The sequence below is a fragment of the Acinetobacter sp. genome (assembly GCF_036659555.1).
Lineage (GTDB): Bacteria > Pseudomonadota > Gammaproteobacteria > Pseudomonadales > Moraxellaceae > Acinetobacter.
Genome location: NZ_JAVXCI010000002.1, coordinates 1 through 57671 on the forward strand (window position 1 = coordinate 1; position 57671 = coordinate 57671).

The 57671-nt window shown below is 54.3% G+C and carries 45 protein-coding genes; 25 read left to right on the forward strand and 20 right to left on the reverse strand.

What is annotated here, in order from left to right; all coding sequences use genetic code 11:
• Positions 1 to 574 precede the first annotated feature (574 nt).
• The 5 genes from RSA72_RS00490 to RSA72_RS00510 all read left to right on the forward strand — a co-directional run bounded on the left by RSA72_RS00490 (position 575) and on the right by RSA72_RS00510 (position 3895).
• The gene (locus RSA72_RS00490; protein WP_332624111.1) at positions 575 to 1036 is read left to right on the forward strand and encodes a DUF2147 domain-containing protein; all 462 of its coding nucleotides are present in this window, start codon (positions 575 to 577) and stop codon (positions 1034 to 1036) included.
• Between the two features lie 231 nt (positions 1037 to 1267).
• Positions 1268 to 1732, forward strand: a complete 465-nt coding sequence (locus RSA72_RS00495; RefSeq protein ID WP_332624110.1) for a DUF2147 domain-containing protein — start codon at positions 1268 to 1270, stop codon at positions 1730 to 1732.
• 496 nt (positions 1733 to 2228) lie between these two features.
• Entirely contained in the window at positions 2229 to 3206 is a 978-nt protein-coding gene (locus RSA72_RS00500) for a DnaJ C-terminal domain-containing protein (RefSeq protein WP_332624109.1), read from the forward strand.
• A gap of 11 nt (positions 3207 to 3217) precedes the next feature.
• Positions 3218 to 3556: a chaperone modulator CbpM gene (locus RSA72_RS00505; protein ID WP_068909783.1), complete on the forward strand. Its 339-nt coding sequence runs from the start codon at positions 3218 to 3220 to the stop codon at positions 3554 to 3556.
• 84 nt (positions 3557 to 3640) lie between these two features.
• Complete coding sequence (locus RSA72_RS00510; RefSeq protein WP_332624108.1) at positions 3641 to 3895, forward strand: YdcH family protein; 255 nt, start codon at positions 3641 to 3643, stop codon at positions 3893 to 3895.
• A 49-nt stretch (positions 3896 to 3944) separates the two neighbouring features.
• Here the strand turns inward: RSA72_RS00510 and RSA72_RS00515 are convergent, their stop codons facing one another.
• The 6 genes from RSA72_RS00515 to RSA72_RS00540 form a co-directional block, all read right to left on the reverse strand.
• Positions 3945 to 5189, reverse strand: a complete 1245-nt coding sequence (locus RSA72_RS00515; protein WP_332624107.1) for a magnesium transporter CorA family protein — start codon at positions 5187 to 5189, stop codon at positions 3945 to 3947.
• Positions 5190 to 5329: 140 nt separating this feature from the next.
• Positions 5330 to 7417 carry a polyribonucleotide nucleotidyltransferase gene (gene pnp, locus RSA72_RS00520; RefSeq protein ID WP_332632636.1) on the reverse strand — a complete coding sequence of 696 codons (2088 nt, stop codon included), beginning with the start codon at positions 7415 to 7417 and terminating at the stop codon, positions 5330 to 5332.
• A 245-nt stretch (positions 7418 to 7662) separates the two neighbouring features.
• Positions 7663 to 7932 (reverse strand): 30S ribosomal protein S15, encoded by a 270-nt coding sequence (rpsO, locus tag RSA72_RS00525; protein ID WP_067761248.1) that lies wholly within the window; start codon positions 7930 to 7932, stop codon positions 7663 to 7665.
• Between the two features lie 835 nt (positions 7933 to 8767).
• Positions 8768 to 10501: an exodeoxyribonuclease V subunit alpha gene (recD, locus tag RSA72_RS00530; protein ID WP_443098264.1), complete on the reverse strand. Its 1734-nt coding sequence runs from the start codon at positions 10499 to 10501 to the stop codon at positions 8768 to 8770.
• 88 nt (positions 10502 to 10589) lie between these two features.
• A complete protein-coding gene (locus tag RSA72_RS00535; RefSeq protein ID WP_332621805.1) occupies positions 10590 to 14723 on the reverse strand; it encodes a UvrD-helicase domain-containing protein in 4134 nt (1377 codons plus the stop codon).
• Positions 14713 to 18522 (reverse strand): exodeoxyribonuclease V subunit gamma, encoded by a 3810-nt coding sequence (locus RSA72_RS00540; protein ID WP_332621806.1) that lies wholly within the window; start codon positions 18520 to 18522, stop codon positions 14713 to 14715. Before RSA72_RS00540 ends, RSA72_RS00535 begins: the two co-directional genes overlap by 11 nt.
• Positions 18523 to 18704: 182 nt before the next feature.
• On the opposite strand from RSA72_RS00540, the gene RSA72_RS00545 reads away from it, so the two are divergent.
• Positions 18705 to 19217 carry a hypothetical protein gene (locus RSA72_RS00545; protein WP_332621808.1) on the forward strand — a complete coding sequence of 171 codons (513 nt, stop codon included), beginning with the start codon at positions 18705 to 18707 and terminating at the stop codon, positions 19215 to 19217.
• Between the two features lie 24 nt (positions 19218 to 19241).
• Here the strand turns inward: RSA72_RS00545 and pap are convergent, their stop codons facing one another.
• A complete protein-coding gene (pap, locus tag RSA72_RS00550) occupies positions 19242 to 20660 on the reverse strand; it encodes a polyphosphate:AMP phosphotransferase (protein WP_332621810.1) in 1419 nt (472 codons plus the stop codon).
• 198 nt (positions 20661 to 20858) lie between these two features.
• Here pap and RSA72_RS00555 point away from each other — a divergent pair, with 198 nt between their 5' ends.
• The 8 genes from RSA72_RS00555 to RSA72_RS00590 all read left to right on the forward strand — a co-directional run bounded on the left by RSA72_RS00555 (position 20859) and on the right by RSA72_RS00590 (position 29756).
• Entirely contained in the window at positions 20859 to 21563 is a 705-nt protein-coding gene (locus RSA72_RS00555) for an FFLEELY motif protein (RefSeq protein WP_332621812.1), read from the forward strand.
• 136 nt (positions 21564 to 21699) lie between these two features.
• On the forward strand, positions 21700 to 22644 hold the full coding sequence (ubiE, locus tag RSA72_RS00560) for a bifunctional demethylmenaquinone methyltransferase/2-methoxy-6-polyprenyl-1,4-benzoquinol methylase UbiE (RefSeq protein WP_332621813.1): 945 nt from the start codon (positions 21700 to 21702) through the stop codon (positions 22642 to 22644).
• A gap of 18 nt (positions 22645 to 22662) precedes the next feature.
• On the forward strand, positions 22663 to 23337 hold the full coding sequence (locus tag RSA72_RS00565) for a ubiquinone biosynthesis accessory factor UbiJ (protein ID WP_332621814.1): 675 nt from the start codon (positions 22663 to 22665) through the stop codon (positions 23335 to 23337).
• A gap of 12 nt (positions 23338 to 23349) precedes the next feature.
• Complete coding sequence (locus RSA72_RS00570; RefSeq protein WP_332621815.1) at positions 23350 to 24969, forward strand: ABC1 kinase family protein; 1620 nt, start codon at positions 23350 to 23352, stop codon at positions 24967 to 24969.
• 369 nt (positions 24970 to 25338) lie between these two features.
• Complete coding sequence (locus RSA72_RS00575; protein WP_332621816.1) at positions 25339 to 26862, forward strand: hypothetical protein; 1524 nt, start codon at positions 25339 to 25341, stop codon at positions 26860 to 26862.
• Between the two features lie 69 nt (positions 26863 to 26931).
• Positions 26932 to 28038 carry a hypothetical protein gene (locus RSA72_RS00580; protein WP_332621817.1) on the forward strand — a complete coding sequence of 369 codons (1107 nt, stop codon included), beginning with the start codon at positions 26932 to 26934 and terminating at the stop codon, positions 28036 to 28038.
• Between the two features lie 256 nt (positions 28039 to 28294).
• Positions 28295 to 29374 (forward strand): patatin-like phospholipase family protein, encoded by a 1080-nt coding sequence (locus tag RSA72_RS00585; RefSeq protein WP_332621818.1) that lies wholly within the window; start codon positions 28295 to 28297, stop codon positions 29372 to 29374.
• A gap of 64 nt (positions 29375 to 29438) precedes the next feature.
• Positions 29439 to 29756 (forward strand): hypothetical protein, encoded by a 318-nt coding sequence (locus RSA72_RS00590; RefSeq protein WP_332621819.1) that lies wholly within the window; start codon positions 29439 to 29441, stop codon positions 29754 to 29756.
• A 62-nt stretch (positions 29757 to 29818) separates the two neighbouring features.
• Here the strand turns inward: RSA72_RS00590 and RSA72_RS00595 are convergent, their stop codons facing one another.
• Positions 29819 to 32203 (reverse strand): Tex family protein, encoded by a 2385-nt coding sequence (locus tag RSA72_RS00595; protein WP_332632630.1) that lies wholly within the window; start codon positions 32201 to 32203, stop codon positions 29819 to 29821.
• A 332-nt stretch (positions 32204 to 32535) separates the two neighbouring features.
• On the opposite strand from RSA72_RS00595, the gene ompR reads away from it, so the two are divergent.
• From ompR to RSA72_RS00610, 3 genes are all read left to right on the forward strand, one after another.
• On the forward strand, positions 32536 to 33300 hold the full coding sequence (ompR, locus tag RSA72_RS00600; RefSeq protein WP_332621687.1) for an osmolarity response regulator transcription factor OmpR: 765 nt from the start codon (positions 32536 to 32538) through the stop codon (positions 33298 to 33300).
• Positions 33301 to 33586: 286 nt separating this feature from the next.
• Positions 33587 to 35047, forward strand: coding sequence for an ATP-binding protein (locus RSA72_RS00605; RefSeq protein ID WP_332621689.1), 1461 nt, complete (start codon positions 33587 to 33589; stop codon positions 35045 to 35047).
• Positions 35048 to 35254: 207 nt separating this feature from the next.
• Positions 35255 to 36772: an acetyl-CoA hydrolase/transferase family protein gene (locus RSA72_RS00610; protein ID WP_332621690.1), complete on the forward strand. Its 1518-nt coding sequence runs from the start codon at positions 35255 to 35257 to the stop codon at positions 36770 to 36772.
• A 129-nt stretch (positions 36773 to 36901) separates the two neighbouring features.
• On the opposite strand, the gene RSA72_RS00615 is transcribed toward RSA72_RS00610, so the two are convergent.
• The 8 genes from RSA72_RS00615 to RSA72_RS00650 form a co-directional block, all read right to left on the reverse strand.
• Positions 36902 to 37279, reverse strand: a complete 378-nt coding sequence (locus RSA72_RS00615; RefSeq protein WP_332621691.1) for a hypothetical protein — start codon at positions 37277 to 37279, stop codon at positions 36902 to 36904.
• A gap of 570 nt (positions 37280 to 37849) precedes the next feature.
• The gene (locus RSA72_RS00620; RefSeq protein WP_332621693.1) at positions 37850 to 39181 is read right to left on the reverse strand and encodes an MFS transporter; all 1332 of its coding nucleotides are present in this window, start codon (positions 39179 to 39181) and stop codon (positions 37850 to 37852) included.
• Between the two features lie 358 nt (positions 39182 to 39539).
• Positions 39540 to 40574 (reverse strand): enoyl-CoA hydratase/isomerase family protein, encoded by a 1035-nt coding sequence (locus RSA72_RS00625; protein WP_332621695.1) that lies wholly within the window; start codon positions 40572 to 40574, stop codon positions 39540 to 39542.
• 17 nt (positions 40575 to 40591) lie between these two features.
• Complete coding sequence (locus RSA72_RS00630; RefSeq protein ID WP_332621714.1) at positions 40592 to 41365, reverse strand: enoyl-CoA hydratase; 774 nt, start codon at positions 41363 to 41365, stop codon at positions 40592 to 40594.
• A 23-nt stretch (positions 41366 to 41388) separates the two neighbouring features.
• Positions 41389 to 42516, reverse strand: coding sequence for an acyl-CoA dehydrogenase family protein (locus tag RSA72_RS00635; protein ID WP_332621696.1), 1128 nt, complete (start codon positions 42514 to 42516; stop codon positions 41389 to 41391).
• A 25-nt stretch (positions 42517 to 42541) separates the two neighbouring features.
• The gene (locus RSA72_RS00640; RefSeq protein WP_332621697.1) at positions 42542 to 44197 is read right to left on the reverse strand and encodes an AMP-binding protein; all 1656 of its coding nucleotides are present in this window, start codon (positions 44195 to 44197) and stop codon (positions 42542 to 42544) included.
• Between the two features lie 85 nt (positions 44198 to 44282).
• Entirely contained in the window at positions 44283 to 45173 is an 891-nt protein-coding gene (gene mmsB / locus RSA72_RS00645) for a 3-hydroxyisobutyrate dehydrogenase (RefSeq protein ID WP_332621699.1), read from the reverse strand.
• 11 nt (positions 45174 to 45184) lie between these two features.
• Complete coding sequence (locus RSA72_RS00650) at positions 45185 to 46702, reverse strand: CoA-acylating methylmalonate-semialdehyde dehydrogenase (RefSeq protein WP_332621701.1); 1518 nt, start codon at positions 46700 to 46702, stop codon at positions 45185 to 45187.
• 165 nt (positions 46703 to 46867) lie between these two features.
• On the opposite strand from RSA72_RS00650, the gene RSA72_RS00655 reads away from it, so the two are divergent.
• Both RSA72_RS00655 and RSA72_RS00660 read left to right on the forward strand, forming a co-directional pair.
• A complete protein-coding gene (locus RSA72_RS00655) occupies positions 46868 to 47761 on the forward strand; it encodes a LysR family transcriptional regulator (protein ID WP_332621702.1) in 894 nt (297 codons plus the stop codon).
• A 130-nt stretch (positions 47762 to 47891) separates the two neighbouring features.
• Positions 47892 to 48578: a DsbA family oxidoreductase gene (locus tag RSA72_RS00660; protein WP_332621703.1), complete on the forward strand. Its 687-nt coding sequence runs from the start codon at positions 47892 to 47894 to the stop codon at positions 48576 to 48578.
• Positions 48579 to 48769: 191 nt separating this feature from the next.
• On the opposite strand, the gene RSA72_RS00665 is transcribed toward RSA72_RS00660, so the two are convergent.
• A complete protein-coding gene (locus tag RSA72_RS00665) occupies positions 48770 to 49378 on the reverse strand; it encodes a LysE family transporter (protein ID WP_332621704.1) in 609 nt (202 codons plus the stop codon).
• Positions 49379 to 49602: 224 nt separating this feature from the next.
• Here RSA72_RS00665 and RSA72_RS00670 point away from each other — a divergent pair, with 224 nt between their 5' ends.
• The 6 genes from RSA72_RS00670 to RSA72_RS00695 all read left to right on the forward strand — a co-directional run bounded on the left by RSA72_RS00670 (position 49603) and on the right by RSA72_RS00695 (position 54300).
• Positions 49603 to 50487: a LysR family transcriptional regulator gene (locus tag RSA72_RS00670; protein WP_332621705.1), complete on the forward strand. Its 885-nt coding sequence runs from the start codon at positions 49603 to 49605 to the stop codon at positions 50485 to 50487.
• A gap of 170 nt (positions 50488 to 50657) precedes the next feature.
• Entirely contained in the window at positions 50658 to 50882 is a 225-nt protein-coding gene (locus RSA72_RS00675) for a glycine zipper domain-containing protein (protein ID WP_332621706.1), read from the forward strand.
• Between the two features lie 231 nt (positions 50883 to 51113).
• The gene (locus tag RSA72_RS00680; RefSeq protein WP_332621708.1) at positions 51114 to 51296 is read left to right on the forward strand and encodes a hypothetical protein; all 183 of its coding nucleotides are present in this window, start codon (positions 51114 to 51116) and stop codon (positions 51294 to 51296) included.
• Positions 51297 to 51555: 259 nt separating this feature from the next.
• On the forward strand, positions 51556 to 51735 hold the full coding sequence (locus tag RSA72_RS00685; RefSeq protein WP_332621709.1) for a hypothetical protein: 180 nt from the start codon (positions 51556 to 51558) through the stop codon (positions 51733 to 51735).
• A 13-nt stretch (positions 51736 to 51748) separates the two neighbouring features.
• Positions 51749 to 53083: a hypothetical protein gene (locus RSA72_RS00690; RefSeq protein WP_332621710.1), complete on the forward strand. Its 1335-nt coding sequence runs from the start codon at positions 51749 to 51751 to the stop codon at positions 53081 to 53083.
• Between the two features lie 92 nt (positions 53084 to 53175).
• Complete coding sequence (locus RSA72_RS00695; RefSeq protein ID WP_443098263.1) at positions 53176 to 54300, forward strand: hypothetical protein; 1125 nt, start codon at positions 53176 to 53178, stop codon at positions 54298 to 54300.
• Positions 54301 to 54364: 64 nt separating this feature from the next.
• Here the strand turns inward: RSA72_RS00695 and htpG are convergent, their stop codons facing one another.
• The 3 genes from htpG to RSA72_RS00710 all read right to left on the reverse strand — a co-directional run bounded on the left by htpG (position 54365) and on the right by RSA72_RS00710 (position 57567).
• The gene (gene htpG, locus RSA72_RS00700) at positions 54365 to 56284 is read right to left on the reverse strand and encodes a molecular chaperone HtpG (RefSeq protein ID WP_332621711.1); all 1920 of its coding nucleotides are present in this window, start codon (positions 56282 to 56284) and stop codon (positions 54365 to 54367) included.
• A 100-nt stretch (positions 56285 to 56384) separates the two neighbouring features.
• A complete protein-coding gene (locus RSA72_RS00705; RefSeq protein WP_332621712.1) occupies positions 56385 to 56729 on the reverse strand; it encodes a lysozyme inhibitor LprI family protein in 345 nt (114 codons plus the stop codon).
• Positions 56730 to 56904: 175 nt separating this feature from the next.
• Positions 56905 to 57567 carry an OmpW/AlkL family protein gene (locus RSA72_RS00710; RefSeq protein WP_332632632.1) on the reverse strand — a complete coding sequence of 221 codons (663 nt, stop codon included), beginning with the start codon at positions 57565 to 57567 and terminating at the stop codon, positions 56905 to 56907.
• Positions 57568 to 57671: the final 104 nt, after the last annotated feature.

Genomic DNA, 57671 nt, shown 5'->3' on the forward strand with positions numbered 1-57671 from the left:
GGCCATTCACGGCGGAGTCTTACCGTTTTTAAATCGAATTTTTGGAGCTCGTTTTGTTCCTTGCGAAACAGTGTTTCTCATTCGCCAAAATGAGAAGCGAAGCTTCGCAAGGAAAACATCTTACGGCGCAGTGCGCCTCACCGCGAAACCTGTTCACTTTCTGCATTTAAAATAATTTGATTGCAAAAACAGTCCATTTCAAAGGCTAGATAGGTTGCGTATGACGCTTCCGCGTATCAAATAAAATTTAGAATTTAAAAAGAAAATGCCAGTCAATTTCTTAACTGACTGGCATTATCCTTCCAGGATGCTTTTTACGGAATTTTACTGCCGGCAGCGGTGCGGGGAAGACTGCCAGAATTCCGGCCGTGCATTGAATCAGAACGCATGCGGAATTCTGCGACGCAATCGGCGCTTTCCGCTAAAAAGCGTTAAAAACCGCAATAATTAATTGAAAATAATCAATATTTAAATAAAAACAGGCTGGAAAAAGAAGGGCTTTTCACGCTATATTAAAACCATATATTTTTTATGCCTTTATTTTTCAGGCTGCAGATCTCTCGGGTACCCCTACATGAAATTCAAGTCCGCCTCCGCGCTCCTTCTAATGCTTGGCTGCTGCTTCAGCCTGCCCGCATGGGCGACCGCTGACCCGCTGGTCGGCACATGGAAAACCATTGATGACCGCACCGGCTATTCCCTGTCCGATGTGGAAATCAGCAAAGGCAAGGACAATCATTACTCAGCGAAAATCATCAATACCCGGGCCGTTCCCGGCGCTGCCATCATGCAAATTTGTGAAAAATGCGCTGGCGCGCAAAAAAATATGCCTTTGATCGGCATGACCACGCTTTCAGGGCTAAGCGCCGATCCGGCAAAAAGCAATGAATTTATCGGCGGCCTGCTGCTTGACCCTAAATCCGGCAAGCATTACCCGGCCCGCGCCCGCTTGCTGAGCGGCGGCAAGCATCTGGTGATTCATGGACGCTACGGCGGTTCCGCCGTTGGACGCAATCTGACCTGGGTTAAAAACTGAAAACAGCATAATCATTGAATAATGCCGGCCAGTTAAGCGATTGACTGGCTTTTTTTATGCGTGAATTCCAGAACGCACTGAATGCCTGAAAGCGCCGCTGCCTAGGCGGGCAAAGCCAGTGCCTGTGAAATGTGACCTTTTTCACATTTTATCTATTTGATTTTAAAAATATTACATATGGATTAGAATAGCTGCTCTAAAATAAATGACACACCTACCACAGGGAAAAGCATGAAGAGTTTATGCAAGGGTCTATTGACCGGGTTACTGCTGTCTTCCATTTCTGTTTGCAGTTTTGCCGGCAATGAAGATCCTTTGGTCGGCAAATGGAAAACCATTGACGACCGCACCGGCTACTCGCGCGCCGATGTTGAAGTCCGCAAAAAAGCCGACGGCACCTATGAAGGCATTATTGTCGAAACCCGCGGCATTCCCGGCTCAGAAAAGCTGCTGCTGTGCACCAAATGCCCCGGCCCGCTGAAAGACCGGCCTTTCCTTGGCCTGCCGTTCATCTGGGGCTTTAAAGCCAGCCCAGGCAAGCCGAATGAGTTTGTCAACGGCAAAGTGCTGGACCCAATCAGCGGCAAAATCTACCAGAGCAAAGCGCGCCTGAATTCAACCGGCAAGCGCCTGACCCTGCGCGGCTATATCGGCGTTTCCGTTGTTGGCCGCAGCATCACCTGGATCAAGTATTAATCCTGCTCAGCCTTGTAAAAAGCCTCCGTCCAGTTAAGGTATTTTGCAGCCAATGCCTTAACTTTCCGGCCATTCACGGCAGAGCCTTGCGGTTTTAAATCCAGCGCTCGGAATTCATTTTACGCCTTAACCAGCAAGGCTCTGCAAAAAAGCGTCTTGCGCCGCAATGGCCTCACTGCACAGCTCAGCCGCCGCCGATTAACCGGAAAATTGCAGAAAATCTATGCAGCCAATGCAGGCCCGCCTTGCGCTTCAAAATAAAGCCTGACTTTATTTACTGTCAAAGCTGCCGATGCCGTTTCCGCGTATCGGGCCATATCCTGAATAAAAAAAGCAAATTCTATCAATTGCTTAACTTGCCGGCATGATCATCTTGCGGTTATTTTACTGTCATAATTTGAAACAATATGCGGCAAATAAACACTGTTTCATTTCCATGAAGCCTCTTATATTGAATAAAACATGATCAAATTTATATAGAGTTCATATACAGAACATGGCAAAAAATTACTATGAGCTGCTTGGCGTGCCGCGCGATGCTTCACAAGATCAGATCAAAAAATCCTACCGCAAACTGGCGCGTAAATACCACCCGGATGTCAGCAAAGAAGCTGATGCTGAAACCCGCATGCAGGAACTGAATGTCGCTTATGACACGCTGAGTGATGCGGAAAAAAGGCGGGAATATGATTTTCAGCTGGATCATCCCGAAGGCTTTGCCCAGTTTGGCGGACAGTCCGGGCATGGCGGTTTCGGCGGTTTTGATGATGCCCAGTTCCGGCGCTACAGTTCCGGAAGCGCAGGACAGGAAGGCGGTTTCAGCGGTTTTGAAGACCTGTTTGGCCGTTTCGGCTCAGGCTTTGGTGGCGCCAATTATCAATATCAGCAGCGCAGCCGACCGAAGCAGGCGCATAAAGGCGAAGACCAGCACGCCAGCATCGAAGTCGATTTGGAGATTGCCTACACGGGCGCCACCCAGAGCATCACGCTGCAGATTCCCACCCTGAACGCCTATGGCGAGCCTGAAGTGCAGCGTAAAACCCTGCAGGTGAAAATTCCGAAAGGCTTGAAGGAGGGCCAGCAAATCCGCCTAAGCGGCCAAGGCCAGTCCGGCATTAACGGCGGGCCGAACGGCGATCTGTACATTGAAGTGCGCTACCGCGCCAATGAACGCTGGCATGCCGATGGCGCAGATGTCTATATGACGGTTGACGCTGCGCCTTGGGAAGCGGCTTTAGGGCAAAGCATCAGCGTGCGCATGCTGGACGGCAGCGCGGTGCAGGTCAGCCTGCCGAAAAACGCGCGCAGCGGCCAGCAGCTGCGCTTGAAAAATAAAGGCATACCAAACAAAACACCCGGGCACTTGTATTTGGTATTAAATATAGTGAACCCTCCTGCTCACAGCGCAGAAGAGCAGCGGGCATATCAGGCATTTGCTGAAGCCTTTCAGCAATTCAAGCCTAGACAGCCTTAAGGAGTAATCCCATGACAACAATTTATTACCGTGAAATTGTATCTGACGGCTGCGAACAGACTGAAATTGTCGATGAGCAGCGCAGTTTTGATTTGCAGCATTTTGCCCAGGCCTGCGGACAAAGTCCTGAATGGGTACTGCAGCTGCTGGAGTATGACATTTTGCCGAACCGTCCGGACAGCAGGGTTCATCAGTTTTTTGGCGACGATATTTCACGGGCAAGGCGCGCCTACCGCCTGCAGCGCGACTTTGACGCCAGCTTTACCGCTGTCGCCATGATGCTGGATTTAATTGATGAAGTGCAGAATCTGCGCCGCCAAGTCAAGCATCAGCAATTCCAGTCGCACTGACCCATGCTCATCTCTTCCCTGCAGCCCGGCTGCCGGGGAAGCTGGATATTTTTTTCATTTTAACTGAGAGAACTGTTCACGCTTATGAAAACCAAAGAATGCAACAAAAAAGTGAAAAACATGTTTCCCGAATTCCGGGAGCTGATTCACCGGCTCCGCGAAGAAAATCCGCGCTTTGCGCATCTTTTTGAGCGCCATGAAGAACTGGATCAGGAAATCTGCCTGCTGGAGCAGGACCCGGTCAATCAGATCAACACCGATATTGAAACGCTGAAGCGCAGAAAATTAAGGCTCAAGGATGAAATGTACTGGCTGCTGAAATCCAGCAACTGCATTTAACGCCCCCGGCCAGCGCTGCATGCAGGCAGCCCATCTGGCCGGGCTTTGCCTATTTCAGCCGGGCCAGCTTTTCAACCGTTTTGACCGTGGTTTTCACGGTATCTTTCACCGTACGCTTAATCGGCTCATATTCCATAAACCAGAACAGGTTCATGCGCTGGTCTTCATGCTGCTGCGCCAGCATGTCGATGACGCTTTTTTCGCCCCGGCCAACCATATGGCGGCGGTAGAAATAGTAAATCAGCAGCGCGGTGGTCATCAGCATAATGGCCAGCATAATCCAGAAACCGCTTTCTGACTTCAGGCCCGGAATAAACTCAAAGTTCATGCCGTACACCCCTGTCAGCAGCGTCAAAGGCGCAAAAACCGCGGTAATAATGGCAAGAATGCGCATGTTTTCATTGGTCTGATTGGCTACGGCGGAAAAATGCAGATCCACGGCGGCCTGCACGGCGCTCCGCAGGCGCGCCGTATGCTTCTGAATGCGCTCAATATGGCTGGCGATGTCATCTACGCGCAGCAGCATCACTTCCTGCCGCTCGGCTTTCTTTTTGCCCTTTAAATGCGGATAGTTTTCCACAATTTCATCGCGCAGTTCCTGCAGGGTTTCAATCTGCTCTTCGCATAAATTTTCCACTTGCTGGAAGGCCATGTTTTCCTGCAGCAGCTGATGCCATTTGGTAAAGCGCCGGTGGCCCTGCAGCAGCTCCTGCTGCCAGAACTGCACGCGGCAGGTCAGCGGCACCCGCAAATCCAGATAGCCGTCCACCATGCTGTTGAGCAGGCGCAACGCTAAATCCAGCGGCGACGCGGCCAGCTTGCGCGGCTTGTTCTGCTCATCAAGCGGCCGCGCAAGCACGGTTTTAATCCGCGCAATATAGTTTTCCATGGCCTTATTGCCCTGCTCGCGCACGGTAATCAGCACCTGCGGGGTCATAATAAAGCTGACCGGCGTCGTCGCCAGGCCGAATACCGGCTCATGCTGCTCTAAAGCCTGTGCGCCGGTTTTGACATGGTCATCCGGCGTAATCAGCTTGCGGAAAATCAGCAGATCATAGTCATCCAGCGTATCAAAAACACAGGGATGCTCCAGATTCAGAATGTCCCGCACATGATATTCATTCAGCCAAAGGCCGGTGCGCTGAAAAATTTCCTGCTGCCAGTGTTCTGAACGGTTCACCACATCTTCACGCGTGCAGTCGACCCAAATAAACTCAGCTCCAGCTTCCCGCGCATCCTGCTGCACGCAAATATCAGGCTGGCTTGGATGCTGAAAAAAATGATAAATCTGCATAAGGCTTGTTATTGTCCATCCCGGTTTTCATCATGCCATAAAAAAAGCCCTGAGCAAGCCAAAGATTAAATCGGCAAAGCTCAAGGCTTTTTAAAGACTGTTCAATTCACATGGCAAGCGCCATCTGAATCTGCAGCAGATTAAACCTGCTCGATGTCTTTCATGGTCAGTTTAATGCGGCCGCGGTTGTCCACATCAGCAACCTGCACTTTCACTTCCTGGCCTTCTTTCAGCACATCCGCAACGTTCGCAATGCGTTCGTTGGAAATTTGCGAGATGTGAAGCAGGCCGTCAGTACCCGGCAGGATGTTGACGAAAGCGCCGAATTCAACGATGCGGATCACTTTGCCCATATAGATCGTGCCCGGCTCGATTTCCGCAGTCAGCGCCTGGATTTTCGCTACAGCTGCCTGAGCCGCCGCTTTGGTTTCACCGAATACGCGCACTGTGCCGTTGTCTTCAATGTCAATCGCTGCTTTAGTTTCTTCAGTGATCGCGCGGATTGTTGCGCCGCCTTTGCCGATCACGTCACGGATTTTGTCCGGATTGATGGTGATCACCTGGAACGTCGGCGCATGCATGGAAATTTCAGGACGGGCGCGTGAAATCACCTGGTTCATTTCGTTCAGAATATGCATGCGGCCAGCATAAGCCTGGTTCAATGCAGCTTCCATGATCTCTTCAGTGATGCCTTCGATCTTGATGTCCATTTGCAGCGCGGTAATGCCGTTGGCAGAACCCGCGACTTTAAAGTCCATGTCACCCAAGTGGTCTTCGTCACCTAAGATGTCAGAAAGCACTGCGAAACGCTCGCCTTCTTTCACTAGGCCCATTGCAATGCCCGCAACTGGCGCTTTCAATGGAACGCCTGCATCCATAAGGGATAATGAAGCGCCGCATACAGAAGCCATTGAAGATGAACCATTGGATTCAGTAATGTCAGATACAATGCGGATCACATACGGGAAGCGGTCAGCTGCAGGCAGAACCGCTTGCACGCCGCGGCGCGCCAGGCGGCCGTGGCCGATTTCACGGCGTTTCGGGCCAGTTTCGCGGCCAGTTTCACCTACAGAGTATGCAGGGAAGTTATAATGCAGCATGAAGTTGTCAGTTTTTGTGCCTGCAAGGGTATCAACCATCAAGGCATCACGCGTGTTGCCCAAAGTCGTTGTTACCAGCGCCTGAGTTTCACCGCGCGTGAACAGTGCAGAACCGTGCGCGCGGCCCAATACGCCCACTTGAACGTCGATGGCGCGGACAGTTTTGGTGTCGCGGCCGTCAATACGCGGCTTGCCTGAAAGGATATTGTCGCGCACTGTGCGGTATTTCAGGTCTTCGAACAGTTCGTTAACTTCATCAGCAATGCCGGTTTCGTCATTTTCAGGAACGAACTGAGCAGCAGCTTCTGCAGAAAGCGCATCCAGCGCCGCATAGCGGTCCTGCTTCACCGCAATGGTGTAGGCATCAGAAATTTTCGCTTCGAATGCATCTTTCAATTGGCCAAGAAGCGCTTCGTTTTTGCCTGGAGCAACCCAAGTTGACTCAACTGCGCCGGCAGCGGCAGCAAATTCTTTGATCGCCTGAATCGCAATCTGCATTTCGTCATGGCCGAACAGCACAGCGCCCAGCATCTGGTCTTCTGAAAGCTCTTTGGCTTCAGATTCAACCATCAGCACCGCTGCTTCTGTACCTGCAACCACAAGGTCAAGGTCGCTTTCTTTCAGCTGCTCTAAATTCGGGTTGAGGATGTATTCGCCGTTGATCAAGCCAACGCGCGCGCCAGCGATCGGGCCTCGGAAAGGAACACCGGCAATCGACATCGCCGCAGAGGTGCCCAGCATGGCTGCAATGTCAGCATCCATAGTCTTGTCAGAAGAAATAACCGTTGCTGTAACCTGGATTTCGTTATAGAAGCCTTCCGGGAACAATGGGCGGATTGGACGGTCAATTAAGCGGGAAATTAAAGTTTCAGCTTCAGACTGGCGGCCTTCACGCTTGCCGTAACCGCCTGGAATGCGGCCTGCAGCATATTGCTTTTCCTGATAGTTAACCGTCAGCGGGAAGAAGTCCTGGCCCGCTTTCGCTTTTGGCTGCGCCACAACAGCAACCAGCACAGTTACGCCGCCCATGGTAATTACAACAGTGTTCGCCTGGCGCGCAACACGGCCTGTTTCTAAAACAACCTGGTGCTGACCGTATTGGAATTCTTTGCGGATAATATTAAACATCGACATATTTTATTGTTCCTGATTTTATTCTAGTGGAGACCCCTAAGGTTTGGCATTCATATCAACCGCATAAATGACAAAGCTTAGAAGCCGACCTCACCAGAGGATAAAAATTGATTTTAAGACGCAAAGAAGGAGCGAATCATCGCCCCTTCTCCGTTATCCAGCCGGAGCCGGATAGACTTTAGTTTTCAGCAATACAGCATTCAGCATGCAATAATCCGAAAATAAAAGTTTAAATCGAATTAACGACGTAAACCTAAAGCAGCAATCAGTGCGCTGTAACGAGTCGCGTCTTTACCTTTAAGGTAGTCAAGAAGCTTACGGCGCTGGTTAACCATGCGGATCAGGCCGCGGCGGCTATGGTGGTCGTGCTTGTGCTCTTTAAAGTGGCCTTGCAAATCATTGATTTGAGCCGTTAAAAGAGCAACTTGAACTTCCGGTGAACCAGTGTCGTTTTCAGCGCGGGCAAATTTAGCGATGATCTCTGCGCGATCTGCGTTTGTTAAAGCCATTCGATTTCTCCGAGATGCTTAAGGTTAATTACTTTTGATACGAATCAGCCGATTGCTCAGCTGACTGCCGTGCATCACTACAGCAAGTGCATTATCTTAAGGGAAAAACAGCCCGATTGCAAAAATAGATCGCGGCTTGGCGCCGATCCGCCTGCCGGCATCTGCGGCCGGATTTTTCCAATCCGGCCGTTCAATCCCTGCACAGGGTTTAATTGGCGGAATTTCAAGGCGCCAGGACAGCCTGCCCTCCGCGCCTTGCGCCTGCGCCGCCGCGCAGCCGGTGTAATATTCTGCCAATCAAAGCGCGCCAAAGCCGCGCGGAATAGAAAAAAGCCCGGGCAGAGCCCGGGCTTTTTTTGCGCTGCAGTTTCTTCTTTTTTGATTATAATTTTCTTATTTATTGTTTTATATTGCGCTTTCCGCGCTTTGTTATGCCAAACATTCCATGTTTTAACCGGCACTTCCCTATGTGGTAGATTTTGCCACAATGCATAGCTGAAAAAAGACGCGTTCTCCGCATCTCCATGTAAGCTATTTCCTACATCAGGCCCCTGCTTTTAAAAAAATTACGGTCAATTTCAAGTATTTGCAAGACATAAAAAAGCCCTGCAGTCTCTCCCAAAACTGCAAGGCTTAGCGGCTGTAAGTTTCCTCTTTCCCTACTTCACTGTAAGTTCGCTGTCTGATGACGTTATTATTATTGTTCTGCGTTTATGCTCAACAATCCGTATTGAGCGCTTTATTATGTGAAGCCATCTTCTCAAAATCCGCGGCAAAGCTCCATGCGCCAATCTCTTGAATTGACGTAAGACATTTCTTACACGAATGCCTCACACTATCCGCCATTTCCTTGAAGCTGTTGGGAAATTTTAGCGGATAAGCCGCTTTTGCGCGCAGTTCTGACCGTCATGGCGGCAGCCAGGGCCGAAGGCGCCGCCAGCAGGCTGACGGCTTTTTTTGCCCGGGTAATGGCGGTATAAATCAGCTCTTTGCTCAGCAGCTGCGCGGCATGCGCTTCCAGCACCACGGCCACATGCCGGAACTCTGAGCCTTGCGATTTATGAATGGTCAGGGCATAGGCGGTTTCAATGCTCTTGGGCAGGCGGGCCGCCGCCACCCACTTCTGCAGGCTGGGAAAATACACCGAAAACTGCATTCTGCCTTCATGCCGGCGCTTGAAGCAGATGCCAATATCGCCGTTGGACAGGCCCAGCTGATAGTCATTATAGCTCATCATCACCGGCCGGCCGGCATACCATTCGCCCTGCTTGGCCTGCGCGGTCGCCGCCAGCAGGCGCTGCTCCATCTGCTCATTCAGCGCAGTCAAGCCCAGGCGGCCATGGCGCACCGCGGCCAGAATGCGGTAATCCTCAAATACGCTGACCGCCGCAGCCTCATACTGTTCAGCGCATTCAGACGCCAGATAGTCCTGTACCGCCGCGGCATAGCCCTGAAAGCCCAGCATCAGCTGGCCGTAATAGCCGTTCCAGTCAATCTCCGTATCCTTGGGGCTGTCCGGCAAATACTGCAGCTGAATGCAGTCCGGCATCTCCGGCGTCAGCTCCAGCGCCTGCAGCCGGCCGGCCGGCGCAATCTCCTGCTCAAAGCGCTGCAGAACATCCTGCTGGCGCTCATTCTGCTGAATAAAGCTGGCCATGCGCCCAATCAGCTTTTCACCGTCAAAGCGCCTGCTGGTCACAAGATTGACGCGGTTCTGCGCCAGTTCAGGCGCCTGCTGCAGGTCAGCCAGCACCGCACCTGCATCCACAGAAGCCAGCTGATTGGCGTCGCCGAGCAGGATTAAACGGCTGCGCGGCGCTGCCGCGGCGAACAGCATCTTGGCCAAATTCAAGTCCAGCATCGACGCCTCATCCACCACAATCACATCAAAGGGCAGCCGGCGCCCGGCATGGAAGCGCGGGCGCTGATCTTCGCCCAGGCCCAGCAGGCGGTGGATGGTCACGGGGGTTAGGCGCTGCAGTTCAGCGCTGACCAAACTGCTCAGCTTGGCGTCGCTGAAGGAGTTCTGCAGCGCTTCCTTCATGCGCTGGGCGGCTTTGCCGGTGGGCGCCGCCATGGCAATGCGGATTTCCGGAATGGCCTGATTCAGCACGGCAATAATCCGCGCCAGCGTATAGGTTTTTCCGGTTCCCGGCCCGCCGGTAATAATGCTCAGCGCCTGCGAAGCCGCCATGCGCAGCGCCTGCTGCTGCTGCGGGTCCGCCAGCAGCGCCTGATGCTGTTGCGTCAGCGCCACCGCTTCAATCGGCTGCTGCTTTAAGCCGGCCACAGACTGCGCCAGCTGATTTTCCAGCGCCCAGTAGCGGTATAAATACAGCTGCCGGGCGTCCAAGACAAAGGGCGCAATCTGCGGTTCTGCCGGATGTGCGCCCGGATCGCCGGCATCAGCCAGCAGGCCCTGCAGCGCCTGCGCATCTTCGCGGCTGCAGGCGATGCAGCTGTCGCCCCGTTCCAGCGCCTGAAACACCTGCCGGATCAAATCCCTGGATTTTTCCTGCGCGTCGGCGGCGATATGCAGCCGGATCAGGCTGTCTGCCCAATTCTGCATATTCAGGCGGTTCTGTTCATTTTCCACACAGTTATCCTCAAATTTATCCACAGGATAATTATTGTTTAAACGCTTTTTTCAGCGCCATTCAGGCGGTTTCGCGCAGTGTTCCGGCATGCGGGCTGCCCAATATTTCATCCAGCTGCAGAATAAACTGCGCCTCCGGCTGCCAGCAGCAGACGCCGCTGTCCGGCTGCCCGCACATGCCGCGCAGGTATAGATAGCTGGCGCCGCCCAAGTGCTGATGGATGTCATAGCCCTGCAGATTGACGCTTAAATAGCGGTGCAGCGCAGCCAGATACAGCGCGGCCTGCAGCCAGTAGCTGGACTGGCTCATGCTGCGCTGCACTTCCGGCAGCGCATAGTGCTGCCCGGCATTGCCCAGAAAATTGCTTTTATAATCGGCAATGTGGTAGCGCTGGCCATCGTAATACACCAAGTCAACCGCGCCGGTTAAATAGCGCGCCGAATTGGCTTCATTCAGCGCCTCAATCTGCAGGCCATGCTGCTGGAACAGGCGCTGCATCTGACGGATCTGCACCGGGCGGTCAGACAGCGCCAGATAGAATGGAAACTCCGGCAAATGGCTGCCTGCAGGCAGCCGGCTCAGGCTGAATCCAGCCTGCAGCGGGGTATGCACCACCTCATGCATCCACTGCGCCATCAGGGCATACAGCATCTCATTCTGCATGCTTTCCGCCAGCGCGCCGAAGCCCATATCGACATAGCTATCCAGGCTTTTGACTTCCTTAAGCTGCGCTCCAGCCTTAGCCGCTTTTAAGGCGGCCGCGCCCTGCGCAAAATGCTGCAGCGCCGGCTGCGCATCGGCCTGCGCAAATTCAGCGGCTAAATCCAGCAGCAGCCCGCGCAGGCGTTCCGGCTGATAGCCCGCTGCGCTTTGGAATACGCTAGGCCACTGCGCATGGACTGCGTCCCGCTGCAGGATCCGCTGCAGCAGCGCATGGTTGAATTCCATGAACAGCCCGCGCACCAGCTTATGCTGCTCATGGCTTTTAATCTGCGCGCCAAACTGCTGCCCTGCCGCCTGATGCAGCGGCTGCGCGCCGGCGGCGTAGGCGGACTTCCATGCCTGCGCAAAGGTTTTCCATACGGCAAAGCTTTCCTGCATTTTCTGGCGCAGTTCAATCAGCAGCTGCGGGCCATCGTTTTTAAAGCGCCGCAGAATTTCAATTTTCCAGCTGCCTGGCGCCTGAAAATCAATCTGCTCATAAATGCTGTGCAGGAAGGTTCCGGCCACTGTGCCTTTGGGGAAATGCTGCTTAATCCAGGCGATCTCCTGCGCCGGCAGCGGCGCAGAAGCCTCGCTGTCGGTTTCATCATCGGCGCTGTCTTCCGGCGCGGCGCTCAGCGCCAGCTGATCCTGCGCCTGCCGGCGGTAAGCCAAATGCTGCGACAGCCCGGTAAAGCTGGTGTGGGTGCGCGGGTAAAAGCGCGCTGCCGGCAAAGGCAGGGCGCTGAGCGTCAGCGCCTGCTCCTTCGCTTCTAGGCGGAGGGCGGGCGGGCGCGCCGGAATCAGCGCTTCCGCTGCGCAGTGCGGGTGCTGAAAAGCGCCCTCGCCCTGCCCCATCCAGAACGGCAGGCTGTACTGCGATTTATGCTCCTTCGTTCTGAATAGCGCATAAATGCGGTGGCTGGCGCGGGTCAGCGCCACATACCACAGGCGGTGCTGCTCGGCAGCCCGGCGCTCATCATGCTGCTGCTTTTTCAGCTCATCGGCTGCCCCGCCGATATCAATGACGCGCTGCTTTTCACTGTGCGCTGCGCCGTCCGGCGCCGCGTCTTCATAGGAAAAAATCAGGCTGTTGTCGACTTTCGGGCTGCCGTCGGCATTCAGCAAAAAGACGATTTTAAACTCCAGCCCTTTGGACTGGTGAATAGTCATCAGCTTGACGCCTTCGGCATTGGTCAAGGGCCGCTCCAGCTCCCATTCACGGCTTTTCGGCGCCTGCAGCTGCTTCAGGTACCAGTGGAATAAGTGCTGCGCGCCCTGCAGCTGTTCGCTTTGCGCGCTCAGAATTTCCGTTAAATGACGCAGGTTGACCACATCACGCTCATTTTCGCGGCTGTGATGCGCCACAATGCGCTCCCAGATTTTGAAATAATTCAGGCAGTAATGCCAAGCCGGCAGGAAGCCCTGACTCAGCCACAGCGCGCGGATATGCTCCAGCTGCCCGATATAATGGCTGAGATCCAGCGCCTGCAGGTCTGCGCTCCACAGCTGGTTCAGCCTCATGCCGAGCAGGCGCCCCAGCAGCGCGCGCTTGACTTTGGCTTCCTGATACGGCGCCAGCACTGCGGCCAGCACCGCGCCGACGTCCTGCGCAACCGAACTGCTGAACACGCTGCGCTTGGCGGCCCGGTTGACCCGGATGCCCAAAGCCAGCAGCACCTGCTGCACCGCATTCAGCGAACTGTGGCTGGTGGCCAGCACTGCAATGTCATTGTCTGTTAAAGGTATTTTTGCGGCGCAGTCCTGCACGGATCCGCCCGGCGCCTCCGTAAAATACAGCTGCTGCGCCGCCGACTGCTGCAGCAGGCGCTGAATCTGCCAGGCCGCCTGCTCGGCTTCCTGATCCCTGCTGTCCAGCTGCAGCCAGCGCAGCGGCGCCGGATTGACTGCGCCCTGATCATGCAGGTCGGCATGCTGGGCGCCGGCTGTAATCGGCACATAATGCACATCTTCGCCAAAATCCATCTGGCGCTGGAACAGCGCATCCACCGCTTCCACCAGTGGCGCAATTGAGCGGAAGTTTTTCTTCAGCTGGTAAAAGCTGCCCTGCTTGCGCCGGACATCATCGCGCGCCTTTAAAAAGGTCAGCATGTCGCCGCCGCGGAAGCCGTAAATCGCCTGCTTGCGGTCGCCGACCATAATCATGCAGCCCTGCTTCAGGCGGGCCGGATGGCGCCAAATCTGCGCCAGCATGCTGTCCTGATCCGAGTTAGTGTCCTGAAATTCATCCACTAGAATCAGCGGGTAGCGCGCATGCACAAAGGCCGCGAAAGCATTGCCCTGCGCGCCCTGCAGCGCTTCCGACAGGGTGCGGATCTGCTGCGAAAATGTGGTTTCACCTTTGCTCTGCAGCACCTGCGGCAGGCGGTTTTTGACTTCCGCGGCGATATGGAATTTCAAATAGGCATCCAGTCCGTCCAGATCCGACGCAGCCTGCTGCGCGGCGTCCAGCAGCGCCTTTACGGCAGCCAGTACCGGATGCGCATACAGCGCAGCCACTTCGGCATCGGGAATTTTCTTTTTGCCGCTGGCGCTGCGCGGCTCATCTTTTTTAAAGAAGGCCTGCAGCTGCGCAAAGCTTTCCGGCGGCTGGCCATGCAGCAGAATTTGCGGGCCATGCTGCTGCATGCGCTGCAGCAGCGCCGGCAGCTGGCGCAGGGCGTCAATAATGGAATGGCGCGACCACGGCAGCAGCAGCAGTTTGGCATAGCCGCCGTCCGGGGTGAAATCCTGCAGCTGCGCGGCACTGTCTAAATTCAGCTGCCCCAGCGCATCCGCCGCGCGCTGCAGGCCAGCCAGGGAGAATTCCGGCTGCGCCACCGGATTGAGCTTGGCCGAGCTGAAATTCAGGCTTTTTTCCATCAGTTCCGCATAATGGCTGACCGACTTGATCTGCCGGCGCTGCAGCAGGCAGGTCACTGCATCCTGCGGCTGCGCCTGCGCCCATTCGCGCAGAATGTCATGCACCAGCTGCTGCACATAAATTTTGTCGTCGCTGGTGATTTCCGCGCGTTCAATCTTGCCGCTTTCAAAAGCGAACTCGCGCAGCAGGGTTTGGCTGAAGCTGTCCAAAGTGCCGACAAACAGCTCATCCAGCTGATCCAGCACCAGCTGCAGGCGCTCGCAGGCATAGCCGATCTGATGCGCATTGCGCTGCAGCACCCCCTGCGCCAGCTCGTCTTTTTCCTGCCGGGCGCGGGCCTCAATATTGGCCGGAAGCTCAGCGCGCAGGCTTTCCAGCAGGGTCAGAATGCCGTACAGGCGCTGCCGGATGCGGCTTTTCAGTTCGGCTGCCGCCTTGCGGGTAAAGGTGGTGGCAATGACCTGGCGAGGCAGGTATTTTTCCAGCAGAATCCGCACCATCAGGCTGGACAGGGTAAAAGTCTTGCCGGTGCCTGCCGAGGCTTCAATCCAGTGCAGGCCCTGAAACTGCATGCTGCTGATCGGGTTTTCAATTTCCTTAGGCTGCATGCGCTTTCTCCGCAGTTTGATGGCAGTAAATCGGCTGATACAGCGCGTAGGCGAACTGCGCGCAGCTTTGCGCCAGCAGCTTCAGGCTGTCCTGATCGCGCAGGATAAACGCCCAGTCGGCATGCGCCTGATTGGCTTCGTCCTGCCGGATGTCAAAGGCGGAAAACTCGCCCGGATCGCTCCATTTGACCGCCAGCTTATCAAACTGCTGCAGCACCTGAACGCCCTGTTCATTTTCGGCCCATTTGACCTCCATTGCTTCGCCTTTTTTGCCTTCCAGCACAATCAAGGCGCCGTCTTTGGAAGCCAGCATTAAAGCGGCCGGCAGCACCAGCGGGCGCTGCTGGCCATAGCGCCAGGCCTGCATCCAGCGCGCCAAATGCATGCGCGCATCCTGCGGCGCAATGCCCGCGCAGTGAATGGTGACATCGCTGCAGACTTCAATGCGCTCATAAGCCTGATGCGGCGCATCGGCCGGCAAAGACGCCAGCCACAGCAGGTATTCCAGCCAAATCTGCGCGCGGCGCCGGCCCCGGGCGCTGGATGCAGTCATGCTGATCCACTGGCGCACCGGCGCTTCCGGCACGGTAATCTGCATTAAGACCTGCTGATCGATTTTCAGCTGGCGCTGCGTAACCGGCGTCAGCTCAGGCTGTTCGGACTGCGTGAGCTGCTTGACCCGCTCCAGCAGCTCCTCATGCTGCTGCCGGCTGACCGACCAGGCGGCCTCTTTAAACTTGCCCACCGGCAATTGATCCAGCAGCAGCGCAGGCTGCGCCTGCACAGGCTGATCCAGCAGGAAATCCCGCACCGCATACTGCTCCAGGCCGTCCAGCAGCAGCGGTTCATCTGTCGCTAAGCCGTCTTGCGCGGTTAAATTGCTGATGCCCAAGGTTTTCAAATACAGCTCGGCTGGAAAGGCCACCTGCCTGATCCACTGCGCGCTGTCCAGCAGGATTTCCGCAGGCGCAGGCAAGGCCGCCGCCTGAGCGGCCCACGGCTGGCGCGCGCCCTTGGCCTGCTGCAGCTGCCGCGCCACATGGAACCAGTGGTCCTGATAGCGGATTTTATGCGCCGGCCGGGCGGCGTCAAAGCCCTGCAGCTCAAAGGGCTGCAGCTCATGCACGCTGTACAGGCCCTGCAGGTTTTCCGGCACTTCAACCCCGCCGTCAATTTCCGCCAGCGCCGGCAAATTCGGATTGGCGCCGCTGCCCTGCGCAATCAGCGCCAAATGCCGGATCAGCTCCTGCACCACGCTGGACGGTTCGCGGATTTCGCCGTCGTTGATGTCAAAGCCGTTATAGAACAGCCAAAGGCTGTCTTTGGCCAGCAGCAGGGCATCCAGAAATGCGCCCTGATCATCTTCCAGGCGCGAACGGTCGCCCAAATGCGGCTTCAGCACATCCATCAGGTCAAAAGGCAAATGCGCCTTGCGGCTCGGGAACTGCCCGCTGTCCAGATTCAGCATCACCATCAGCTTATACGGCAGCGGGCGGATTTGCCCAATCTGGCTGAAGGTGATCTGCCCTGCCGGCACGGCCTGATCCATCTGGCTGTCCAGGCTGTTTTGAATTTCCTGCAGCACATAGGGCAAAGGCAGCTGCATGTCTTTCAGCAGATGCGCCTGCGCTGCGCCTGCGCCGTCTTCATCGTTATAATAAGACAGCGTCAGCATGGTGATCTGCTTGCGGATCACATCGCGGATGGATTTCAGCGCGGTTACGCCCTGCTTTTGATAGCGCTCCAGATCGCGCAGCAGCAGATGCAGCCATTCCTCCACATTGCGCTGCTGCCCCATTTCATGCTCGACAATCCAATGGCGGCGCTCGGCAAAGTCCTGATAAATGCCGATCAGGATATTGATCAGCTCGAAATCATCGCGGCGCACAAAAGCATAGCTTAGGGTGTCCTGCCACAGCGCATGCTCCGGCACAGCCACGCCCAGCACCAGCCGGTCTAAGGCGAATTTAAAGCTGTAGCGGTAATCGGCGTCATCCGGCGCCAGCGTGCGGCGCAGATGCTCCTCATCCAGCCCGCGCTTGAACTTGGCTTCGCTCAGCAGCTCAATGATGCGCGCGGTCTGCTCGGCATTCAGGCCGTAGCGGGTCTGGGCGGCGCTTAAATTCAGCCAGTCGGCAAAATCTTCCAGCGTAAAGCGCCCCTGCGGCAACTGAACCGGCCCCAGCACCGCCTGCCAGGCATTCTGCGCATCCAGCGGGGCGACACCGGCAATTTTCACCGGCAAATATACGCTGTCCCGGCGCGGCGCGCCGGCGGGCTGATCCTGCAAAGCCTGCTCGCGCGGCGGCGGGGCGAATACGCTGCGGATCAGCGGCTCCAAATCCTTGAGATTCGGGCTCAGCACCAGAATATCGCTTGGCGAACGGGGCTGATCCGCCGGGCCTTGCGACAGCCAGAAGGTCAGCTGGTCTTTCAGCACCTCCAGCTGGCGCAGCGCGGAATGGCAGACATGCAGGCGGATCGAGTCATCTTCAGGGCACAGCGCAAAACTGCCGGATTCAGGCTCGGCCAGATTCAGAATGTCGTACTGCACCTTGCCCAGCAGATGATTGCGGTAATCCAGCGGAAACTGATCGTCCCATTCTTCGCCATTTTCGCCGGCGGCCAGATTCACCAGCAGGGAAAAATGGTCGCGCGCCTGCTTGCCGAAGCGGGTCAGCAAAGGATGGCGCGATTCCTTCAGCTGGCCGTATTCCAGCGTGTATTTTTCAAAGAATGCCTCAATTTCCCGGTCAGACGCCTGCGGATGCCGGTCCTTGAAGCGCTGCTTCAGCTTGACGTCATACTGCTTTTTCCAGTTGGCGTCGACCGTGTCGGCCCAGTATTCCTGCGAGGGGTTGAAATGCAGAATCAGAATATTGATGTACTGGCCCAAGCGGCGCAAAAACGCCAGCTGGCTCGGCGGCAGGTCCAGCACGGTGAACAGCGCCACCTGTTTCGGCAGCCGGGCTAAGGCTGCCGGGCGCAGGGCGGGATTGTCCAGGATGGCCCAAAAATCCTCATCAATGCCCTGCATCAATTCAAAGTCGGCATGAAACTCGCTGTGCCACAGCCAGCGCTGCCACTGCTCCAGCTGCTGCGCCTGCGCTTTGGCGAAGCCGGAGGCCTGCTTCCGCTGCTGCAGCTCTTCCCTGGAATCCAGCCCGGGAAAAGCCTCCTGCGCCTGAAAAAACTGGCGCTCCAAATCCAGCGGCTGATTTCTGCCCCAGTCTTTCAGCCAGTTGCCGCTGCAGTCGCAGGCCTGCCCCGCGCCATGCTGCTTGAAGCAGTGGCCGCGGTATTCCATATAATTGCTGAACAGGCGCGACACCTGTTCCGACACCCAGTACAGCATGCCCTGTTTTTTCAGCTGCTGCTCGGCAGCGCTGCTTAAGCGGGCCGCGCTGTCATAAATGCGCTGGATAATGCTGTGCAGCGGATGCTCCGGCGCCAGCGGATTTTCGGCAGCCTGAATATAGGGCTTTAAAGTCTGATAGCAGCGCCATTTTAAAATCATGCGCGGAATATTGGCCTTGCGGACTTTTTCCTTATCGTCCAGCACCGCCTGATAGGCAAACCACTGAAAGGCGCGGATGCGCTGATGGAACAGGCGGTTGGCGCTGATGCCCTGATGCTCGGACAGCTTGACCGTCAGCCAGGCCTGCACCGCAGGCGACGGCACAATAAAATGCTGGGGTTTCAGGGCCTCCAGAGGATTGGCAGATGGCTGATGGCCCGCCCGCAGCATTTCTTCCAGCAAAACCTCAATGCGCTGACTCTGAATCACATGAATGGCCATCTTTACTCTATCTCCCGCGCTGAAACGACAAAACCCTCAAGATTATTGACTATACTTACTGCCCTGTCTATGCCGCTTTGACCGCAAAATTCAGTTCAAAAAATATTTTAAAACAAGTATCTTGATAGGGTCTGCTGAGACTTTATTAGAACAGCCCGCATAAAACCGAAGGTATGCCCCCGATGAAAATAGACCATATTCCTGATGCGATCGACCCCCGCCTGAATTTAGAACTCATCCGCGCCGAATGCCTGGAACTGGCCAAAAAGCGCGCCTATTGTTCTGCAGGCGCAGCCATCGTGCCCGTGCCGTTTTTTGATGTGGTGATTGATGTCGGCATTCTTTCGCAGCTGATTCCCGACATTAACACCCGCTTCGGCTTATCGCCCGAGCAGATCAGCGTTTATGACCCGGCCACCAAGCAGGTGCACTGGCATGAGCTGCGCAAGCGCGGCGTTGAATTTTCCGGACTGGTGGTGGCCCGCACCGCGGTGAAAAAATCCATCAACAATGCAGCCGCCAAATACATCACCAAGCAGGTAAGCAAGTTTATTCCGCTTGGCGGGCAGGCCATCGCCGCCGGGCTGGGCTATTTCGTGATGAAAAAAGTCGCCGATGCGCATGTTGAAGACTGCTACCGCCTGGCCAAAAGCATCCAGCAGAAGCAGCAGGCTCAGGCCGCAGCGGTGCAGTAAGCGCGCCATGCGCAGCCGGGCAGCCTATTCCGCCTTCAGCTGCCTGAGGATCGCGCGCAGCACTTCCAGCCGCGCGGAATTTTTGTCATTGGCGGCGATCACATGCCACGGCGCATAGGCCGTATCGGTGCGCTCCAGCATGTCAGCCGCAGCCTTCAGGTAGTCATCCCAGCGCTCGCGGTTGCGCCAGTCTTCCGCGGTAATTTTAAACTGCTTATGCGGCGTGCCTTCCCGCGCCTTGAAGCGCGCTTCCTGCTCGTCCTTGCTGATCGCCAGCCAGAATTTAATCACCGCCGTCTGGCTGTCATGCAGGTCTTTTTCAAAGCGGCTGATTTCCTCATAGGCGCGCTGCCACTGCACATCGCTGGCAAAGCCTTCAACGCGCTCAACCAGCACGCGGCCGTACCATGAGCGGTCAAAAATGCTGATCTTTTCTTCGGGCAGGATTTTGCTCCAGAAGCGCCATAAATACGGATGGCGCAGCTCATACTGTTCCGGCGCAGCAATGGTATGGATTTCATATTCGCGCGGATCGAGCTTTTTTACAATGCGCTTGATCGCGCCGCCCTTGCCAGCCGCGTCCATGCCCTCAAACACAATCACCACATTGCGGCTGTCCAGGCGCATCGCTTCAGCGGCTTTCTTGCTGAGCTTTTTCAGCTCCTGCTGGTATTCCTCTTTTTCCAGCGCGCTTTCAGACGGCGCCAATAAGCATTCCGGCACCTGAGCCTGATTCCAGTTCCCTTTGGCCTTGCTCAGGTGTTCCGGGCAATGGCGCAGCGCGCGCAGGATATGCTGCGCAAACTGCTGGTCGCGCTCCTCCTCATTTTCGCAGTCAATCACCTGCCAGTCATCGGTAAAGCGCTGGCGCAGCTTCTGCAGGCTGTCGTACTGCTTTTTATTGCGCCAGTCCAGGCCATGCAGCTTATGCCAGTGCATTTCGCCGGGGGCCATATCATCCAGGCGCTTCTGCAGCGACTTCCAGGACAGGTCAAACCAGACCTTAATCACATCCACACTGTTGTTTTTCAGGTCCTGCTCAAAAGCGCGCATATTTTCCGTGTATTCGTCAAACATGGTTTCATCAATCGGCTTCGACACATGCATCGCGGTGGACAGCAGGTCGCTGTACCAGTTGCCGAACATCACCATAATCTGCCCTTCAGCCGGAATGAAGCGCGCATACGGCTGCCAGAAGGCCTGCTTATGGTTAAAGGCCTGCGGCGCATCCGCCTTAACCCGCAGGTAGCGCGGATCGACCCATTCCCGCAGCTGCTTGACCGCTTCTCCCTTGCCGGCCAGCTCAATGCCGCTGACCAGAATCAGCACGCTTTTGGCGTTGCTCTTGCCTCTGGTTTCTTTCAGGGCGTACTGCGCCTCGACCAGTTCCAGCGATAATTGATCCGGGTCCATCAGCTTAATTTGATTGTCCTGTGCAGCCATATTATTCTCTGATCTTTTGTTGTTAATCTGCAGTATAACCAAGCCTTTAAGCGCCCTGAATGCCCAATCCGCAGTTTTATGCAGCATTTTTTTGTGCAGACTGGCTGCCTGCAGGGCAATTTTCAGTCAATTTGTCATAGCGGGCGGAGGCAACTGGCTCTAAAATTTGCACAACCCTGAAAATAATTGAGACGCCGCATGTCCAAGCTTGCCGCTTTAGATGGCCTTTTAGAGCTGTATTACCAGCTGAACTACCATAAGAACCCGGAAATCTACCAGCGCCTGCAGGATGTGCAGGCCTGGCAGAAACTGCGCATGCAGCGCACCCACGCCCGGCATTTTGCCGAAAAGCAGAATGCGCTGATGGCGGAATACTTCCTGAACCGGCTATACGGCGGGCCGGACTTTGACGCGCTGGCGCAGCAGATTGCCCGCCTGAACAAATATGCCCACAAAGCCGAAAAGCTGATTCCGGCAAATGCCATTAAAACCGGCACCTCCGGCGTGTCTTTGGCGATTCTCGCGGTGCAGCTGGATGAGCAGGTCGCCATGCAGCTGCTGCAGGACTATCATCCCCATGAAGCGCTGAGCGATGAGATGATGCGCCAGACCTACTTAAAGCTGGATCAGGGCCAGGGGCGCCTGCAGCAGCTGGATCTGCTGGATCTGCTGGGCAAAAGCCTGGACACCTACATGCGCTCATTTGTGGTCTACGCCGCCTTTAAAATGTGCAAGGGCGCAGCCGCCAAATACAGTTTCAACGTCATGTATGAATTCATGCAGGATGGCTTTTTGGCCATGAAACCGCTAAAGTCTGCAGAGAAGTTCGTCAAAGACTTCAGCGCGGTTGAACGGCAGATTATCGCAAAAGTGCATGCCGGCGATGCTGCGCCATTCCAGTAAAGCCTGCGCGCAAAACGTGAACTTTTCTGTATATTATTCATAACAATTGCATGATGACTGCTGTATAAGCGCCAAGAATCTGTCATCATGCATGCACCGCAGCATTCACCCTATTTTTCTGTTAGGAGCGACTCTCATGTCTAATGAAAATCAAACGCCGGCCGCAGCGGCGGAACCGGCACAAAATAAAGACACCGCGAGTCCATTCTTAACCGAACCGCTGCCGCAGGGCGCGCCGCAGGGCCAGCAGCAGTCCTTAGAGCAGCGCCTGACCGATGCGCCGGCAGCCGGCTCAGTGCCGAAATACAACCTGCCGCGCGGCGCCAATACCGGCAACGTCGGCGCAACCACGCACTTCGGCTATCAGACCGTCAGCAGCGAAGACAAAGCGCAGAAAGTCGCGGAAGTATTCCATTCCGTGGCCAGCAAATACGACATTATGAATGACCTGATGTCATTCGGCATTCACCGCCTGTGGAAGCGTTTCGCGATCAATATGTCCGGCGTGCGCCGCGGCCAGCATGTGCTGGACATTGCCGGCGGCACAGGCGACCTGGCCAAAGTCTTCAGCCGTGAAGTCGGCCCGGCAGGCCATGTGGTGCTGTCAGACATCAACGAATCGATGCTGAATGTCGGCCGTGACCGCCTGATTGACGCCGGCTGCACCAATGTCGATTTCGTTTTAGCCAATGCGGAAACTTTAGAGCCGTTTGCGGACAACAGCTTTGACCTGCTGACCATTTCGTTCGGCCTGCGCAACGTGACCGATAAGGACGCAGCGCTGGCAGCCATGTACCGCGTGCTGAAGCCGGGCGGCCGCCTGCTGGTGCTGGAATTCTCCAAGCCGGTATTTGAGCCGTTCTCCAAGCTGTACGACCTGTATTCATTCACCGCGCTGCCGGTCATGGGCAAAATCATCGCCAATGACGCTGAAAGCTACAAATACCTGGCCGAATCGATCCGCATGCATCCCGACCAGCGCACGCTGAAAGGCATGATGGAAAATGCCGGCTTCCAGAACTGCGACTACCATAACCTGACCGGCGGCATTGTCGCGGTTCACCGCGGCTTTAAGCTCTAAGCGGCTCAGGTCAGACTTATGTGGGCAATTCTAGCGCTGGGCGCCGCCGAACGATTAATTCACCATGTCATTGATTTGGATGCGCTTAGCCGCATCCAGCTCAACACGCTGCAAGGCAAAATGCTGCGGGTCGTGATTGCCTCGCCGCAGCTGTCGGTTGATGTGTTCTTTGATGACGGCAAAGTCCGCCTGGAGCCAACCGCCGCGGGGCATGCTGAAAGCGCTTCCATTTTTGAGCAGCGCCCGTTTGAACAGGCCGCTCAAATGACCGAAGCCACGGCCACGCTGCAGGTCAAAAACACGGTTGAACTGATCCGGCTGCTGCTGGCGGATGAGGTCGGCACGATTCCTGTGCAGGGCGACTACCGCATGCTGCAGGAGATTCAGCGCATCATCAGCCAGGCCGAGCCTGACCTGGCCGCGCATTTATCGCCGTGGATCGGCCCCGCCCTCGCGCATGAAATCGGCAAAATCCAGCTGGCGCCGAAGCATTTGAAGCGCGCGCTGCAAAGCCATCTGTTCTTTGCCGAAGACGCCTTGAAAGAGGACTCCGGCCTGCTGGCGCCGCGCTGGCAGATGGATGACTTAAATCAGGATACCCGCCTGCTTAATCAGAATTTAGACCGCGTAGAAGCCAAAATCCGGCAGCTGCAGGCGCAAATTGACGCTTTACAAGATACAACTCAAAACTAGGTATTTGCTCTTATGATTCCGCACCTTACACGTTTACTCGACCTTTGGCGCATCGCCGCGCACTATAGACTCGACACGTTGTTCCCTGCGGAAGAGCTGCCTGAAAAAACGCGCCATATCCTGCGCGTCATCCGCATGCACCCGGCCGCGTGGTCCAGCAGGGAGCGCAAGAATCCGCTCAAGCTGAAGCAGGCGCTGGAAGATATGGGGCCTTTGGCGATTAAGCTGGGGCAGCTGCTGTCCACCCGCCGCGACCTGATTCCGCCTGAAGTCCTGCAGCAGCTGGTGCTGCTGCAGGACCGGGTCAAGCCTTTCGGCTCAGATGTGGCGAAAATGCGCATTCAGCAGTCGCTGAAGGCCGACATCGGCACCCTGTTTGCCCGCTTTGATGAACAGCCTTTAGCAGCGGCCTCAATTGCGCAAGTGCATACCGCTGCCCTGCATGACGGCCGCGAAGTGGTGGTGAAAGTCACCCGCCCCGACATCCGCAGCCAAATTCTGCAGGACTTTGAAATTTTAGAATGGCTGGGCAATTTTCTGGAAAAGCGCCTTGAAGCCGCCCGCGCCCTGCACCTGTCTGAAATCATTCAGGACTACCGCCAGATTATCCTGAAAGAGCTGGACCTGACGCTGGAAGCCGACAATACCCGCCGCATGCGCCACTATTTTACCGGCTCCAGCATGATGTACGTGCCAGAAGTCTATATGGACAGCAAAGACGTGATGGTGGCGGAGCGCATTACCGGCGTGCCGATTTCAGATACTGCAACCTTTGACAAGCTGGGCATGGACCGCAGGGACTTGGCGGAAAAAGGCCTGACCATTTTCTTTACCCAGGTCTTCCGCGACAACTTCTTCCATGCCGACATGCACCCCGGCAACGTCTTTGTCGAGACCATCAATCCGGTCAATCCGCGCTTTATTGCGCTGGACTGCGCGATTATGGGCGAGCTGTCCAGACACGACCAAATGACCGTGGCGCGCATGCTGCTGGCAGTCATGAACAGCGACTTCATGCAGCTGATTCAGATTGTGCATCAGGCCGGCTGGATTCCGCCCGGCACCGATCAGGATGCGCTGGCGCGCGAAATGCGCCGCACCGTCGGGCCGATGGTGTCCAAGCCGATGCATGAGCTGGACTTTGCTGGCATCCTGATTGGCGTGATGGATATTGCGCGGCGCTTCCATCTGGAAATTCCGCCGCAGCTGATGCTGCTGCTGAAAACTCTGGTGCATGTGGAAGGCTTAGGCACAGACTTATACCCTGAACTGGACATTTGGAGCCTGGCGAAGCCAATCCTCAGTGATTGGATCAAGGCGCAAATGAACCCGCAGAAAAACCTGAAAGAGCTGGGGCAGAAGATTCCTGACCTGCTGCTTGGCGCGCAGGACTGGCCAACCCTGATGATTGACAGCCTGAACGGCTTGAAAAACCAGTCAGCCTGGCATGCCAAACAGCTGCATGAGCTGCAGCGCATGCGCCTGCAGATGGAGCATCAGCAGAAGCGCAGCTGGATTTTCGGCAGCCTGATGGCGGTTCTGCTGTCTGTTGCAGTGATTGCGCCGTGGTATGCTTCTATTGTTTTAATTGCGCTGGCCAGCCTGCTTGCCATCTGGCGGATTTTCAAATAAGCGCTGATCATCCTGCGCAGGCTGGCCAATTGACTGACGGCCGGCCTTCGCTTTTTTCAGCAGCTCAAAGCCATTTTACTGAAAACACTTTTAAGTTAAAATTACATGAAATACAAAATGTTACCAATGAATTTAAAAAAATATTCAAGTAATTTTTAATGCTTTACTTTGCAAAATTGATTAAAAAATACCCATAAAATCAAATAACTCATTCAGAGAATCATTGAAATAATATTTTGATTTCATAACTTTATTGCGCAAAAACTCCTGCGGGCAGCTTATATGCGCGCTGGGCTGTGTGTTTTTTTGCTTATTTTTTTTGCTATAACCACAGAACAGCATCTAATAACTATCTTTTAGGGGAAAATAATGTTTAATAACACCTTTAAGTATTCAGTTCTAGCCGTAGCCTTATCCGCAGTATTAACCGCCTGCGGCGGCAGCAATAATTACAACAGCGCAACGCCATTTCAGCCTAAAACCGTCAGCGGCACAGCGGTTGACTTTTATTTAGCCAATGCCACAGTTCAGTTTGATGACTGTGAAGACGCCAACGGCCAGCCGGTTTTTGTTGAAACCGAAAGTGACGGAAGTTTCAGTTTCAGCACTCAGGAAACATGCCAAAGCTCAGCCCTTACCATTACCGGCGGCACAGACACCGTCACCGGCCTGCCATTTACCGGCACGCTGAAACTGAAAGCAGTCAATCTGCAGAACCTGAGCGGAGGCATTCATGTCACGCCGCTGACCACCCTGCAATCCTATTCAGGCTCCAGCCAGAATTCCGGCATTAAGCCCATTCTGGAAAAACTCGGCTTATCGGCAGGCACCATAAATACGCTTGAAAGCCGGGGCTTCGATCTGTCTAAGTTTGACCCGGCAGCTGAAGGATCATCGCAGGATATGGCCGTTCTTTTTATGGTGCAGCAGCTTGCCAACCAGATTGAAGACGGCCTGCAGGCGGCGGATCTGACTTCAGAGCAGGCTACAGCCATCGCTTTCGAATCCATTGCAGAGCAAGTTCAGAACGCCCCGCTATTCAATGCAGGCAGCGTGGCAATTAATGCTGCTGCGCTGCAGGGCATTTTGGATGCGTCTGTCAGCAAGGCTGCTCAGCAAACAGGCGATAATGCCGTCAGTATTGATAAAACCAAAATCAACAGCAACATCAGCACAATTTCAAATGCTTTGGCTGCAGTTGCCAGCAATCCTGATGCACCCGCCGCCAGCCTGCAAACCGCCATTGCATCAGATCCAGCGGTATTGAGCGCCATTCAGGACAGCGTAAAAGCGCCAGTGTATTCCGGCTTCAGCCTGGCCGGCAAGTCAATCGCTGAGCTTAAAAATTCCAGCAGCGCCGCGCCTTTGCCGATCAACTTAGCCGGCATCAGCAATGCGCTGACCGTCGACTTCAAGCTGGACAATGCCAGCACGGCGCTGAAAGACACGGTGAAGCTAGCCTTTAATCTGGCGGTGCAGCGCGGCGCCCTGCAGCAAACGCTGGACGTATCCATCAGCAATATTGCCTTAAACTACAGCAGCAGCGGCGCCATTACATCGGCGGTGATTCCTGCCGGAACCAAAATCAGTATTGCCTCTACGGTAAGCGGCGTAAGCCAGTCCAGCATCACGCTGACCAGTGATGTCAATATTGCAGCAAACGGCGGCGTCATTTCGCTGCAGAACCTGATTGACAGCAATGAATTTATACAAACCAACTACACTATTTATGCAAACAAGCTGGCCGCCAATGACACCGTCAGCGTCACCGCTTTTGTTCTGCCAATGACCTATGTGGTTGACGCCAGCCTTGGACTGACCGCGGCTGCTGCCAATTTTGGCGGAGACAGCTTTATCGGCAGCACGCTCACAGCCTACTTCAAACTGAACTGACCACCGCTTCAAAGCCAGTTTCCGAACTGGCTTTTGCTTTTTTAGGCTTAACTTTGAGTGGTGTTAACTATGCAGCGCAAACTTGCATTATTCTGCAGCGGCCTTTTCATTTCATTGCACAGCGCAGCTGCTCCAAGCGACCTTTTCCTTCAAGCCAAAGACCTGACTGCTGACTCTTCAAGCTCGGCGCTGCACGTCACCTTGGCGGCGGATGCGCTCAATGACACGATTGATGTATTTGACCTTAGGGAAAATGAAGGCATCACCGATACATCGGCAGGCGACTATCAGGGCTTTCATCTGGCCACCTTATACGACTTCAGCCCGGCATGGTCGATTGAAGGCGCTTACTGGCGCCGTGAAATTGACTACGGCCATGACCGCAATAAAATTCACAGCGCCCTACTGGGCGCCCGCTTCAGCCCGGCCTTCAATTTAAGCAAAAATGATGCGGTCAGCTTCCGCAGCAGCTTCTGGCTGAATCAGGCAGACACACTGAGCAAAACCACCCCAACCCAAGTCAACACGCAGACCTTCAATCAGATCAGCGTAGACTCGCCGGAAGACTGGCAGCTGCAGCTGGACGCCATTTTTTCACACCGGCTGAATCCGATGAATCAGCTGAACGCCTTCGCCAGCCTCGGCTACAGCAAAGTTGAAGTCAGCGGCTTGGATATCCAGGCGCTGTATCAGGGCTGCTTAATAAATGTCGCAGTCAACGGCAGCAATCAGTACACCGGCAATTTAGCGCGCCCATGCGATGTGGGCGGCGTGACCCTCACCGACTTGAACGTTCAGGGAAACGCCAGCGACTATGGGCTGGATGTGCAGCAGGATCTGAACTATGACAGCTATTTTGCCAGCGCCGGCGGTTCATGGAACTGGCGCTACAAAAAGTTTGAAAGCCAGCTGGCTTACCAGTATCAGCGCTTATGGCGCGACAGCATTGATGACCGGGTCAGCAGCTTTGGCAATCAGGCCATTAAGGACAACCATACCTTAGGCGCTAAATTCAGCTATGATTTTACGCCCCAAATCACAGGGTTCCTGCAGGGCGAACTGTATCAGCGCAATTTTGTCGGGCAGATTCCATTTTTATACAACAGCATCACCGCAGACCGGCTGGATAAGCGCTATGGCTTAGCCTCGCTGGGCGTTCAGTTCCATCATTTTTAACTCAGCCGAACCCGCTTTTTAAGGCCGCCTTGCATTGACAATACAAGGCGGTTTTTTCAATTCTGAAATGGACTGCGCTGCAGTGCGCCAACGGCAATCCGGGAAAGCAGCGCGCAATTGAATGCAGCCGATTGGCACAAAACCGCATTCAGCCGGGGCGAAAATGACTATGCAGTCATGATTGGGCGCTTATCGCCATTGGGTCAGCCCGGCTTTGCCATAGAATAAATGCACATGTGTATTTTCAGGCGACGCCATGACCCAAATTCTGCAAAAGCGCTCCCCCGCTCTGACCATCCGCGCTGGCGCAATTGCACAGCAGCTGATTGCAAAAGAAGGCCTGCAGGCCAGCCAAGTGGATATTCTGCCGGGCGCGGCCGGCGGGCCAAAAGGCATCGGCATTCAGGGGCTGGATCAGGCGGTTTTCGGAAGTTTCCTGCCGCGCTCGCCGCGCCGGCGCACCCTGATCGGCTCATCCATTGGCGCCTGGCGCTTTGCCAGCATTGCGGCCTGGGGCGCAAAAGCCGGCACGGAGCGCCTAGCTGAGCTGTACACTCATTTGCATTTTGATCAAAAGATGCCGCGCTTTGAAGTCGCGGAAATCTGCAAAAACATGCTGCTGGATTTGCTCGGCGGGCAGCAGCAGCGGCTGATTGATCATCCTCAGTTGCATTTAACTGTGCTTTCAGTCAAGGCGCGCCACTTGTTTGCAAGCGACAAAGCGCTGCCTCTGCTGGCTTCAGTGGCGGGGATTATCGGCAGCAATGCGCTTGGCCGCAGGCATAGCCGCCATTTTATGCAGCGGGTGATCAGCCAGCCGGCTGCCGGCCCGCAGTTTCAAGTCAGCGATGACTTCACGACACATTATCAAACCTTAAATTCAGGCAATGCGCTGGACTGGCTGATGGCTTCCGCCTCAATCCCCGGCGTAATGGCCGCCGTGCGCGGCATTCAGGATGCGCCGCAAGGCAGCTACCGTGACGGCGGGCTGATTGACTATCATCTGGATCTGCCGTTCAGCAGCCAGGGCATTGTGCTGTATCCGCATTTTACCGACAGCATTACCCCCGGCTGGTTCGACAAAATGCTGAAAAGCCGCAAAGCCAGCCCGGAAAATCAGGCGCGCACCCTGCTGCTCTCGCCTTCGGCGGACTATCTGCGCAGCCTGCCTCTGGGCCGCCTGCCTGACCGCAAAGACTTTACTTTAAAGGGCCTGGATCAGCAGCAGCGGATCAGGCTGTGGAAGCAGTCAGTGGCTGAAAGCCAGCGCCTGGGCGATGAATTTCTGGAAATGGCGGAAAAGCAGAATTTTGCGCAGTTTATGCAGCCGCTTTAGGGAGGGTGCGCCATCTTGAATAGGCTTGTATAATCTTTGGCAATTTTGAAGATATTAGAGTTTTATGCGGATTTTTTTGATTTTCGTGCAGTATGCATGCGTGGCCTTCGCCTTATTCCTGTGCTATCAGATCGGCATGGCGCTGTCTTCTCCCCATTATGACTTGATGGAAGTGCTGGCGGATGCCGGAACGCTGTTAATCTGCATCGACTTAGCCGCGTTTTTATTCAGCAGCAAAGCCCCGCAGGGCGCGAGTCTGGAAGAATATGCCAGACAGCTGGAACAGCCGCCGTCCAAGCTGATTTATGTCACACGCAAGCTGGGGCATTTGGGCATTATGCTGATTTTAGTCAGCTGGATTGTGCCGCTGCTGCATGCTTAATGCTTCCTTAGCGCAATAAAAAAACCTCCCAATCGGGAGGTTTTTCTTTTAGAGGCTAAAGATTACTTTGAACCTTTAATCCCTGCCTGAAGCAATAATGCGCCTAAACCGCCGATTTTATTTTCCTGCGGTTTAGCTGCCTGCGGCTTATGGCCATGGCGCGGCGCTTTGTCCTTATGCTCATGATTTTTATCATGGCTTGGACGGCCTTGCGGACGCTTGCCCTGCGGCTTGCGCTCACCGCGCTGTTCCTGATTTTGACCCTGTTCACGGCGCGGCTGGCGCGGCGCTTTCGGCGCTTCTGAACCCTCAGGGCGCATCGACAGGTTCACGCGGCTGCGCTCAGCATCTACAGTTAGTACACGTACTTGTACGATTTGACCCGGCTTCACCACTTTATGCGGATCTGCCACAAACTCATTCGCCAGCTCAGAAATATGCACCAAGCCGTCCTGATGCACGCCGACATCGACAAATGCGCCAAAATTGGTCACGTTGGTGATTACGCCTTCCAGCTGCAGGCCTTCAGTCAGCTGCGATACCTGCGTAATGTCGTCACGGAACTTCGCCGTGCGGAACTCAGGACGCGGATCACGGCCCGGCTTTTCCAGTTCTGACAAAACGTCCTGAATAGTCGGCAGGCCAAACTGCTCATCAGCAAAGGCTGAAGCGTCAACTTGGCGGATGATTTCACTGTTGCCGATGATGTCTTTTACCGCCGCCGCTTTGGCTTCGGCGATTTTTCCTACTAAGGCATAAGATTCTGGGTGAACCGCAGAGGCATCCAAAGGCTCAGAACCGTCCTGAATGCGCAGGAAGCCGGCAGCCTGTTCAAAGGTGCGCTCGCCCAGGCGCGGCACATTTTTCAGCGCCTGACGGTTGTCGAAACGGCCGTTTTCCTTGCGGTATTCGACAATCTGCTGCGCAATGGCTTTGTTTAGGCCGGCAATGTAGCCAAGAATGGCCGCTGAAGCGGTATTGACGTCTACGCCTACCGCGTTCACGCAGTCTTCCACCACGGCATCCAGCGTATTCGCCAAACCGGTCTGGTTGACATCATGCTGATACTGGCCTACGCCAATGGATTTCGGATCAATCTTCACCAGTTCCGCCAGCGGGTCCTGCAGGCGGCGCGCAATCGACACTGCGCCGCGGATTGACACATCAAGCTCAGGCAGCTCATTCGAGGCCAGTTCAGACGCTGAATATACGGACGCGCCAGCTTCAGAAACTGAAACGCGGGTCAATTTCAGCTCAGGGTTGGCAGCCATCATTTCTGCCACAACCGCTTCGGTTTCGCGGCTGGCGGTGCCGTTGCCGATGGCGATTAAATCCACATTGAATTCGCGGCACAGGCGCGCAAGCTCTGCGATAGCGCCGGCTTTGTCATCTTTCGGCGCAAATGGATAAACCGTGCTGTGCGCCAGCACATCGCCGGATGCATTGACAACCGCCAGCTTCACGCCGGTGCGGATGCCCGGGTCTACGCCCAGCGTGCAGCGCGCGCCGGCAGGCGCAGACAGCAGCAGGTGGCGCAGGTTTTCCGCAAACACATTCATCGCTTCCGCTTCCGCAGCCATGCGCTTTTCAGTCAGCAGCGAATGCTCAATTGCAGGGCGCACCTTGCCCAGCCAGAACAGCTTGGCAGTCTGCTTTAAGAAGTCCTGGCGGCTTTGCGGCTGAATGGCATCCAGGCTGTATTCGCTTTCAATGCGGGCCAAAGGCGCATGGTCATCGCCATCAACTTTTAAGCCCAGCACGTTTTCCTGCCGGCCGCGCAGCATCGCCAACAGGCGGTGTGAAGGCACTTTGTTCAGGCTTTCTGAAAAATCAAAGTAATCGCGGAATTTTTTGCCGACTTCTTTTTTCTCGTCGCTTGCGACTAAGCTTTTCAGCAGCGCGGTTTTGGCAAAGGCAGCTTTCAGCTCAGCCGTCAGGGCAATATTCTGCGCCCATTCATCAATCAGAATGTGCTGAATGGCGTCCAGCTGGCTTTCCGTGTCCGGATAATCCGCATGGCTGAAGCCGGCCAAGGCTGCTGCCGGGTCAGCCGCTTCCGCCAGGATTTTTTCCGCGATTGGGCCTAAGCCGGCCTCTTTGGCTTTAAATGACTTGCTGGTGCGTTTCGGACGGTAAGGCGCGTAAATTTCTTCTAATGCATTTTTGGTTTCGGCGCCGTTTACCCGGGCCAGCAAATCGTCTGATAATTTGTCTTGTTCTTTCAGCGATTCAATGACTTTTCCGCGGCGTTCATATAAATCACGTAAATACGATAAGCGCGTATCGAGCTGGCGCAACTGCGTATCGTCTAAGCCCTGGGTTACCTCTTTACGGTAACGCGCAATGAATGGAACGCTGGCACCTTCATCAATCAATTTAATGGCAGCTTCAACTTGATTTGGACGTACGGCAAGTTCTTTTGCCAACTGCTGAACTAAGTCAGTCATCGTATGTGATCCCACAAGGATAAGTTCTAAAAGCCATGATTATAAAGACCAAGGCTATAAAATCCATAGCTGTTTTCATTAATTTATCCGCGGCCTTTATTGCCAATTCACCGCAATTTCACATTTTTGCCTTAAAGTTTTAATGAAACATGAATTTAACCGCTGGAAGCGCGCAGAATATTCCGCCAATGCATGTATGCATTTGGTATCTATGTCTTGATTTTAACTGCGATATTTGTTGCTTTAGAACATAGTAAACAGATACAAATGAATCGTATACTCAAGCGATGCCAACTTTTGTTACGAAGACAATAAAGAATAAGGAGCACATCATGAGTTTAGTCGTACCTGCTGAAAAAACTGATGCCGTACACGCCGATACCGACCGCGTTGAACGCATTCTGGTTGTCGATGATGATGTGCGCTTGCGTACGCTGCTGCAGCGCTTTCTGGAAGATAAAGGCTTTGTAGTCAAAACCGCGCACGATGCAACGCAAATGGACCGCCTTCTGCAGCGGGAACTGTTCTCCCTGATCGTGCTGGATTTCATGCTGCCGGTGGAAGACGGCTTAAGCATCTGCCGCCGCCTGCGCCAGTCCAATATTGACACCCCGATTATCATGCTGACCGCGCGCGGCAGCGACTCTGACCGCATTGCCGGGCTTGAAGCCGGCGCAGACGACTACCTGCCGAAGCCGTTCAACCCGAATGAGCTGCTGGCGCGCATCCGCGCGGTGCTGCGCCGCCAGGTGCGCGAAGTGCCGGGCGCGCCGAGCCAGCAGATGGAAGTGGTGAGCTTTGGCCCGTGGTCGCTTGATCTGTCTACCCGCACCCTGACCCGCGAAGGCCAGGTGGTGACGTTAACCACCGGCGAATTTGCCGTGCTGAAAGCCCTGGTGCAGCATCCGCGTGAACCCTTAACCCGCGACAAGCTGATGAACCTTGCCCGCGGCCGCGAATGGGGCGCGATGGAACGCTCGATTGATGTTCAGGTGTCGCGCCTGCGCCGCCTGGTGGAAGAAAACCCGGCCCGCGCGCGCTATATTCAAACGGTTTGGGGCGTGGGCTATGTCTTTGTTCCAGACGGCGCGGAATAATTCGCCATAAAAGGGCTCCCAGCGCTTGCGCTGCGGAGCCCTTCCATTAAGTTGCAATGGCATGCATTAAGCTGCGGTTCGCCTTGCTTTTGCTGCCTGCGCAGGAAAGCCGCCTTGCAGCGCAATGCCCCGCTGCGCAACACCCGGCGGCATGCGGCATTTCAATAATAAAACCGCAGAAACTTTAAATATTCAACACTTCCCGCCTCAAACCGCTGCGGATGGCCTGAACTCGCGGGATACGGTTTACTGTTTAAACATTTTAACTTTGGATCCAGGATACAGCGTGAAACTCGACCCCATTGACCCGCAGGAATTTACCCGGTACGCGGCCTATCAGGAAAAAAAGCGCACTCATTGGGAACGCTTTTTAGACAAAGTCAAGCCGCGCTCGGCCGCCATGCGCACCACCGTGCTGGTGCTTTCCGTCGTCTTCTTCAGCCTGTTCATGTCCCTGTGGTTTTTCTGGCGCACCCTGTACCTGCCGGAAATTCAGCAGCATGCGCGCTATCTCGCGCTGGAGCTGGAGGTGCTGAACAATCCTGAGCTGCGCATGTTCCACAACAATGCCGAAGTCGATATTGAGGACTGGCTGAAAAACCGCGTCGGGGTGGAATATGTCACTGACCCGAAGGAATACCCTTCAGTCCGGGAAAAAGTCATCGCCGAGTTCTTCACCAATCAGATTGAAGCAAAGCTGTCCAAAGAGCTGAAAATCGATCAGGCCACAGTGTACTTCCAGTTCAAGCCCAGCCCGCGCATTTGGGTGCAGACGCCGGAAATGAACGGCAACTGGGTGCGTGAGCCGCTGAAAACCTACGCCAACTACAGCCCGGAGCTGATTTTCGGCTGGCTGCTGGGCGTTCCGCTGATTTCCGCCGCCATCATTCTCACCCTGGTGCGCCAGCTGAACCGCCCGCTGAAGCGCCTGCAGGACGCCGCCAACAGCTACAGCAGGAGCGGAACCGCGCCTTATCTGGAAACCAACCACGGCCCGCAGGAAATCCGCGAAGTCAACCAGGCCTTCAACCACATGATTTACACTCTGGATCAGACCGAGCGCGACCGGCGCATCATGCTGGCGGGCATTTCGCACGACCTGCGCACGCCGCTGACCCGCATCCGCCTCAGCGCGGAAATGATGCCTGATGATGACTTTTTAAAAGAAGGGCTGATTTACGATGTCGAGGACATGGACGCCATCCTGAATCAGTTCATTTCCTTTATGCGCGACGGTTCAGATGAAGAGCCTCAGGATACCGACATCAATATGCTGCTGCAGGAGCTGATCATTCAGTTCAAGCCGCTGGATATCCGCTTTACGCCGCAGCAGCTGCCGGTCATTCAGGCCCGCAGCCTGTCGCTGAAGCGCCTGATCGGCAACCTCATCAACAACGCCAAGCGCTACGGCGCAGAGCCGATAGAAATTTCCGCGCAGGCCGATGATGAGCAGCTGCTGATCAGCGTGGCTGACCATGGCGAAGGCATTCCGGCGGATAAAATTGCCGACCTGATGCAGCCTTTTGTGCGCGGCAATGACGCGCGCACCGTGCAGGGCAGCGGCCTGGGCCTGGCCATCGTCAAGCGCATTGTCGATATCCATGAAGGCCAGCTTTTTATCCATAACCGCGCGCAGGGCGGACTGGAAGCGGTCATTTCACTGCCGCTGAAAAAGCAGCAAAGCGATGAGCTTTTAAACAGTGGCCCTTTGGGGAAAATCAAGCAAAGCCTGAGCGAGCATTTTTAGTACCTGTTCATATATTAAGCAAACAGGCTTTGATCACCCTTTAGTCAAGCCTGTTTTTTACATTAAAAAACAATAGATTAAAAATCATAAAAAATCCTTATACCCGCATTTTCTCAAAAAATTAGACCTTAGCCTAACAGGTATGCAAAATGGCTTTTTTGACCGGTACAATCCGTATCAGTTTTAAGAATTCCACGAGAGTAAAACATGTCTTTAGATCGCATTCGTTTAGCATCACTTCACGATAAAGTCATCAGCGCTGAACAGGCGGCTGCCTTTATCAAAGACGGCATGACAGTAGGCATGAGCGGCTTCACCCGCGCCGGCGAAGCGAAAGCTGTGCCTTTGGCGCTGGTTAAGCAGGCGCAGGCAAACCCATTGAAAATCACCCTGATTACGGGTGCGTCTTTAGGCAATGACCTCGACAAGCAGTTGACTGAAGCCGGCGTTCTTGCGCGCCGCCTGCCGTTCCAGGTTGACAACACCCTGCGCAAAGCCATCAACAAAGGCGAAGTGATGTTCATCGACCAGCATTTGTCTGAAACTGTTGAGCAGATGCGCAACCTGCAGCTGAAAAAACCGGATGTCGCGGTGATTGAAGCGGTGGCGATTACTGAAGACGGCGGCATCATTCCAACAACTTCTGTCGGCAACTCCGCCAGCTTTGCGATTTTCGCCAAGGAAGTGATTGTTGAAATCAACACCAATTTAAGCCCGGCGTTTGAAGGCCTGCACGATATCTACATTCCTTCATACCGCCCGACCCGCCAGCCGATTCCATTGACCAAAGTGGATGAGCGCATCGGCACAACAGCCATCAACATTGACCCAGCAAAAATCGTCGGCATCGTATTCAACAGCGAGCTGCATGACTCGCCGTCTACTGTGACTGAGCCGGATGATGAAACGCAGGGCATCGCCAACCACCTGATCGCCTTCTTTGAAAAAGAAGTGGCTGAAGGCCGCCTGCCTAAAGACCTTGGCCCGCTGCAAGCCGGCATCGGCTCTATCGCCAATGCGGTATTGACTGGCTTGAAAGATTCCAACTTTGAAGACCTGGTGATGTACTCTGAAGTGCTGCAGGACTGCACATTTGAATTGATTGATGCCGGCAAAATGAAATTCGCTTCAGGCTCGTCAATTACCCTGTCTGCAAAATACGGCGAAAAAGTCTTCAACAACCTTGAGCAGTACAAAGACAAACTGGTGCTGCGCCCGCAGGAAATTTCCAACCATCCTGAATTGGTGCGCCGCTTAGGCATCATCGGCATCAACACCGCGCTTGAATTCGATATTTACGGCAACGTCAACTCTACGCACGTCTGCGGCACCAAAATGATGAACGGCATTGGCGGTTCAGGCGACTTTGCGCGCAATGCGCACTTGGCGATTTTCGTGACCAAGTCGATTGCAAAAGGCGGCGACATTTCATCGGTTGTGCCGTTTGCCTCGCACATTGACCATGCAGAGCATGACGTTGACATTCTGGTGACTGAACAGGGCTTGGCTGACCTGCGCGGCTTGGCGCCGCGTGAACGCGCCCGCGCTGTCATTGACCACTGTGCCCACCCAATGTACCGCGATGCGCTGAACGACTACTTTGACCGCGCATGCGAGAAAGGCGGCCAAACGCCTCACCTGCTGCGCGAAGCGCTGTCTTGGCACATCAACTTTGAAGAAACCGGCCACATGCTGGCGCCGCAGCTGGAAGCGAAAACCGCTTAAGGCTGACTCAGTAAAAAACGCCCCGCGGGGCGTTTTTTTTATTCAGATCACATTTAAATTCATTCCGTTGAATTCTGCTTAAAATACATTTAAATATAATCCGGCAGGCTGCATCCATGCTTCAGCCGATCAGTAAGCGGTTATTTCTTTGGCCAGCGCCTCCCCCATTTGCCTCAGGCCGTCCACACTCAGCGAAAACTCAAGGACGCCGATGGACACCACGCCGCGCCTGATCTCCAGCCATATTTCCCCGCGCTCATCAGTGCGGAATGCCTGCGTCAGGGCGCTGATGCCGCCGCCGGCTTCCTGTCCGGAAATCTGGCGGATTTGATCTTGAACCTGAACGGGGGGCGCGCTGTCAGGGCTGGCAGCGGCGCTTCCGGCCTGGCCGGAAACCATGCGCAAGGCGCTGTCATCCAAATGCTCCAGCTCCCTGACCGGGTATGAAGCCATTGCGCGGCATGCGCCGCCCGCCAGAAGCAGGCAGAAAACAGTTTCTTTCACCATATACTTCTCCTTCGCTTCAAAGCGGAGCTGCTGCTGCAGCTCCGGCCTGATTTAAATTAGCACCTTTATGATTAATTAATAATCACCGCCGGTCTTTTATTTATTAGCTCCGGTAAACAATAGCGGCTGAAATGTGTGAAATAATCGGCACTTACAACCCTAAATAACTGTTTTTAAATATAAAAAATATAATCCATAAAAGGCAAAACGCAGCTTATTGTTAAAAATTTTTCAGCTGACGCCCCAGCCTGCAGCGCCAAGGCCATTGCTGCGCAATGCCGGCTGCCGGATGCAGCCCCGGAATGAATAAAACCGGCCCTATTCAGAATAATGCCAGTCAATTAAGAACTTTTTAATCCTTCCCTTACGCAGCAGTGCTGCTCACCTTTTTCAAAGGAGGGAGTATTTTTAAATTCAGGATAGTCTTGAATTCAAAAGCATTCCCCTCTTTACAAAAGAGGGGTTAGCGGAGATTTATCAATAAGTAATAATGAAATTACGCTTAATTGACTGACATTACCTCTTCAGAACCGGTTTCAGTCACTCAGCATCTTCAGCTTAAACAGCCCCTTAGCGGGTTTCAGCTTCCGGCAGATACTGCTTATGCTGAATAAAGCTGCGGTCGCGCGGCATTAAGCAGGTGCAGAGAATCGCGACCGCCGCCATGCTTAAAATATAGGCTGAAATCAGATGCGGGCTGCCGCCGCCGATGCTGAGCAATTTTGTGGCCACCATCGGCGCCAAGCCGCCGCCTAATACCCCGGCAAACTGCACCGAAATTGAAATGCCGCTGTAGCGGATTTCTGCAGGGAACTGGCGCGCAAACAGCTGCGCCTGCGGCGCATACATAATCGGAAACACCACGCCAATCGCCAAGACAATGGCCGTCCAGACCAGCACCGGATCTTTGGTATTGAGCATGCTGAAAAATGGATAGCAGTACAGCGCCAGCACCAGCAGGCCGAACATGAACATATTGCGCTGGCCGACTTTATCGGACAGATGCCCGCACAGCGGCGTCATCAGCATGATTGCGCCGGCGCCGCAAATCGTGGCGAACAGGATGTCCTGGCGCGGAATGCCCAGCTGCGTGGTGGTATAAGCCAAAGCGAAGGTCGACGCCATATAGAACCAGGCATTTTCAGCAGCGCGGGCGATAATAATCGTCAGCACTTGCTTCGGATGGTTTTTAAAGACCTGCAAAGCCGGCACTTTGATTTCTTCAGCCTTCGCCTTCACTTTTTCAAAATCAGGCGATTCAGGGACTTTCACCCGGATATACCAGCCCACACCCAGCAGCAGGATGCTCGCCAGAAACGGCAGGCGCCAGCCCCAGCTGAACAGGATAGGCTCCGGCATCAAGGAAACCAGCCATAAAGCCATGGAAGCCAGCATCAGCCCGCCGCCGGCGCTGGCCTGCGGCAGGCTACCCCAGAAGCCTTTTTTGCCTTCGGGCGCATGCTCCACCGCCATCAGCACGGCGCCGCCCCATTCGCCACCCATGGCCATGCCCTGCACAAAGCGCAGGATGACCAGGAGGAAAGCCGCCCAATAGCCGATTGATTCATAAGTCGGCAGCAGGCCAATCAGCACCGTCGGCACTCCCATCAGCAGCAGGGTCAGCAGCAGCATGGACTTGCGCCCGACTTTGTCACCGAAGTGGCCAAACACAATGCCGCCCAGAGGCCGCCCGATAAAGCCGACCGCATAGGTCGCAAAAGCCGCCAGCACGCCCGACAGCGGGTCTAAGTTAGGGAAAAACAGCTTATTGAAAATCAGCGCCGCGGCCGCGCCATAAATGAAAAAGTCATACCATTCTATCGTCGTGCCCACCATGCTGGAGATTCCAGCCAGGCGGTGGGAGGGCTTGCGCTGCTGCGCTGTTCCTTGAACCTGCTCCATATTTACCTCTCTTCCATAGGCGGCAATATTTTTATTTAAAATCCATGCTGGACTTCTTTCACAAGTCACTTTTTAAACAATATTTAATTCACAATAGGAATTCCCCCTCCTTTTAAGGAAACTTGCTCTGAATACTGCTCATAGTGATGATTTTATTAAAAAAATCCCCTCATCCTAACCTTCTCCCTGAGCCATATATGGCGAAAGAGAAGGAACTTTCAATATTAATTTCACTGCCAATTAATAATCACTTGTTGATTTATGAAAGAGCGCTGCTGTTCATTTTATTATTTTCAGAGCGCGAATTTCCTCCTGCTGATCCGAGTTCAAAGTCCGCTGCGCCTGTTCAGCTGCGGCGCTATGAAATAGCGGTTAAATTGTCAATGATGCTGGCCAGCTTGAGATTGCCGGACTGCCATTTAGGCTGCTTGTCTTTGTCAATCAGCAGCGCGCGCACGCCTTCCATCAAATCGCCGTGCTCAAACCAGATATCCTGCAAATCGCGCTCCAGCTGCATGCACTGTTCCAGCGCCAGCCCGCGTCCCGCCTGCTGCAGCTTCAGGCTGCCCTGCTTGGCGACCAAAGAGCGCTGCTGCAGAATGCTGAGCGTCCGCGTGGCCCAAGCCTGATGCGCCGGATCGGCTTCATGCGCCAGGCTGTCTTCAATTTCCTCAATGCTTTGATGGGAAAAGTGCCGGTGAATAAGGTCTGACAAAGCCCTGAGCTGGCTGGCCTCCGGAGCGGTAATAAAGCGCGAAATCAGCTGTTCAATCTGCCCTTTACTAAGGTCTGGAGCCGCGGCGATGGCGGCCAGCAATTCATCCAGGCGCTCGCCCGGCACATGATAGTCAATCAGGTCAAGGTACAGCGCATCGCTGCTGCTGATCTGCTCGCCGCTGACGGCCAGATACACGCCCATGTCATCCAGCCGCGACAGGAAATGCGTGGCGCCGACATCCGGGAAAAAGCCGATCGCGGTTTCAGGCATCGCAAAGCGCGATTTTCCGCTGCTGACTAAAATATGGCAGGCCTGCGCCAAGCCCAAGCCGCCGCCAAGCGCATAGCCGTCCAGCAAGGCCAGCACCGGTTTCGCATACTGGCGGATGGCACGCAGCATCGCGTATTCGGCAATGAAATACTCGCGGTAATCGCTGCTGCCACTTTTATAGGCATCATACAGATAGCGGATGTCGCCCCCGGCGCAAAAGGCTTTGGGGCTGCTGGAATTGATTAAAACCGCCTGGATGCTGGCGTCACTGCGCCAGCGCTCGAATTGCGCGCGGATGCCTTCAATCATCTGCATGGACAGGGCATTTAAATGGCTGGGGCGGTCCAGGGTAATAATGCCCAAAGCCCCCTGCACCGTGATGATTAAGTTATTTTCATGCTTCATGATCTGCTTCCCGCCCTTTATTGATTGGAAAATTCAGCGGCGCGCTTTTCGATGAATGCCCGCATCCCTTCCTTTTGATCCTGAGTGGCAAAAACCGAATGGAAGGTGCGGCGCTCAAAACGCAGCCCTTCCGCAAGGCTTACTTCAAAAGCGCGGTTAATCGACTCTTTGATCATCATGACCGCGCTCAGGGATTTTTCAGCAATTTTTTCCGCCGCCTGCAGGCTTTGCTGCAGCAGTTCCTCTTTTGGGAATACCCGCGCCGCCAGTCCGCTCTGTTCCGCTTCGGCAGCGCCCATTTGCCGCGCGGTCAGGCACATTTCCATCGCCTTGGCTTTGCCCACCGCCAAGGTCAGGCGCTGCGTGCCGCCGATGCCCGGAAGCACGCCTAAGGTGATTTCAGGCAAAGCGAATTTGGCGTTGTCGGCGCAGTAGATAAAGTCGCACATCAGGGCCAGCTCGCAGCCGCCGCCCAGCGCATAGCCGCTTACCGCAGCCAGCAGGGGCTTGCGGCGCTGCGCAATCCGGTCGGCCAGGCTGAAGAAATCATCAAAATAGATATTGGGAAAATCCAGTTCCGCCATTTCCTTAATATCCGCGCCGGCGGCGAAGGCTTTTTCTGAACCGGCCAGCACAATGCAGCCAATTCCCGGGTCTTTTTCCAGTTGGTCCAGCGCCTGATTGATCTCGCTGATCAGTTCAGTATTCAGCGCATTCAGCGCCTGCGGGCGGTTTAAGGTAATCAGCCCCACGCCGTTGTTCTTTTCCAGCAAAATTGTTTGCCATGCCATCATCTTTCTTATCCTTATTTCACTTATAAGCTGCGCGCAATCACCAGGCGCTGAATGTCGCTGGTGCCTTCATAAATCTGGCAAATCCGCGCATCGCGGTAAATCCGCTCTATCGGGAAATCTTTTAAATAGCCGTAGCCGCCGAAAATCTGCAGCGCCTGCGAGCATACGCGCTCGGTCATTTCCGAGGCGAACAGCTTGGCCATTGAGGCTTCCGTCAGGCAGGGCCGGCCGGCTTCCTTTAAGCGCGCCGCATGGTGAACCAGCTGCCGGGCCGCCTCAATTTCGGTGGCCATGCTGGCCAGGCGGAAGGAAATCGCCTGCTGTTCAAAAATCGGCTTGCCGAAAGCGCAGCGCTCTTTGGCATAGCGCGCAGCTTCGGTCAAGGCGGCGCGGGCCAGGCCGACCGCTTGCGCGCCAATGCCGATGCGCCCGCCTTCCAGATTGGCCAAGGCGATTTTCAAGCCGTCGCCTTCCTTGCCCAGCATCAGGCTTTTGTGAATGCGCACATCGGTTAAAGCTATCTGGCAGGTATCCGAGGCGTGCAGCCCGAGTTTTTCTTCCACCCGGATCACTTCATAGCCGGCGCTGTCGCGCGGAACTAAAAAGGCGCTCAGGCCTTTTTTTCCCGCGCCCGGGTCAGTCACGGCAAAGACGATAATGACCCCCGCGTTATGCCCCGAGGTAATAAACTGCTTGGCGCCATTTAAAATGTAGTCATCGCCGTCCTTCACCGCGCGCGTTTTGATGGCGGCCGCATCGGAACCGGTGTGCGGCTCGGTCAGCGCAAATGCGCCGATCATCCGGCCCTGCGCCAGCGGCGTTAAAAAGCGCTGCTTCTGCTCATCCGTGCCGAATTTCAAAATAGGCACGCAGCCGACGGAATTATGCACGCTCATAATCGCCGAGGTCGCGCCGTCGGCAGCCGCCACTTCTTCCAGCGCCAGAACATAGGCCAGATTGCCGGTGTCGGAACCGCCCCACTGTTCAGGCACCAGCATGCCCATAAAGCCCAGCTCGCCCATCTGCTGCAGGGCCTGCGCCGGAAAAATGCCTTTGGCGTCCCATTCGCTGGCGCAGGGCTTGATCTGCTCCTGCGCAAAGCTCCGCGCCATATCCTGAATCAGTACCTGTTCTTCGGTCAGCTGCATAAATTCATTCCTTTAAATTGCTGTATTAAATTGCGCTGCCGGCGCCCTGCTGCTTGCTGATTTCCTGATTGCGCAGCAGAAAGCGCTGTATTTTGCCGCTCGGGGTTTTCGGCAGCTCCGCCACAAATTCCACCAGCCGCGGATAGGCATGCGCGGAAAGGCGCCTTTTCACAAACTGGCTCAGCTCTTCAGCCAGATGCGCAGTCGGCTCCAGCCCTTTGGCCAGAATAATAAAGGCCTTCACCACTTCGGTGCGCTCCGGGTCAGGCACGCCAACCACCGCGGCCTCAATCACCGCATCATGCTCCAGAAGGGCGCTTTCCACATCAAAGGGGCCAATCCGGTAGCCGGAGGTGGTAATCACATCATCGCTGCGCCCGACAAAGCTCATGCTGCCGTCGGCATGGATTTCCGCAGTGTCGCCGGTTAAGTAATAATGCCCGATAAACGGCGATTTCCGGCTTTCCTTATAGCCGCCGAACCACATCATCGGCGACTGATTCAGGTCGATGGCCAGAATGCCCGGGGTATCCTCCGCCAAGGCATTGCCCTGCGCGTCAATCACCGCAATTTTATAGCCGGGGCTGGCAAAACCGGCTGCGCCGGCGCGGATGGCGTGCTCAAGGCCGTGATGATTGCACACCACCATGCCGACTTCCGTCTGGCCGTAATGGTCATAAATCGGCGCGTCCAGAAGCTGGTCAAACCAGCGGATCACTTCAGGGTTCAATGGTTCGCCGGCGCTGCTGACGCGGCGGAACTGCCCGCGCAATGCGGCCATTTTCTGCGGGTCGGCGGCCATCATCATGCGGTAGGCGGTTGGCGCGCCGGCAAGGTTAGTCACCTGATAATCCTGCACAATCTGGCAGAAGCTGTCGATGCTGAAGCCGCCTTCGTAAAACAGGGTGGCATGGCCCAGCAGCAGCGGGCCGGTAATCGCATAGTACAATCCATATGCCCAGCCCGGGTCTGCAATATTCCAGAAGGCATCATCTTCCGCCAGCCCCACAGCGTCCTGCATATAGCGGCCAAAAGCAATCAAGGCCTTGAGCGGCACTTCCAGCGGCTTGGCCAGGCCGGTGGTGCCTGAAGTAAACATCAGCAGGAAAGGGTCATTGATGCTGCGCATGGTGAGTTCGCACTGCTCCGGCTGCGCATCCAGCGCCTGCCAGAAATCAATGTCGCCTTCAGGCAGGCCTGAGCCATCTGCAGCCGCCACAGTAATAATGGCCGGACAGTCCGCCACTTCATCCAGCTTGCTGCGGTTGCCCATATCGGTCACCACAAACTTGCTTTGCGCCAGCTGCACGCGGTGCTCAATGGCTTTGGGGCCGAAAGCGGTAAATAGCGGCTGGTATACGGCGCCGATGCGCCAGGCCGCCAGAATGGTGATCACCAGCTCGGCTGTGCGCGGCAGCAGCCCGGAAACCCGGTCGCCGGCTTGCACACCTTGCGACTTCAGGTAATTGGCGAATTGGCTGGCGCGCTGCTGCAGCTGCTTAAAGGTGTACTGTTCCCTTCGCCCGTCAATGCCTTGCCAGTAGATGGCCACTTTGTCCGACGCCGCGTGGCGGTCGCAGCATTCATAGCAGGCATTCAGCGCATCCAGCGAGCCTGAAAGCAGCTGGGCCGCCGCCTTATTCAAGTCAAATTCTTGAGCAGCTTCTTGATATTTCAACATAATTTCAACCTCAGTCTAGCGTTGTTCTTATTCACGACAGAGTTTTTATTTTTTCAAGCGGCCATCCTCTGGCCCGGTCCGGCAGTCAGCCCGCATGCGGCTGATACTGCTGGATTACGCTTGAAAAGTCCAAGTGGCTGCTGCCTTTCAGGCACAGCTGCTGGTAAATCTGCTGCACCAGCCCGCCCAGCAGCACCGGCTGCTTGGCCTGCGCCGCCGCTTCAATCGCCAGGCCTAAGTCCTTCAGCATCAGCTGATTGGCGAAACCGTCCTGATAATCGCGGCCGGCAGGCGCATTTTCACTGATGCCCGGCCATGGATTGCAGACTTCCGAACTCCAGCAGCGCCCGCTGGAACTGTTGACCACGCCGGCCAAAGCCTGAGGGTCAATGCCCAGTTTTGCGCCCAGCGCCATGCCTTCAGCCACCGCGGTCATCGAAATGCCTAAAATCAGGTTATTGCAGATTTTTGCGATTTGGCCAGCGCCGACCGCGCCGCAGGACACTGTATTCTTGCCCATTAAGGCCAGAATCGGCTGCGCAGCCGCATAGGTCTGCGCGTCCGCGCCCACCATAAAGGTCAGGGTGCCGGCTTTGGCGCCAATCGTGCCGCCTGAAACCGGCGCATCGCAGACCTGAATGCCCTGCTGCTGCGCCTGCGCGGCGATGTCTTTAATGGTCTGCGGGTCAATGGTGCTGCAGTCGATGCATAGGCTGCCGGCCTGCAAAACCGCCAGCACGCCCTCTTCGCCCAGGTACACTTCGCGCACATGCTTGGCTGCCGGCAGCATGGTAATGACAATATCAGCCTGCCGGGCGGCCGCCTGCGGGCTGCCGCAAACCACTCCGCCGCCGGCTGCGAAATGCTGCAGCGCCTTTTCACTTAAGTCATAGCCAAAAACATTTTCCCCGGCTTGCAGCAGATTCTGCGCCATGGAGCTGCCCATGTTGCCCAGGCCAATAAATGCAATATTCATGCTCGCTCTCCTTAGCGCAGATTAATCGTGGTATTGACTTCGGCGGTTTCCTGCGTGTCTTCAAACCAGCGGCTGGTCACGGTTTTAGTCTGGGTATAGAACTGCACCGCCTGCTTGCCGTAGGGGCCTAAATCGCCGAGTTTTGAGCCGCGCGAACCGGTAAAGCTGAAGAACGGCACTGGAACCGGAATTGGAATATTGATGCCGACTTGGCCGATATTGATCTGATGCTGGAAAGTGCGCGCCGTGGCGCCGCTTTGCGTGAACAGGCCAACGCCGTTGCCGAATGGATTGGCATTCACCAGCGCAATGGCTTCCTCCAAAGTATCAACGCAGATGATTGCCAGCACAGGCCCGAAAATTTCTTCCTTATAGATGCGCATATCGGCAGTCACCTGGCTGAAGATGGTCTGGCCGACAAAGTTGCCCTGCTCATAGCCTTCAACCTGCACGCCGCGGCCATCCAGCAGCAGCTTGGCGCCTTCCGCAACCCCGCTGCCGATTAAATCCAGCACCCGCTGCTTGGCGCGCGCTGAAATCACCGGGCCGATATCGGTATTCGGCTCATGGCCGGCATTGACGCTGAGGGTTTTGGCCTTTTCCACCAAGGCCTCAATCCAGTTTTTGCTTTCGCCCACCATCACCGCAACAGACAAGGCCATGCAGCGCTGTCCAGCCGCGCCGAAAGCCGCGCCAACCAAGGCATTCAGGGTCTGCTCCTTATTGGCGTCCGGCATGACCACGGCATGGTTTTTGGCGCCCATCATCGACTGCACGCGCTTGCCATGCTGCCCCGCCAGGTTGTAGACATGGGTGCCGACATGAGTCGAGCCGACAAAAGAAATGGCCTGAATATCCTTGTGCGTGCACAGCATATCCACCACTTCCTTGCCGCCATGCACCACGTTTAAAACCCCGGCCGGCACACCGGCCTGCACTGCCAGCTCAACCAGCATCATGGTTGAAAGCGGGTCCTGTTCAGACGGCTTCAGCACAAAGGTATTGCCGCAGGCAATCGCCATCGGGAACATCCACAGGGGAATCATTGCCGGAAAGTTGAATGGCGTAATGCCTGCGCACACCCCCAAAGGCTGCTGCAGGGTATAGGTGTCCACGCCGCGCGCCACGCCTTCGGTATATTCGCCCATCTGCAGGGTGCCAATGGAGCAGGCATGCTCAACCACTTCCAGCCCGCGCTGAATATCGCCTTCGGCATCCGCTAAAGTCTTGCCCTGTTCTGCCGTCAATACTTTGGCAATCTCTTTGGCATTGGCCCGGATCAGCTCCTGAAGCTTCAGCATAATGCGCATGCGCGCCTGAATCGGCGTCTGGCGCCAGTCCGCAAAGGCGTTCTGCGCCGCCGCAATGGCCGCGTTCACCTCATCCGGCGTGGCGAACGGCACCCGCCCCAGCACTTCCTGCGTTGCGGGATTGACAATATCCTGCCACTGCTGCGTTTTTGATTCGACAAATTCACCGTTAATTAAAAGCTGCGCATTATTGAGCTGTATTTTATGAACCGCGTTCATGGCCTCTCCTTGGGTCATCATTTTTATTGTGCTTGCGCCGGCAGGCATCATCATCATGGCGCTGCCTGCCGCTGCGTTAAAATCAGACTAGCAAATATCCCTTTGACCACCTACGCAAATTAGTGCACGATCAATGTGCGAATTTGCACAGGATGTGGCAATACAATGAAAATCGACTGGGATCATTTACACTTTTTTCTGGTCTTGGCGCGCGCCAGAACCCTGACCAGCGCAGCCCGGATTATCGGCGTCGAACACAGCACCGTGGCCCGGCGCATTCAGGCGCTGGAGCTGGCTTTAGGCACGCAGCTGTTCAGGCGCGAAGCCACAGGCTACGAGCTGACGCTGGAAGGAATGGCGCTGGTGCCGCGCATTGAACAGATGGAGCAGGCCTATCTGCAGATTGAAAAGCCGCACAATCCGCTGGAAGGCCGTGTGCGAATCGGCGCACCCGAAGGCTTCGGCACGGCGTTCCTTACCGGGCTGCTGGTGGCGTTTTCCCGGCACTATCCGTCCATTACCATCGACCTGATTCCTGTGCCGAAAATGGTCAAGCTGTCGCACCGCGAAGCCGATATTGTCATTTCAATTGACCGCCCGAAATCAGGCCCCTACATCATCACCCGCCTGACCGATTACTGCCTGAAGATTTACGGAAGCAAAGCCTATCTGGCGGCCTCCCCAGCCATTCGCAGCCTTGAAGACTTAAATCAGCACCGCTTTGTGAATTATATTGATGACTTGATTTACAGCCCGGAGCTGTACTGCCTGGAGCGCCTGCCGCTGCAGCTCACTGCAAATTTCCGCAGCAGCAGCATACTGGCGCAGCAGCTGGCGGTAAGCGCCGGCGCAGGGCTGGCGATCCTGCCGAAATTTTTAGCCGAAGACAAGCCGGAGCTGGAGCAGGTGCTGCATCCGCAGATCCGCTTTACCCATACCTTCTGGATGCTGACCCTGGTCGATCTGCAGCATGAGCCGAGGATTAAGCTGGTGTGGGATTTCCTGCGCAAGCAGGTCGATGCGCAGCAGCATTTATTAATGGATTTAAGCGCCGCCTAAACGCGCTGCCGGCTGAAAAATGCGTGATGAAAGCGCGCCAAAACAGCAGCATGCACTTTTCCGGCCATTCCCGCTTTAAATTTTCCGCGCAGCCCCCATCTATCCCCCAAGCAAGAAATAGAGATAGCGCATGCGTGTAGATATTTGGTCTGATGTGGTTTGCCCATTTTGCTATATCGGCAAAAAACGCCTGGAATCGGCGGCTGCCGAGGCTGGGGTAGAACTGGAAGTGCATTGGCACAGCTTTCAGCTGGATGCAGATGCGCCGGCACGCCAGGAAATTTCCAACTCGGAGCGCCTGGCGCAGAAATACGGCCGCACGCTGGCGGAAGTCGAAGAAATGCAGCGCAATATCGCCGCCATGGCGCAGCAGGAAGGCATTCAGTTCAACTGGGAAAATGCCAATTCCGGCAATACCTTCAATGCGCACCGCATTATTCATTTGGCGCAAAGCAAAGGCTTAGGCTCCGAAGCGGAAGAAGCATTTTTCTTCAGCTACATGACCCAGGGCTTGGCCATCGGCGAACGCGAAACGCTGGAAGATGTCGCTTCACGGATTGGCTTAAATCCGGTTGAGGTGGATGACTTGCTGGACTCTGACCAGTATGCCGACTTTGTGAAATTTGATCAGGAAGTGGCCCGCGACCAGCTGAAAGTGACCGGCGTGCCTTTCTTTGTCTTTGATCAGCGCATCGCTTTGGCCGGCGCGCAGCCGAAAGAAGTGTTCCTGCAGGTGCTGGAAAAAGCGCAGGAAGCGCCGGCGGCGGATAATGCGCCGCAGTGCGCGGATGACGCCTGCGACCTGCCTGAAAAATAGCCGCCTGCCGGGCTTAAGCCCGGAAAGCTGGACAGCGTTAAGGACGGATTGCCGCATGCCGCGGCAATCCGTCCTTTTTATTTGGCCTGAATTCCTCATGCACGCGGATCTCTGCATTCAGCGCATATTCCAGTTCATCCACCTGACGCTGAACTCAGCGCTGCCTGCAGCAGAGCCAGCCATGGGCTGGGCTACTGAAAATTCGCCAGCAGAAGGAGCATCCCCAGCAGGCTCAGCAGCGAGCCAATGATTCTATTGACGGCAGCCTGCTGGCTCAGCATTTTCCGCCACAATACCGCGGATGAAAACAGCACGGCAACAGCTGAAAACCATGCCAAGTGGGCAAAAGACATGAATAGGCCATAGCCTAAAAGAACTATTTTTGGCGCGCTCAGGCTAACAATCTGGGTATAAATGCTGATGACGAATAAAGCCGTCTTCGGATTTAATGCATTGGTAAAGAACCCATATTTTAAAGACTGCATTGCATTTGCCTTCAGGCTTGAATCCAGTTCGGCTGCGGGAGCCTGAGAAAAAGCTTTATAGCCGATATAGATCAAATAGGCAGCCCCAATAGGCTTCATCAGCGTGAGCAGCTGCGGGAGCCGCTCCAGAATGAAAGCTGCAGCCGTCACTGCATAAGCCGCATGGAATAATACGCTGAAGGCGATGCCCAGTGCAGTAAGCACGCCGATTTTACGGCCATACAGATAACTGTTTTTGGTGACGATGGCAAAATCTGCGCCGGGGCTGATCACAGCGAGCAGAGTAATGCCGGCTGCAGCCGTAAGCTCCCCCATCAGCTATTCCCTTTGTTCATGCTATATTGCAGTTTAAGCTGCGCTGCCCTGCTGGCAGAAAGGGCCTGAATTGAATTCCGGCTGTCTTTCTCAATAAAATTGCAATAAATAAGGATATTTTTCATATATTTAAGTCTGACATGCAGTTTAAGACAGGCTTATTCTGCAGCAATTTCAAAAAATTAAAATTGAATAAATTTCCGCACAGATGATGAGTTTTTGGAATGATAGAAAAAGTATCTTTGAATTCACTGAAGTTTTTTTACTTTGTTGCGACATTTGGCAGCGTCACCCTGGCCGCGGAAAAATTATTCGTGACGCAAAGCGCTGTCAGCAAGCAGATTAAAAATCTGGAAGAGAATATCGGCATAGCGCTATTTGAGCGCTCGAATAAGCTGCTTCTTCTGACCCCAGAGGGCAAACTGCTGCTGAGCTGCTGCCAAAAAATTTTCAGCCAGCTGGAAATGTGCCTGATTGACTTAAATCAAAAAAACGCCGAAAAAAATCAATTGGTTTTATCATGCGAACCGACCCTTGCCATGAAGTGGCTGATTCCGCGCTTATCCAAATTTCAGGCGCTTAATTACGGCTTCAATATTGTTTTATTCACCGGCGGCGGCGCAGTAGATTTTGACAAAAGCGGCATTGATCTTGCCCTAAGGCGCGATGATTTCGCCTGGAGCAGAAGCATCTTCAGTGAGAAATTGGCTGATGAATATATTGTTCTGGCGAAAAGCCGGAAAATGGAAATGAGTCAAACTCTTCTGGTTTCAAAATCCAGACCGGACTTCTACAGAAAATTATATAAAAACAAGGCAATGCATAAAATTATTGCCGGCTGCCCAGTCATCGAGTTTGAGCATTTCCACCTCTGTCTGGAAGGATGCCTTTCCGGCTTAGGATCAACCGTTATTTCAATTTATATGATCGAAAAAGAGCTTGAATATGGTTTTTTAGCCAATATGGCGCCAGCTTTTAAAGACGGCTCGGCCTATCACCTTCTGTCCAATACTCCTTTTGAGCATGACTGCCGGAAAGCCATGTTCATGCAGTGGCTGAAAAAAGAGATGATGGACAGCCAGGCTAAAATACTGGCGCTTCAGCCATAAGCGCCAGCTACTGCGCAACCGCAAAGCCCTTTGCCGGGCGCCTGAATGCTTAGCTCCATCCTGATCTGCAGCTTACAAACCGCAGCCTGTTTTTACATGCGCAGGACAGCGCGCCGCCGGATTCTCCGCTAAGCTGGAAACTCCTTTTTCCATCAGCCATCGAGAGCAATATGACCACAGAGACTCCATCATCTGCTTTAGAGCCAGCTCAGCAGGATTCAGCGGCGCATTCGGCATGCGCAGCCAAAGCTTCCAGATTTTCCCCGACCCTGAAAGGCGCACTGATTGGCGCTGCGGCCGGCAGCATCCTTCCGGTTTTCGGCACATTCAGCGGCGCGGTCATCGGCGGCATTGCGGGCAAAATCTATCAGAAAAAATGCGCTAAAAAGCGGTAGCTTGCGGCGCTGCATGAAAAATCAGAAGTGGCCTAATTGCGCTTAGGCCGCCTAGAATAAATACTCTAATATATTGTTTTATAAAAATAAAAAATATCAAACTTATCCAATCTTGCCGGATTGATCATTTTTAATTGCTTATTTTTTGATATTATTTTCATGAATTTTAGCGCATTAAAGCGCGTCTCCCCATCCAGCCGAGCTGGGCTTTCTTTTGGAAAGGATAAAGCAATGAACACCCTGAAATCTGTATCCGCTGCCGCTGTCATGGCGCTTTCTGCAACTGTGTCCGCGCAGGTTGTGCATGTGCCGGATTTCCCGGTGAAAAAAGCAGCGCCGGCGCAAGTCGCCGCTGCTGACAGCAAAGCGCCTGCTTCCGCGCAGGGCACTGTAAAATCTGAAAAAGCAGCTTAACTTTAAAAGCGCGCTTTTCCAGCAGAAAAAAGCAGACAGGCTAGCAGCCTGCCTGCTTTTTTATTTGCGCTGGTTTTTTCCCGGCAGCAAGCGCGCCCGGCGCCTCATGCGTGAAAGGCTGCTTCTTTCTTAAAGCTTGGATTTTTTGTCATTTTTTTCATCCCTGCGTCAAAATCTGACGTTTTTTTCATGTATTTTTTGCTGAAAACCCTATAATCAATGCAACTTTATTTATTCTTCCATGCACATAGGTTTTCCTATGCAAGAACTTCAAGCGCTTATACAGGGTAAAATTTCGCCTCAGGCCGTCAGCATTGATTACCTGATTGAAATGGCTGAAAAATATCAGCAGCCCAATTCTGCAGAATATAAATTAGTGGAGCTGGCGGTCAATATCGTCTTAGCCGGGCATTTAGAAAAAGCGCAGAAATTTCTTTAGGGGACAGGTCTGAATGAATGCGTTAGAAAAAGCGCTGCTCATTAAGGAACTGCACGATTTAATTGATAATTTAGAACATCGTGCCTTATCTTTCTATGAAATCGCCAGCTCAAAAAAAAGAATCCATAATATTTTCGCCTTATGCGATGAAGCTATTTTTCACAAGCAGCTGTTAGCGTACAAGGCGCTGACCGACCCGCATGCGGCAGCCCATGCCTTTGCCGACAGCACGCCATTCTCTCAAAGCTTCCGCGGCTATTTCAGCGCTGAACAGGCGCTGGAAGATGCCCTGTATGCAGCGCCGGAATCCGGCTGGGCCTTTCTGCATCCGCCGCGTGAAGGCTGGCAGATCTGGCTGATCCCCGCGCCCGGGCGCACAGCATTGATCAGCGCCTGGGGCAGCTTTGAACCGTGCTATGCCTGGCTGCTGGAACAGCAAAAACACTATGCCTGCCTGCGCAGCAATGCAGAACTCCGCGAACGCGCTGCAGCGGAAAACCTTGCAGCGGCAGCGCTAACCTTAAGCCCGGAGCCGCCTAAGCAGCGCCCGGAGCCTGCGCTGAATTGCAATGCAGCAGATGCCGAAGCGCCTGATTTGACAGCCAGCGGCGCAGCCTGCAGCGGAAATGCAGCGCCAGTTCCTGAGTTTTTACAACTGAAGCAATGGACTGCACAGCTTCATGCTTTGCCTCAGCCGGAAGCCCGGCTGCAGCGCCTGTATGCCCTGGAACTGCCCGGCGCGCCTGAAATTTCCCAGCATGCCGACATGCTGCTGCACTGTTCAGAACTGGACAGCTGGCAAAGCCGCCCGGCCTATATTGCCGAACAGGTCAACCCTCAAGGCCGGTTCATTAAGCATCTGATTCTGCTCGGCGCGGTGGATGCCATGCAGGCTGTGCGCATGGCGCAGCTGTTCAGCAGCCAGTTTCAGCATGATATCGCCGCCCTGAAGGAAATTGGCTGGGAACCGCTCAGCGCATGCCTGACGCATGCGGACGCGCTGTTTAAATGCAGCAATGAGCAGGCTGAGGCCGTATGGCAGGCTGAAGGCTATCATCCCTTCATTCCTGCGCATTTTATCCATACCCGGAAATTCATTCAGTTTGCCGAACAGCAGGCCAGCAGCGGCACGCCGCTGCTGCTGCTGGAAGAGCGCCAGAAAATCCGCGTGATTCACGGCGAAAACCGGCTGGCGCTGTCCAGAACAGAGCAGGCCTATCCGCACCTGCTGCTGCACAGGCGCCACGGCCTCAGCTGGCAAATGATTCAGTCGATTATTGCCGGGCTGGCCCAGCCGGTGGATGTCATGGAATTACATGAGGCAATTCAGCAGCATATTTCCAATTAAATAGTATTATTATTGCAGCTTATCCTTGCTTTTTGACTGAAAATTATACAAAACTACAGCTGAGCAGAGGATATATATAAGAGCTTTAAAACATGCCAAAAATCAGAATCAGCTTTGCCAAAAAAATTTTCATATCCGCCATACTGGGGATGGCCTGCAGCGCTGCTTCGGCCAATGAAGCGGCAGCGCCTGCGCAGAATGCAGAAACAAGTCCGGCGCAGGACAGCACTGGCCAAGGAATTTTATTTCAAATTCCGCGGGTGATTGATGCCGTGCCGACTTGGCTGCCGGAACAGTCAGATCAGGGCATCACCCCGCCTACCGATCAGACCGAAGACGGCACATGGAGCGACCGCCAGCAAAAAGGCATCCGCAACTGGGCAGATAGAACCGCCAATAAAATGGACAACTGGTTCGGCGAGCCGGACCCGAAGAAGCCCGCTTCTGCGACCTTGCGCGTGATTGTCGACAACCGCTGGAATAAGCATGACGGCTATGACATCAAGCCGCGCATCCGGGGAAAGCTGAAGCTTCCGGCGCTGGAGCGCAAAGTCAGCCTGGTCTTCGGGGATGACAGCCTGGATAACGAACTGGCAAACAGTGTCGCCATCAGCAATGAAAACGCCGCCGGCCAGCCGGACAAAACCGTGGACGGCCAGCGCGCAAAAGAAGACAACAGCTCATTGGCGCTGCGCTGGTCAAAGCTGTCCAAGCATATTCCTTTTGACACAGATCTGGACTTAGGCGTGCGTTCCGGCGATGACATCTACCTGCGCCTGAAAGCCAAAAAGAACTGGACGCTGCAAAATGACTTTTCACTGCATGCTGAACAGATGTACCGCTACGGCGTCGACAGTGAAAACTATCTGCGCACCAACATTGAGCTGACCCATGCCCGCCCCAATCAGCCGATCCTGTCCAATCAGCTCAGCCTGACCTATGCCGACGCGCAGGACGATGATTTAAACTGGGACAATTTCATTTTCCGCCAGCATCAGTTTTTCCACGGCAACACCTTCAGCTACGGCCTGTATACCGGCGGCTTCCTGGACAATAAAGACCTGCGCCTCAACAGCTACGGCCCATTCATTTCATGGCGCCAGCCTTTTGTCAGGGAATGGTTTTTCATTCAAGGTGATCTCAATTACCTGAATGACCGCCGCGCGGACCGCAGCCATTTCATTGGCGCCTCAGTGCGTTTAGAAGCGCTGTTTTAATCAGCGCCCGCCCATAAAAAAAAGCCTCCTGACGGAGGCTTTCTGTTTTACTTTTGCCGCGGCATTATTGCAGCAGCAGGCTGTTCACCCGCTTAATGTAGGCAGCCGGATCTTCCGGCAGGCCGCCTTCAGCAATTAAAGCCTGATCAAAAATCACGTTGGCCAAATCGTCAAACTGCGCTGCGCTTTCCAGTTTCTGCACCAGCGGATGCGCCGGGTTGATTTCCAGAATCGGCTTGCTTTCAGGCACAGGCTGGCCCGCCTGCTGCAGCAGGCGGATCAATTGTGGCGAAAGCTCGCCCTCGCCGGTCACCAGGCAGGCCGGGGAATCGACCAGACGCGTGGTGACGCGCACTTCCTGAGTTTTGCCCTTCAATGAATCGGACAGCTTGTCCACCACAGGCTTGAACTGCTCGGCTGCCTGCTCCAGCGCCTTTTTCTCTTCGGCATCCTGCAGGTCGCCTAAATCCACAGCGCCTTTGGCTACATTCTGCATCGGCAAGCCGTCGAATTCATTGACGAATTCCATCGCCCACTCATCCACGCGGTCAGACATCAGCAGGACTTCAATGCCTTTTTTCTTGAACAGCTCCAGCTGCGGCGAGTTCTTGGCAGCGTTCAGGCTGTCTGCCGTCACATAATAAATGGCTTTCTGGCCTTCTTTCATGCGGGCTTTATAGTCCGCCAGCGATGTTTCCGCTTCATCATTGACAGAGCTGGAAAAGCGCAGCAGCTTTAAAATGCGCTCACGGTTGCCGAAGTCTTCGCCCAGGCCTTCCTTCAGCACGGCGCCGAATTCCGCATAGAAGGTTTTGAATTTTTCCTGATCTTTTTCATCTTCAGACTTCGCCAAGCTGTCCAGCAGATTCAGAATACGGCGCGCATTGCCTTCGCGGATGGTCTTCACATCGCGGCTTTCCTGCAGCAGCTCGCGGCTGACATTCAGCGGCAAGTCCGCGCTGTCCACAACACCCTGCACAAAGCGCAGGTAGTTCGGAATCAGATTGTCGGCATCATCCATAATAAACACGCGCTTCACATACAGCTTGATGCCAGCTTTGGCTTCGCGGGTAAAGATGTTGCTGGGCGCTTTGCCCGGAATATACAGCAGCTGGGTATATTCGGTGCTGCCTTCAACCCGGTTATGCGTCCAGGCCAGCGGCGCATCAAAATCATGGCTCAAGTTTTTGTAGAATTCAGTGTACTGTTCATCGCTGATTTCACTCTTGCTGCGGGTCCACAAGGCGCTGGCGGAGTTAATCGCTTCCCATTCATCAGTCTTCACATACTGGCCGCCCTTCGGCGCTTCACCCTCAGCAGCCTCTTCCTCCTGCCAGACTTCTTTCTGCATTTCAATCGGCAGGCTGATATGGTCTGAATACTTATTGATGATCTGCTTAACTTTTTGCGCTTCCAAATACTGCAAAGCATCATCGCGCAGATGCAGGATAATGTCTGTTCCACGTGAAGCCTTGTCAATCTGCTCCACTTCAAATTCGCCGGTGCCAGCGCTGATCCAGCGCACGCCTTCAGAGGCCTCCAGACCCGCGCGGCGCGATTCGACGGTAATTTTATCGGCGGCGATAAAACCCGAATAAAAGCCCACGCCAAACTGGCCAATCAGCTGCGCATCCGACTTCTGGTCGCCAGTCAGCTTAGACATAAAGTCCTTGGTGCCGGATTTGGCGATGGTGCCGAGGTTGTCAACCGCTTCCTGCTGGCTCAGGCCAATGCCGTTGTCAGAAATCCTGATAGTTCTGCTGTCTTTATCCAAAATCACGCGGACATGCAGCTCCGGGTCATTTTCATAATATTCAGGATGATTAATGCCTTCAAAGCGCAATTTGTCGCAGGCGTCGGATGCATTGGAAATCAGTTCGCGCAGGAAAATTTCAGGATTGGAATACAGTGAATGGGTCACCAAATGCAGCAGCTGAGCCACTTCTGCCTGAAAGCTGTGTTTTTGCGCGTTTTGCTCGCTCATCAGTTACTCCTTAAATTCATAGAACAGTGTTTTTATTGACTGTTATATGAATGGAGCAGCTTTGCAGATTTTCAATGCCGGAATGGATAAAATTTAACGGCTAAAATGGCCCCTGCCTATAAATCCGTTCCATATACAGATCCAGCTTCTGCTGGCGCATCCTGTAAACGTCGCTCAGGCAGCTGAAGTTATCGCGGCACTGATCACGCAGCTGCAGCCATTTGAGCTGCTGCTCTTGAATCTCGCCCCGCGTTCCCATCGGCACCAGGCGCTTAATAATGCCGTATGTCACAGCCATTTTCACATCCGCATCATTCAATGCGCGGTGGCCGCACACGGCATGCTCGGTCAGAGTTTGCGCCTTCGCGCAGTCAAAGCTGGCGGCCTGCGCCGCAAAGCCGGCGGCGCACAAACATGCTAAAGCGGATAATTGTCCTATTTTCATTGCTGCGCTTCCTGAATATTATTCTGATTGATTTTCTATACTGCCTCAAGCCGGCAGCATTTTCAGCTGCGGATTCAACCGGCAGCATAATTTTACCATTTGTTATAATTTTATTTTAGCCGATAAAAAACCCCACCGGGAAGATGGGGCCTTTGCGCTGATTAAATTCTGGAAATTAGAACTTGTAGCTGTAGCCGATTGTGTAAACCCACGGATTCACTTCCAAATCGCCTAATTTTACTTTCGTGCCGTCTGGAGTTTTTGCAGTTAATTCAGTTTTTACATTTGCATAACGCACATCTGCAAATACACCCCAGTTTTTCGCATCCGCCGGCTGGAAATTAAAGCCGACTTGGCCAGCAACACCGTAAGCTATATCCGCATCTAAACTTTCAGCGCCAGTCGCATCTTTAGTTGTTTGAGAAAGTGTTTCATCCCACGGCACAACAACTGTCGCGCCGACACCTACATATGGCGTAAAGCGGGTCGAGTTTTTAAAGTTATACTTTGCTGTAATTGTCGGCGGCAAATGCTTGAATGATGCTGCATCATCAATTGCCCCAATGTTTACATCATGCTTCAAAGGCGCTGCCAATAACAGCTCTACTGAAAGAGGCGAGTTAGCAAAAATATATTCAATAGAAGGCGTGAAATTTATCTCGTTGCTTACTTCCGCTTTCATGGCAGCAGAACCGCCAGCTGCCAATGGAATATTCAGAGTGCCGTTATCATCGTTTTGCGGCGCTAAAGCAGAACCGCCAATTTTCACCTGCCACTGACCAGCCATCGCAGAAGCAGACATCCCCAATAATGCAATAAAAGCAGCTTGTTTTAACATTTTAAACAACCTTCTAGAATGAATAATTAAATATTAAACAATTGTTTCAATACTATGCAACATTATTAATTTACTTTATTTTTATTATTTTATATCTATTTGTT

What these genes read in the sequence shown, in the direction of transcription:
- RSA72_RS00695 (WP_443098263.1), top strand. Translation starts at nt 53,176, where the DNA reads ATGCCAAAAATCAGAATCAGCTTTGCCAAAAAAATTTTCATATCCGCC.
- RSA72_RS00515 (WP_332624107.1), bottom strand. Translation starts at nt 5,189, where the DNA reads ATGCAGATTTATCATTTTTTTCAGCATCCAAGCCAGCCTGATATTTGC.
- RSA72_RS00710 (WP_332632632.1), bottom strand. Translation starts at nt 57,567, where the DNA reads ATGTTAAAACAAGCTGCTTTTATTGCATTATTGGGGATGTCTGCTTCT.
- RSA72_RS00580 (WP_332621817.1), top strand. Translation starts at nt 26,932, where the DNA reads ATGCAGCGCAAACTTGCATTATTCTGCAGCGGCCTTTTCATTTCATTG.
- rpsO (WP_067761248.1), bottom strand. Translation starts at nt 7,932, where the DNA reads ATGGCTTTAACAAACGCAGATCGCGCAGAGATCATCGCTAAATTTGCC.
- RSA72_RS00680 (WP_332621708.1), top strand. Translation starts at nt 51,114, where the DNA reads ATGAACACCCTGAAATCTGTATCCGCTGCCGCTGTCATGGCGCTTTCT.
- RSA72_RS00565 (WP_332621814.1), top strand. Translation starts at nt 22,663, where the DNA reads ATGTGGGCAATTCTAGCGCTGGGCGCCGCCGAACGATTAATTCACCAT.
- RSA72_RS00490 (WP_332624111.1), top strand. Translation starts at nt 575, where the DNA reads ATGAAATTCAAGTCCGCCTCCGCGCTCCTTCTAATGCTTGGCTGCTGC.
- RSA72_RS00665 (WP_332621704.1), bottom strand. Translation starts at nt 49,378, where the DNA reads ATGGGGGAGCTTACGGCTGCAGCCGGCATTACTCTGCTCGCTGTGATC.
- mmsB (WP_332621699.1), bottom strand. Translation starts at nt 45,173, where the DNA reads ATGAATATTGCATTTATTGGCCTGGGCAACATGGGCAGCTCCATGGCG.
- RSA72_RS00595 (WP_332632630.1), bottom strand. Translation starts at nt 32,203, where the DNA reads ATGACTGACTTAGTTCAGCAGTTGGCAAAAGAACTTGCCGTACGTCCA.
- RSA72_RS00635 (WP_332621696.1), bottom strand. Translation starts at nt 42,516, where the DNA reads ATGCAGCTGACCGAAGAACAGGTACTGATTCAGGATATGGCGCGGAGC.
- RSA72_RS00555 (WP_332621812.1), top strand. Translation starts at nt 20,859, where the DNA reads ATGTCCAAGCTTGCCGCTTTAGATGGCCTTTTAGAGCTGTATTACCAG.
- RSA72_RS00535 (WP_332621805.1), bottom strand. Translation starts at nt 14,723, where the DNA reads ATGCAGCCTAAGGAAATTGAAAACCCGATCAGCAGCATGCAGTTTCAG.
- RSA72_RS00620 (WP_332621693.1), bottom strand. Translation starts at nt 39,181, where the DNA reads ATGGAGCAGGTTCAAGGAACAGCGCAGCAGCGCAAGCCCTCCCACCGC.
- pap (WP_332621810.1), bottom strand. Translation starts at nt 20,660, where the DNA reads ATGGCTGCACAGGACAATCAAATTAAGCTGATGGACCCGGATCAATTA.
- ompR (WP_332621687.1), top strand. Translation starts at nt 32,536, where the DNA reads ATGAGTTTAGTCGTACCTGCTGAAAAAACTGATGCCGTACACGCCGAT.
- RSA72_RS00660 (WP_332621703.1), top strand. Translation starts at nt 47,892, where the DNA reads ATGCGTGTAGATATTTGGTCTGATGTGGTTTGCCCATTTTGCTATATC.
- RSA72_RS00510 (WP_332624108.1), top strand. Translation starts at nt 3,641, where the DNA reads ATGAAAACCAAAGAATGCAACAAAAAAGTGAAAAACATGTTTCCCGAA.
- RSA72_RS00650 (WP_332621701.1), bottom strand. Translation starts at nt 46,702, where the DNA reads ATGAACGCGGTTCATAAAATACAGCTCAATAATGCGCAGCTTTTAATT.
- RSA72_RS00610 (WP_332621690.1), top strand. Translation starts at nt 35,255, where the DNA reads ATGTCTTTAGATCGCATTCGTTTAGCATCACTTCACGATAAAGTCATC.
- RSA72_RS00615 (WP_332621691.1), bottom strand. Translation starts at nt 37,279, where the DNA reads ATGGTGAAAGAAACTGTTTTCTGCCTGCTTCTGGCGGGCGGCGCATGC.
- RSA72_RS00545 (WP_332621808.1), top strand. Translation starts at nt 18,705, where the DNA reads ATGAAAATAGACCATATTCCTGATGCGATCGACCCCCGCCTGAATTTA.
- RSA72_RS00570 (WP_332621815.1), top strand. Translation starts at nt 23,350, where the DNA reads ATGATTCCGCACCTTACACGTTTACTCGACCTTTGGCGCATCGCCGCG.
- RSA72_RS00495 (WP_332624110.1), top strand. Translation starts at nt 1,268, where the DNA reads ATGAAGAGTTTATGCAAGGGTCTATTGACCGGGTTACTGCTGTCTTCC.
- RSA72_RS00625 (WP_332621695.1), bottom strand. Translation starts at nt 40,574, where the DNA reads ATGAAGCATGAAAATAACTTAATCATCACGGTGCAGGGGGCTTTGGGC.
- RSA72_RS00540 (WP_332621806.1), bottom strand. Translation starts at nt 18,522, where the DNA reads ATGGCCATTCATGTGATTCAGAGTCAGCGCATTGAGGTTTTGCTGGAA.
- RSA72_RS00500 (WP_332624109.1), top strand. Translation starts at nt 2,229, where the DNA reads ATGGCAAAAAATTACTATGAGCTGCTTGGCGTGCCGCGCGATGCTTCA.
- RSA72_RS00705 (WP_332621712.1), bottom strand. Translation starts at nt 56,729, where the DNA reads ATGAAAATAGGACAATTATCCGCTTTAGCATGTTTGTGCGCCGCCGGC.
- RSA72_RS00655 (WP_332621702.1), top strand. Translation starts at nt 46,868, where the DNA reads ATGAAAATCGACTGGGATCATTTACACTTTTTTCTGGTCTTGGCGCGC.
- RSA72_RS00590 (WP_332621819.1), top strand. Translation starts at nt 29,439, where the DNA reads ATGCGGATTTTTTTGATTTTCGTGCAGTATGCATGCGTGGCCTTCGCC.
- htpG (WP_332621711.1), bottom strand. Translation starts at nt 56,284, where the DNA reads ATGAGCGAGCAAAACGCGCAAAAACACAGCTTTCAGGCAGAAGTGGCT.
- RSA72_RS00575 (WP_332621816.1), top strand. Translation starts at nt 25,339, where the DNA reads ATGTTTAATAACACCTTTAAGTATTCAGTTCTAGCCGTAGCCTTATCC.
- RSA72_RS00505 (WP_068909783.1), top strand. Translation starts at nt 3,218, where the DNA reads ATGACAACAATTTATTACCGTGAAATTGTATCTGACGGCTGCGAACAG.
- RSA72_RS00640 (WP_332621697.1), bottom strand. Translation starts at nt 44,197, where the DNA reads ATGTTGAAATATCAAGAAGCTGCTCAAGAATTTGACTTGAATAAGGCG.
- pnp (WP_332632636.1), bottom strand. Translation starts at nt 7,417, where the DNA reads ATGTTTAATATTATCCGCAAAGAATTCCAATACGGTCAGCACCAGGTT.
- RSA72_RS00585 (WP_332621818.1), top strand. Translation starts at nt 28,295, where the DNA reads ATGACCCAAATTCTGCAAAAGCGCTCCCCCGCTCTGACCATCCGCGCT.
- RSA72_RS00675 (WP_332621706.1), top strand. Translation starts at nt 50,658, where the DNA reads ATGACCACAGAGACTCCATCATCTGCTTTAGAGCCAGCTCAGCAGGAT.
- recD (WP_443098264.1), bottom strand. Translation starts at nt 10,501, where the DNA reads ATGCAGAATTGGGCAGACAGCCTGATCCGGCTGCATATCGCCGCCGAC.
- RSA72_RS00670 (WP_332621705.1), top strand. Translation starts at nt 49,603, where the DNA reads ATGATAGAAAAAGTATCTTTGAATTCACTGAAGTTTTTTTACTTTGTT.
- ubiE (WP_332621813.1), top strand. Translation starts at nt 21,700, where the DNA reads ATGTCTAATGAAAATCAAACGCCGGCCGCAGCGGCGGAACCGGCACAA.
- RSA72_RS00690 (WP_332621710.1), top strand. Translation starts at nt 51,749, where the DNA reads ATGAATGCGTTAGAAAAAGCGCTGCTCATTAAGGAACTGCACGATTTA.
- RSA72_RS00685 (WP_332621709.1), top strand. Translation starts at nt 51,556, where the DNA reads ATGCAAGAACTTCAAGCGCTTATACAGGGTAAAATTTCGCCTCAGGCC.
- RSA72_RS00630 (WP_332621714.1), bottom strand. Translation starts at nt 41,365, where the DNA reads ATGGCATGGCAAACAATTTTGCTGGAAAAGAACAACGGCGTGGGGCTG.